We start from the raw sequence: 57,671 nt of genomic DNA, 5'->3' as shown, positions 1-57,671 counted from the left end.
TGGGTGCTTGGACTGCCAAGGCTACCATTCAGGACGTCACGGCCAAAATCGTCGCTGGCTATGTCATCAGTCCCGGCAGCACCGTGACCGCGGCTAACCTCACCAGCGCGGTGGGCGGCACGGTGGCCCAGGCGCAAGTCGGCCAGTCGCTGAAAACGGTGCTGGCCAACTTCCAAGCCGACGACAACGGCGGGGTAGCTGGGGCGACCCATACTAATGGCGCGCTAGATGGCACGGCGACCACTGAAATCAGTTACAGCATGAAAATCACTTACCCGCAGGCTGGCGCCCGCGCTAACTTGTGGACCGGCCTGCTCGCCGCTGCCTTTTTGGCGCTCGGCGCAGCGGGGTTATTATGCCGACAGAAACTGCATCATTAAGCACAAGCGACAATGACCTTTACTCCGGTAAGGGTCATTTCGTTGTCGAAAGGAGGGCCGCAGATGGCTAAACACTGGCGATTATTCGCACCAAAAACCTGGTCCCGCTTTTGGTTCAACCTCGTGTTTGGGCTGATTTTTATCGTTGGGTTAGTGCTGCTGCTCGGCCCTTCAGTTTACACGAGCTACATTCAGCACCAAGCCACGCTGCAGGCGGGGCAGTTTGACCGCGCCGTGGCCAAAACGCCGACGTCGGCGCTGGTGCGCCGGGTGCAAGGCTACAATGCCAATCTCTACGCCCGGCAGACGAAGCAGCCGCTACCGTCGCCGATTCGCACCTACGCTCAGGTGAAGGCGCCGGCCGTGATTGGTTACGTCAGTGTGCCTAGTGTCGGCATCAAAAATACCATCATTCGCTATGGCGACAGCGAGCAAGTCCTGGCGCAAGGTGCTGGTACCATGCCTGGCACCAGCTTGCCCTATGGTGGAGCGAACACGCTGGCGGTGGTCACCGGCCACTCCGGATTAGCCAACCGGGTGATTTTTGATAATATTCGCTACCTGAAAAAAGGTGACGTGTATTACCTCACCACCTTCGATGGCTCCCGCAAAGCCTACCGCGTCACCACGACTAAAGTGGTCGATCCGCAGGCTAAAAATGCGCTGAACGCCGTGAAAATCCAGCCAGGTCGCGATGTGTCGGTGCTGTTGACCTGCACGCCGCTGTTCATCAACTCGCATCGCTTGTTGGTGTACGGCCGCCGGATTTCGCTACATGAAGCGCAAAAAACGCCAGTGGTGAAGCGCGATACCTTCAGCTTGTATCACGTGTGGCTCTATGTGATGTCGCTGCTGGTGGTGCTGTTCCTGATTTATTACACGTGGCTGGTGCACAAGCGCCGCCAATACGCCAAGCAGCAAAAGGAGGCCCGCCATGGCAGCAGCAACGAAACCTAAACGCCCATCTCGGCTGGTCAGCATTTTGCTCCTGGTGGGGATTGCGCTGTCTGTGATGCTGTTTTTCACGCCATTCGTGTACGACTGGATCGCGTCGAATCAGCGCCTCGAAATTGCGCAGGATTATCGCAAGCGCGCATATCCCGCCGATAAACGCCGCGATGCCCTGATCAAGCAGTACAACGCGAATATCTTGGCGCATCAGAAAGGCCAGGTGCGGCCGTTTCCTAGTGTCACCTACCAGCAAATTGAAAGCGACGCGGCGGCGGCATTTGGCTATGTGCGAATTCCCAGTATTCACCTGAAAGCAACGCCGGTGTTTTACGGGACCTCTGATGCTGTGTTGGCTAAAGGCGTGGGCTCGCTAACCTACACTTCGCTGCCGGCGCCAGGCAAAAATGTCACCGCGTCGCTGACCGCGCACACCGGGTTGGCCAATCGCATCTTTTTTGACAACATTCGCTATCTGAAAAAAGGGGATGTCGTCTACGTGGATGCTTTTGCGCATGAGTATGCTTATGCCGTCGACCGCCAGCAGGTGATCGACCCCAAGCAACCTGATGCTTACAAAGCCTTCAACATCAAAGATGCCCAAAACAAAATCATCTTGATGACCTGCACACCTCAGGGCATCAATGACCATCGCCTGCTGGTGTTTGCGCACAAAATTCCCTTGGCCACGGCGAAGCACACGCCAGTCAAGGCCCGCGATCGCTGGTCGCTCATGAATATCTGGAAGTATTGCTTCTTGCTCCTGCTACTCGCGCTGGTGCTGGCCTACTGGTACTATGCGCGCAAACAGCAGCGCAAACAGGAGGCTGCCCATGCGTAAACGATGGCTGTGGTTCCTCCCGGCGGCGCTGATGTTGGTGGCGATTCTAACTGCTGGCGGCTTGGTGTGGCGCAATCTGGCAACGCCGCCTGCGCTGGATGTGCAGGCAATGCAAGCCAACGCGCAACCGCAGGCGGCCCATGGTCAAGCCAAAATCAGTGAGGTCAGCGCCAAAACTTATGTGCAGGCCCAGACTCAGGCGGCGCAGTTGCAGCGGCAAAGCGGCTATGCGGCGCTGCTTATTCCCAGTGTCGGCATCAAGTTGCCGGTGTTTGCCCAAATGACGAATCTAACTTTGGCGGCGGGCGTGGCACGCTACTTTCCAGACCGGCCGCTGGGGGTAGGCAACAACGTCTTTGCGGCGCACAATTTTCACGGCGGCGGGGAGGTCCTGCTGACGGCGTTGAACCGAGTGAAAATTGGGGCGGCGGTTTACCTGACGGATAGCCGTCACGTCGCCACTTATCACGTGATTGACAATCGGGTGGTGAAGGAAACGGAAATTCAGGTGCTGGCGGAGACCAAAGAGGATCGGGTGACCCTAATTCGCTGCGAAGGTCCGATTGGCACCCAATATCGCCGGGTGGTGGTGGCACGGCGCGTCACGACGACGAAAGCGGCTGCGACCAACGTGCATCAGCAAGTGGCGGTTGCCAGCGGTTTGTCGCAGTGGCTGATCCGTCAACCTTGGTACAGCGCGTTTGCGTTGCTGTTTTTAAACGGCCGCATCACCGGGTGGCTCTGGGGCTTGCTGTTGGCCTTCGTGTCGCTCATGCTGCTGGGTGGCGTCGGGTTTGTGCGGCAGGCGCCGGCCGCTGAATAGCGTGACTACTAGCGTCGGTTGCGACCCAGCTTGGGCCGCGTCCGGCGTTTTTGCCTGTGCCAGGCAGCGTGATTGCGCTGTATCAGGTACAATTGGCTTAATCAAACATGAGCTAAGTGAGGAAAAGCGATGAAAGGCAAAATTCACGAACTGGATCCAGAGCACCACGGCCAACAGCTGCAGCTAGATGAGCACACTGCGCCGGCTATCAAGGCGATGATTGAAACCTTAGCGGCGGACCGCGATGAGCGCGGCTGGCGCCATGATTTGAAAGACCTGGCCATGGGGCTGAATGTCGAAGCCGCCGAGGTCCTCGATATCTACACCTGGAAAGATACCGGTGAGGCGCCAACCGCAACGGAAGTGGCCCACACGGCGGAAGAGCTGGCGGATGTGCTGATTTATGCCTTCGACATGTGTGCCAAGCTGAATTTGGACCCGCTGAAGTTGATGCAGGCCAAGCAGAAGATCAACGACAGCCGCCATCGCGGGCAAAAATCTTAGCTGAATGATTGAATTGGTATACGCCAAATCCCGAGAGATTTGGCGTTTTTTGATGCTGAAATCACGCTTACAAAAATATTTTTTTATCTTTTAAATAATTGAGTACAAACCCGTAAAACGTTTGAAAAAATAATAAACGGCGTGTACACTCATGAGCGTACCACAAGCGCTTTCATATACGGAGGAGGAAGCAACATGGAGAAAAAGCACTACAAAATGTTTAAGGCCGGTAAACGCTGGCTCGTTATGGGTATAGTTTCTGGCGCGATGGGGATCGCTGCCATTTCCACGACAACGGTACATGCAGATGTGGCAGCGGGTACGCCACAAACTGCGCAAGTTGACGCCACTGATTCGGCGACCGGCCAAACGCCTGCCGCTGAAACTACGACTGCGCAGGCGACTGCAACCGCAGCTACAGACACCGCGCAGCCCGCGGCCAGCACTCCAGCAGCGACTGAAGAAGCCGCCGCGACGCCAGCGCCTGCCGCAAAGACGGTGACCGCTGCCCCGGCGACCCCTGAGGCTACCCCAGCAGTGGTGCCAAGCGGACTGGCTTATCAAACGCTGACGACTGCTGACATGAGCGCCTACTTGTCGACGACGTTCCCAGCGGTTTATGGTTATACCTTCAAAGACGGCAAGACTATGAAGGCAACGCAAACTGCTTTGACGCAGATTACGCTGGATGGCGTGGCTTACACACCAACCGTCACCTTCAATCAGCTCAGTGCCACCCAAGCCAGCTACACCATGACCGTGACGGACAAGCTGAGCTTCACCGTGACCGCCACAGTGAGCGGCAAAACCGTGAACTTTGCCGTCAGCAACATTCAAGAGCTGAACGGCACCATTATTCATCAGCTCGCGTTCCCGAATGATCAACTAGCCAGCGTGGCCGTAACCGACAAGGATGCCAGTTTTGCTGGCGTGCGGATGGATACCGCTACAAGCGCCTCAACCAACGGGGCGACTGGCGATACCTTCAAGGCTTTAGCCAGTCAGGCAGAAGGCACCGAAAAATATCGGTACGCCTTTGTCAACAACGACACGGTGGCGGCCGGCGTCTGGTCCAATGCGGCCCAAGATGGCGCCGATAAGTCCGAAGACAACCGGCTGATTTTAACCACGCAAACCGTGGCAGGGGAAAAACTGGCCAGCTTGAGCACCAACTACTTCACGCTGCGGGCGGCGGAAGACAACACCTCTCTGTTGTCAGCTAGCCTCACTGCTTTGCCGCAATGGTCTGCGGCCTTTGCTGAAGACGAAAACGGCGACGGGATTGTCGATTGGCAGGACGCGGCTATTGTAACGCGCGACATCATAAATGATCCGCTGGGCTGGCAGGATACGCGGCGCGTTGTAGCGCAGCGCATTCCGATGAACTTCGCGTCGGAAGCCACCAATCCGTTTTCAACCACCCTTGATGAAACCAAGCGCGTCTACGCCATTACTGACGGCTTAGGCCAAACGGTGCTGCTGAAAGGGTACCAAAGCGAAGGCCATGACTCGGCTCACCCAGACTACGATGCGGTTGGGGAACGCCAAGGCGGCGCTGATGATTTCAACGCCCTGATTGAAGCCGGCCATGATTACAATGCCAGCTTTGGGGTCCACATCAACGACACTGAATCTTATCCAGAAGCCAAGGCCTTCGATGATCAGCTTGTTGATCCGACCAAGAAGGGCTGGGACTGGCTGGATCCTTCCTACATGATCAACCAGCGCTATGATGCCTTAAGCGGCGACCGCTTGGCGCGCTTGCAGGCCTTGAAGGCGCTCAGTCCTGACCTTGATTTCATCTACGTCGATGTTTGGGGCAACCAAGGCGAAGCCGGCTGGGAATCCCGTGAATTAGGCGCCGAAATCGCTAGCCTCGGCTGGGAACTGCACAACGAATTCCCGAATGCCCTGGAATATGACACCTTGTGGAACCACTGGTCCGCTGAAAAAGCTTACGGCGGCAGTGCCACTAAAGGCGTAAACAGCAACATCGAACGTTTCATGCGCAACAATCAAAAAGACACCTGGACCATCGGCGATAATTCGCTGCTGGGTGGGGCGGAATTCGAGGCCTTCGAAGGCTGGGTCGCCAAAGTTGATTTCGACAGCTTTGTGGATGTTACTTATCGGACGGATTTGCCAACCAAGTTCCTGCAGCACTTCAACATCACCAACTGGAATGCCACTTGGGACAACACCAAAAAGGATTACGTCGGCTCGATCAGCTTCGATAACGGCGTGAAAGTCGATAATTCCACCGGCACCAAGCTGATTACGATGAACGGCGTCGAAGTCCTGCGCGACCAGCTGACCTATGGCGGCACCGAAACCGGCCATTCTGTCTCAATGCTCCTGCCATGGGACTCCACGGATACCGTGGGTAATGGCATCAAGGCCGGCACGACTGACACTACCGGGCTCAATTTTGACAAGCTTTACTACTGGAGCGACACAAAGGGCACTACCACCTGGCAGCTCACGGACCGCTTCAAGGATGCTAAGCAGCTGTACCTGTACAAGCTGACTGACCAAGGTCGGGTGGCGCTGGGGGCAGTCGACGTGGTCAATGGTGCGGTGACGTTGGATTTGGATGCCGCCACGCCTTACGTTTTAACGCTGACTGAAGAAGGTACCGAGGAGCTGAACTTCGGTGAAGGCACCGTGCTCAAAGACCCTGGCTTCAACGCGGCCAACACCCTGGCAGATAACTGGCAAGTCACCGGCGATCCCCAGGTGGTTCGCAATGAGAATGGCGACTACTTGCTGCAAGCCGGCAAGCAGGCGATGAGTGTCACCCAACAGCTCGCGCCACTGGCCGCTGGTGATTACAGCCTGTACGTGAACACCGAAACCCACAATCGGCCGGTGACCATCACCGTGACCGTGAATGGCCAGCCGCAGACGCTGACGTTCAGCAATTCCATCGACCAAAACTACATTCAGGCCGATACGAATCACACAACTAACGACGCAAAATCTTATATGCAAAAGGCCCGCGTGGACTTCACCGTCCCAGCCGACGCTACCGTAACCATCACCTTGGCCGCTGACGCTGGGGACACGCTGGCTCAATTTGATGACCTGCGAGTTATTTCCCGGGAAACGAATCTTCAAAGTGGTACGACCGATGCTGATGGCAACAAGGTCATCATTGACCAAGACTTTGAAGACACTAAGGCGATTGGGCTGTATCCATTCTTCAACGGCGCTGCCGATGGGGTGGCTGATCCCCGTGACCACCTGTCTGAACGGCATGATGTATACACGCAGTACGGCTGGAACGGTAACAAGATTGATGATGTGCTCGGCGGCGACTGGTCCTTGAAGTCTCACAAGCAAGGCACTGGGCTTTTGTACACGACGATTCCGCAATCGGTTCAATTCGAAGCTGGGAAGTACTACAAAGTTGAATTCGATTACCAAACTGATGGCAACGGTGCCTTCCAGCCTGTTTCCGTCGATGGCGAAAACTATTATCAGACCTTCAATGCACTCCCAGCCACCAATGGCGATCAGTCCGCTGCTGACCTAGCTGCCACCCACACGCAGCATGTGAGCCTGGTTGTGGCTGGCGCGCCTGATGGTAGTCTGGGCTTTGGGATTAGGAGTCTCGCTGGTGGCCAGTACGACTTCATTTTGGATAATTTCAAAGTGACCGAACTCACTGACGAAAACCTGGCATCCGCTTATCTGGAACAAATCCGCGGCGACTTGGCCCGCCTGATTGATGCAGCGAAGAAGGAAGATATGAGCCTTTACACACCGGCCAGTGTGGATAGTTTCAATGCCGCAGTGGCCAGTGCGCAGGCGGTATTGGATAATCCTGACGCTTCGATCGATGACGTCACCGGCGCCTCGAAAGCCCTCCAAGACGCAGCGAATGGCATGATTAGTATTGCTGCCACCAAGCAGCTGCCAGATCAGCACATCACCCCAAGCACGGGCTCGTTCCAGCCGGGTGAAGAAATTGAAAATGCCTTCGATGGCGATCCAAGTACTGATTGGCACACTAACTGGAATGATGTCACCACCGTTGAACAGCGGACGGTCACCATGCAGCTGGATGGCACCTATCCAATCAACGGCTTGGTTTACCAGCCGCGGGCTTCAGGGAAGAACGGCATCATCACCCAGTACGAACTCTGGGGTTATGCTGGGCCTGACGATACGACCGGCACGTTACTGGCTTCCGGCAACTGGGCCGGTGACAATACCACCAAGACACTGAACTTTGACACGGTCAATGTCGACAAACTGGTGCTGATTCCGGTTCACACCATCGGCGATACGCCAGATACCTTTGCCTCGGCGGTTGACATTACGCTGCTGGTTGACCGCAGCACGCCAACCTTGACCGTGGCGCCAACCGAAATGCAGAAAGGGCAAGACCTGACCGCCTTTGACTGGCTGCCGAGTTTGACCTATGCAGACACGATTGATGGCAGCGAGATTCAGCGGCTGACCGTCGATGACTCGCAAATTGATCCGCAGACACCAGGCACTTACACGGTTTCCGTCACCGCCATGAACTCCGCTGGCCTGACGACGACTGCCACCGGCAGCGTCACGGTGGTGGATCCGCAGCCGAAGATCGATGCGCAAGCAGCCCTGACTGACGCCTTGGCGGAGGCTGCGGCCAAGCACGAAGCTGACTACAAGCCAGCGACCTGGACTGCTTTGCAAAAGGCAGTGGCGGCTGGCCAAGCGGCTCTGGCCGATGACGCTAGCACCGTGGATGACCTGAATCAAGCTGCCGATGCGGTTAAGGCTGCGGTGGCAGCGCTGGCCGCCAAGCCGGCTTGGAACAAGGCATTGACCGCTAGCGCATTGACGCCAACTGGGTTCACCGTGGCTGACTGGCCAACCATTAGTGGCATGACCAACCCGACCTACTACTTCTACGTCCTTACTGCTGGTCAGAGCGTGCCAGCGACACCGGGGGATTGGGCAGAAGCGTTGACGGATCAAACTGATCTGACTGGGTTCCAGCCGGGTGAGTACACGCTGGCACTCTGGGCCGTTGATGAAAATGGTGAGGTTTCCGCGCCATTGACGACAACCTTTACGTTGCCAGAAGAGCCGGTCACCACGCCAACTGACACTGGTAAACCTGGCAAGGGTAACCAAGGTACCAAGCCAAATAATGGAAACCAAGGTCACAAGGATAATCAGGGCAACAATGGCAAGCACAAAGGCCAAATTGCTAAAGCTAACCACCAGTCACCATCGAAGGCAGACAAGGCCATGAAAGCGGCTAAGAAGAACTTGCCGAAGACAGGCGATACCGCTGACACCAGTACGACCTTGGTCGGGCTGTCTGTGTTAGGCGCGCTAGGGATGCTCGCTGGGTTCCGTAAGCGCAAAGAAGACTAAACTCCCCGCATTGTTGAACCGTCTTCCTCAGTTTCCGTAGCAATGAAAGAGGTGCCACTTGATCAAGCCGATCAGGTGGCACTTTTTTGATGGCGAAAACGCGATGTGGGTTGGTCAAGTGAGCTTGCCGGCAGTGCTTGGCTTGTTCGGTTTCACGTGAAACAAAACGGCTTCGGCGCTGGTCACCGTCTATAGTTGGTGGCACAATGAAGTTGGGCATAGGGTAGCAACAAAGAAAGCGTTTTTTGGGAGGGATAAAAGTGATGGGCGATAAAGAAAAGATGTTGATTGTGGCCGCACTAATTGGTCTATCTCATAGCTTTGCTACCGGCTCGGCGCAGGCGCAAGCCCTCGCTGTGCGCAGCAAGGGCTTGATCACCGTGGCGGCTGATGCGAAGTACCAAGGGGTCAAATTGTACACCGAGGTCTTGCCGCTCCGGCGCGCAATCGCTGATGCCATCAGCATGGACGGTTTGATACTGAGTCCGGAACAGCAACGGGATTGGGAAGACTATAAACAGGCGACGCAGCAGGCCTATGACGATTACTGGAAGAGTATTTCTACTTTGCGGACGCTGGCTTTTTAAGCAGTGAGCAGATACTTAGCGCCTTGACGACCTGATGCGATATTCTAGATAGAGAAGGTACGCTTTCAGACACAGGAAGGAAGCGAGACAGATGGAATTCAAAGTGACGCTCATGATTAGTAAAAATCCCGTCACATTGTGGTGGGACGACGGCTTAAAAACCGACACACCAGCCGCCTTGGAATATCTGCGCGAAGTCGCTCCAGTGACCACGGTTAAGGTCCCAACCCCGGACACCGGGAAACAGGGCTTTGACCTTAATGATTGCGAGGAAACCTTTAATGGCTTGCTATCGATGGGAGCCAATGTTGAGGTCGCGCCGCAAAAACAAGTTTAGTGCGAAAAAGCCGCCATTTGGCGGCTTTTTCGATTCCAAGATTAGTGTTTTGGCTTCTGTGCGAATTGGTCGATAACACGGATCTTCGTGTTTATAATCCGCACTCAGCTGTTCACCAAACTGGGCGCTTAATGTTTTTTATGAATTGGTATGTACAAAAATATTCCGATTAAAAATGTCAATATCGCTAATAACTAGTGATTACCGCTTGGAAAAACGCGATTGTGATTTGTCGAGCATCTATTGGTATGGAAAATTTAAGCCCAATCCGGGCATTTTTATTTTCCGGCCCAGAATAGCGGTCACCGGTGGTGTATACCACTGGCAAATGCGCGATATGAATGATTGCGCTTCCAGCCGCACCTTGGTACGCTCACGCTGGTCAAAATTTTAAGTAAGGCAACTGAGCGGCGGTCGGTGGGCGACGACCGGCCGTTCAGCATTGACTAAAAAGTGAACCTGAGGAGGAGCAAAATGAAGAAGCGACATTTGATTAGTGCCAGCGTCTTAGCATTAGCATTGGTGACCACCGGCGCGATGCATGTGCAGGCCGATGACAACTTGAACCTCGCCCTGAACCGGCCAGTGACATTTTCTGGCGTCGAAGGCGATAAAAATGATGATGGCAGCTGGGTTTACCCCAAGTTCAGCGGGGAAAAGGCGGTTGACGGCGATGAAGGTACCCGCTGGTCGGCGGGTAAGACTGATGATCAGTGGCTGACGGTGGACTTAGGGGCAGCCAAGCCGGTTAGTGAAATCGATCTGGACTTTTTTGCGGAAGCCCCGGCTTATGAAGTGCTGGTGGCGAAGGACGATCAGCAGTTCAAATCGGTTTATACCGTCAACAAGGCTTTGCCGGCCAGCAACGGCGTCAAGGCTGATCGCAAAATCACTCTGACCCAACAACAGGTGCGTTACATCAAGTTCCACCAAGAAAAACAATGGCTTCACACCAACAAGCAAACGTACGGTGCTAGTATCAATGAAATCAAGGCTTTTGCCAAAGCGCAAACGCTGACCGGCCTCACCTTAGATGCGACGACCAAAACAGTGAGCGTCGGCAACACCACGCAGTTCAAATACACCGCTACCCCTAGCGATATGACGCCGAAAGCAGATGCCATCGCTTGGACCAGCAGCGATCCTAGCGTGGCAACGGTTGATGCGAAGGGGCAAGTCACCGGGCTCAAAGCCGGCAAAACCACCATCACCGCAGCAGCGGCCAACACCAATGTGAGCGCAAAGGCTGAAGTCACCGTTGCCGCGGCGCGCGCCGAGTACGTGCAAATGCGTCAGCGCTGGCGCGACCGTTTGATCGCCGAAACCCCGGACCTAAGTGACGCGAATGTAAAGGCCTACCTCACCAGTCTGGCGAACCAGAGCCAAACCTTGTGGGAGACAATGGATCGCAGCGCCGACCGCGACCGCGTGTGGGCCTTGAAGCCAGCGGATACCATTTCGGCGGACTACACCACCACCTTTACCAACATCAAGCTCCTGACGCTGGGTTATTACAACCCACTCAGCAAGCAATACCATGATCAGGCAGTTTACGATGCTATTATCGATGCAATCAACTTTATGATCACGGAGAAGCAATATAACGGTACTTATTCCAAGGGCAACTGGTGGGATTGGCAAATCGGCTCTGCGCAGCAGCTCGATGACACGTTGATGCTGCTGTATAACGACTTGAACGCAAAAGATCACGCGACTTTGGTGAAATTCGTCCAGCCCCTGCTGGGTTACTGCAAGGATCCTAACATTCAGTGGCCAAGCTACACCGCCACCGGCGCGAACCTGACAGATATTTCGATTTCCGTGTTGGCTAGTGGCTTGTTGCTGGAAGATGACAGCCGCGTGGCGCTGGTCCAACAAAACCTGCCTAAAGCCATGGGGTTGGTAACCGCTAAAGATGGGATTTATGCTGATGGTTCCTTCGTGCAGCACACCTTCTTCCCATACAACGGCTCCTACGGCAACGAAATGATCAAAGGGATTGCGCGCGTCTCGTCGATTTTGGTTGGCACGCCTTGGACAATTGCCGAAAGCCAGTTTACCAATGTCTTCAACCTGCTGGATAAGGGGTATCTGCAGCTGATGGTCAACGGGCGGATGCCATCGATGGTTTCCGGGCGGAGTATTTCCCGGGCGCCTGGCACTAACCCTGAAACCACTGAGCTGGAAACCGGGAAGGAAACTCTGGCAAACTTGACCTTAATCGCCGACGCAACGCCGGCCCCGCTGAAGGCCAAAATCTATCATGCCGTGGCGACTTGGGTGGCACAAGTGGGCAATCGCTACAACTACTTCAACAATCCCCGCGACTATGCCGCCATCACCGGCCTGAAAACCGCCCTGGCTAACGCCTCCGCGCAGCCAGCCGATGTGGCTTCACTGAATGTCTACGGCTCGATGGACCGCGTTTTGCAAAAAACTGCCGATTATGCCGTTGGGATTGCCATGTACTCCAAGCGCATCGCCAACTTCGAATATGGCAACACCGAAAACGGTAAAGCCTGGCACAGCGCTGACGGCATGGTTTATCTCTACAACAACGACCTAGATCAATTTGGCGAAGGCTACTGGCCAACCGTCGACCCATATCGCTTGCCTGGGACCACGGTGGATACCACTGAATTGACCATCGGTGAAAAGTCCTCTTCGCGTAGTCCACAAGCCTGGGTGGGTGGGGCCACCGATCACCACACCGCCAGCATCGGCATGGCGCTAAACAAGGTGAACGAAGGCCAAAATCTGAAGGCGATGAAGTCTTGGTTCCTGCTTGACGGGCAAATCGTTAACCTCGGTGCTAACATCACCGGCAGCACCAAGGCCGACATCGAAACCATCGTCGACCAGCGGCAATTCGATCCTGCCACCACAAAAATCACAGTTGATGGCCAGCCTTTTGCTAGTCAAAAGACGGTCAGCCAGTGGGCCAACCTCAACGCGGCGGACCCGAAAAACAACGTCGGCTATATCATTGCCCCGCACAATGACCAAGTGGCCATCAGCCAAGCCACGCGCGAAGGCTCGTATAAAGAGATCAACGGGTACTTCCCATCTGATACGGTTTACTCTAAAACCTATCTGACCCTGGCCGCGATGCACGGCCAAAACGTTGACAATGGTAGTTACGAATACGTGACCGTGCCTGGCGCTACCGATGCCAAAATCGCTGCGTTGGCGAAAACGCCAAGCTACAAGGTGCTGGCCAACAGCAACCAACTGCAGGCCATTCAAACCAAGGATGAAATCCTGGCGAATGTTTGGACCAAGGCCGACCAGCTAGCGGACCTCGTTTCAATTGATAACACCGCTGCCGTTGTCATCAAGGACCTGGGGCACAACCGTTATCAATTAACCGCCGCCGAACCGCGGCAAACCGGCGCCACGGTGAACTTCACCTTTAACCATCCGGTGTCAATCGCGACCAAGGCTGCCGGCGCCTTCACGGCAGAAGGCAACCAGTTGCATTTTGACACCACGGGCCTGGCAGGGGCGAGTCAAACCGTCACCGTGCAATTAGCAGTGCCAGTCGACAAAACTGCTCTGCAAAAAGTGATTGCGCAGGCCAAGACGCTGGCCGCGGCCGATTACACGCCAACCAGCTTTGCCAAAGTGCAAACGGCCCTCGATCAGGCAGAAGCACTGGTGGATGACCAGTATGCTGCGCAGTCCGATGTCGATGTTGCGGTGCAAAACCTGACCACTGCCATCGCTGATTTGGTCAAAGTGGCAGGTAAAGAAGCCTTGACCAATGCCTTAGCGGCGGCCGACAAGCTTAAGGAAGCCGACTACACGCCAAGCACCTGGCAAGCTTTGAAGAAAGTGCGGGTCTCTGCCCAAGCCGTTGCGGCTGATCCTGAAGCCACTCAGGCCGCAGTGGATGTCGCCACCAAGGCGCTGAATGAAGCCATCAAAGGTTTGGCTAAAGTCGCGGATACCTCTGCGCTGGAAGCGGCACTGGCAGCAGCAGGTAAGTATGACGAAAAAGCCTACACCAAGGCTAGCTGGGCAGCGTTGCAGGCTGCCATCACTGAGGCCAAAGCCTTGACCAGCGACGCCACGCAAACGGCCGTGGATGCCGCCACGGCTAAGGTGAACGCTGCGATGAAGGCCCTGGTCGCCGTAACGCCAGATCCGGAACCGGCACCAGAACCGGAACCGGAACCAAAGCCAGAACCAGAACCAGCGCCGAATCCAACGCCGGCGCCAAAACCAACGCCGAACGCCAAACCGAACCACGATGCGAAGCCGCAAACCGGCAAGCATCAAAGTCTGCCAAGTACCGGCGAAGTGACCTTTGCCGCGTTAAGCGTGCTTGGGGTTGCGTTGTTAGCCGCAGTGGCGCTGAGCTGGCGCAAGCACCGCGCGTGATTAGTTTAGGACCACAGTGAGTTAAACCGGCACCGTTCCCTGTGAATCGCAGGTGAACGGTGCTTTTTGGTGCCTGCAAAGGGGCAGGTTGTTTGCAGGTCAGGCATCGTTCACTATTGGTATGTACAAAAGTGGTTAGAGGTTGGAAACGGCAAACGCCGGTCTAATAGGGCTGAATCCGGGCTTAAAAACCCAATTCGTGAAAATTGGCGAAATCGATTAGACCATTGCCAAAAAGGTGAAAGGACTCATTTTTTAAAATGTACAGTGGCGCCGATGGTGTGGTTAAAAACGTGAAAATAATGAGTATTGTGGCTCGGTTTAAAAAAGATTTCCGGGTTAATCGTACCTACCAATCGGGCGTTTACCGCCCTAAAAGACCGGTTGATGCAAGCAAATTCGGTCAAATATTCAAAAACCAAAAAAATCGTTCTTAGAAATAAAATATTTGTTGCTAGGTGCAAGCAAGGGGGACAAATTTTTAGCGCGATTGAACCACCCTGGAACCCACTGGATCCGCTTGCGGCCAGTCTTGAAACCGGATACACTCACGGTGGTTGGTACCACTACTGGGGAGTGGGGGTATCAATGTCTGAGATAACCGGCTCACGGGCGAATTACGAGCCAGGCACCAAAAGGAGGAAACTGAGTATGGCACATGGGAAGTCCACCACTTTCAAGTTCAAAGGCCTGCTGTACAGTACGGCAGTGCTTTCGTTCTTAACAGTCTCAGGACTAAGTGGGTATCACGTTCACGCGGCAACGCAGGAACCAGCAGCCAAGGAGGAAGCTGCGGTTCAAGGCACGCAGGCACAAGCTGACCAGCCGCAAACTGATCAAACCGCCGATGCCACAACCGCTACGGGTAAGCAGGTTGAAGCACCGGCCGCAGAGCAAGCAACAGCAGAAGCAGCACCGGCTGGGGAGTCGGCGGCTGCTGCAGACGTTAAGGCGGATCCGGCCCCTGGGGTAGAGCAAGAGGCAAAGCCGGCCGCTGATGCCGCCATTGACCAAACGGCAGACCAAACGGCAGATCAAGCAGCTAAGCAAGCCGCTGACCAACCAGCGGCTGATGACCAAAGCGCAGACGATGCTGTCAGCGATGACACGGTGGCTAATCCAATCACCAACGTCGAGAAGCAAACCAACGTCTACGAAGTCACCTATCAAAACGGGCAAAAGGCGCAGGTCAGTGTGCTCACTGATAAGATGTTCCGCTATTATGTTGATCCAAGCGGTGAGTACGGCGACCCGGCGCAGTCCAAGGAAGGGCTCAACGCCAAGATTTTCCCGCAGGCCTTAGATGACTACGACAAGGCGGCCTTCGACGCCTCGACCTTGACCACCACTGACGCCGGCTGGACCATCGGCACTGATGCGATTCAAATTCAGTTCGCCAAGGCCACTGGGTTGATGTCGGTGCTGCATAACAACAAGATTGTACTGGCAGAAAGCAAGCCTTTGGAAGTGACGGCCGGGGGGTCGACGCAATATCTGAAGGACGCCGCTGGCAGCCAGTACTTCGGCGGCGGCACCCAAAATGGTGAATTCACCATGAAGGGCAAGGAAATCAAGATTCTCAAGACCAACGACTGGGTTGATGGCGGGGTAGCGTCACCTAATCCGTTCTACTGGTCCACTGCGGGTTACGGCGTGGTGCGCAACACCTTCAAGCCAGGGACCTACAATTTTGACACCGCGAATAATGGCGAAATCACCGCCAATCATGAAGAAGATCGCTTTGATGCGGTTTACTTCTTCGATGACACGGCGTACGCCTTGATTCACGATTACCAGACGCTCACCGGCCTGCCGGCTTTGATGCCACATTACGCCTTTTATGAAGCGCATTTGAACGCTTATAACCGCGATATCTGGGTCGAAGTTCCAGAAGGCACGTATGGCGGCATTAAGTTCCCAGATGGCAAGACCTACAAGGAATACGAACCAGACAAGGTGCCTGCTGGCCAAACCGGCACGCTGGAATCCTTGAACGGGGAAAAGGATAACTACCAATTCTCCGCGCGTGAAGTAATCGATGAATACATCGCGCATGACATGCCACTGGGCTGGTTCCTGCCGAATGACGGCTATGGTGCCGGCTACGGCCAAACCGATACCCTGGCTGGCAACATCGAAAACTTGAAGGAATTCATCCAGTACGCCAACGAGCGTGGTATTCAAGTTGGCCTGTGGACCCAGCAAAATCTGAAGCCGGTTGATCCCGATAACCCGACCAATAAGGACCGCGATTTCGCCGCTGAAGTCGCTGCCGGGGTCGTGGCGCTGAAGACCGACGTGGCTTGGGTGGGTCCTGGCTACTCCTTCGGGCTTGATGGCATCGAAACCGCCACCGATATGATGGAACAAGTGAACGGCGACAGTATTCGGCCCTTCATCATCACTTTGAACGGCTGGGCTGGCACCCAGCACTATGCGGGTATCTGGGATGGCGACCAAACTGGCGGCGAATGGGAATACATTCGGTTCCACATTCCAACGTACATCGGCGAAGGCTTATCCGGCCAGCCGAATGTCGGATCTGACTTGGATGGGATTTTCGGCGGTAAGAACCCGATTATCAACATCCGCGACTTCCAGTGGAAGACCTTCACCCCAATCGAACTCAACATGGATGGCTGGGGCAGCAACCCGAAGAATCCATTTGTCTTTGATGAAGCGACCACCAACATCAACCGTGCTTATCTGAAGCAAAAGTCGATGCTGATGCCGTACATCTACACGGCAGCGGCGCAATCGACCTTCGATGGCAAGCCAATGGTGCGCGCGCTGTTCCTCGACTATCCAAATCTGCCAGAAACCTACACGGATTTGGTGAAATACGAGTACATGTGGGGCGACGACTTCCTGGTGGCACCAGTTTACCAGGACACTAACGCCGACGCGCAAGGCAATGACGTGCGCAATGGCATTTACCTGCCAGATGCCAACCAAATCTGGATTGACTACTACACCGGTAAGGAATACCAAGGCGGTCAGGTCATTAATAACTTTGACGCCCCGATTTGGAAGCTGCCAATTTTCGTCAAAGCCGGTGCCATCATCGCCACCACGCCTGCGCATAACACGCCAGACAAAATGGATCTCAGCCAGCGGCAATTCCAAATTTACGCTAACGGTAAGACCACCACGACGAACTACGAGGATGATGGGATTTCCAAGGAGTACCTGAATGGCCAGTCCAGCAAGACCACCATCAGCTCTGACCTGCAAGGCACCAAGCTCACCGTTACCGTTGATCCGATGACCGGCAGTTATGCCAATATGGTCACCGATCGCACGACCGAATTTGATATTCGCAGCAAGACGGCACCAGCCAGCGTCACCGCTACGGTTGGCGGCAAAACCGTCACCCTCACCGCGGTGGATAGCTTAGAAGCCTTCAACGCCGGCACGAACGTGTACTTCTATGACCAGGCTTACCTGATCAATGACTACCTGAAGGGGATTGGCACCGGCATCGAGCAAGCCTTCCTGCGCGTGAAGTTAGGCGCCACCGATGTCACCCAAAATGGCATTGTGCTGACGGTTGACGGCGTTGATACCACCGCCGCCCCAGTCAATGCGCTGCCGGCCCAAGATGATGCCGTGCCAGCCGTCACTAATCTGACCCAGCAAGCCGACACCACCGATGCTCGGCAAATCGGCATGACTTGGGATGCGGCGCCAAACGCCACCGGCTATAACCTGAAGCTTGACGGAGTGCTCCATGCTAACGTGCAAGGCACCAGCTTTATCCTGGATGGCTTGCTGGTGAAGAGTGACCACACCGTGCAAATTCAGGCGATTACGGCTGATGGCACCGGGGCGTGGACCGATGTGCAGACCATGAGCACTGACGATGATCCACTCCAAGACGCCATCAAGGGCATTTCGGTTCGGAGCACGGACTCCAATATCACTGGCACCAATATCTGGCAGGAAGACATGGGCCCAGAATTGCTCTTCGACCTGAGTTTGAACACCACGGCGCATACCAATTGGTTCACCGGACCGGATGAAAAGCAAGACGCTACACCGCTCTCCATTCTGGCAGAACTGGGCAATGTGTACGAATTGGACCATTTCACCTACGTACCGCGCGTGGATGGCGGTAACGGGACCATCAAGGGCCTGGATATCTCAGTTTCCATCGACGGCGTGCACTGGAGCGCTCCGATTCAGGCCCGTGGCTGGGCCGCCAACGGCCAAGAAAAGACCGTTGATCTCAGCGGCTTGAAAGCCTACTTTGTTCGCTTCACCGTGCCAAAAGGGATGTCGGTCGGCCAATTCGTTTCGGGTCAAGAATTCCTGCTGTTCAAGAAGGAAGGCACCAAGCCGCACTGGCCTGGGGACTTGACCAACGACGGCACCTGGACCGATGACGACGAAACCTCTCTGCGGAACTACGCCGGCCTGACGCATGGCAAGGATTCCGACTTTGATGGCTATGTTGAAAATGGTGACATGAACCAAAACGGCACCATCGATGCCTTTGACATCAACTATGTCGAAACCAAGCTCGGCACCGCCGTTACAACTTGGGATGGCCATGTGCCAACGGGGACGTTGACCCTCAAGGCAGATAAGACCAGTTACCAGCCAGGTGATACGATTACCGTGACTTTGCAAGGCCATGATCTGACCGGCGTTAACGCCCTGTCCGTGCACATTCCGTACACCAGCAAGGAACTGACCTTTGGCAACGTTCAAGCTACCGACGCGACGAAGAACATGATCAACTTCTCCAAGCCGCGGCTGCACTCAGACGGCAGCGAAGATCTCTATCTGATCTTCTCGAACAAAGGCGAAGCCGACCGCTTAAGCGGCGACTTGGATCTGGCGACCTTTACTTTAACTGCGAAGAAGCCACTGTCCGGGGATGCGCTGAAGCTGGCACTGACGGATCCCATGCTGGTTAACCAAATCAGCGAGGAAGCCTTGCCAGCCGCCCCAGAGGCTGTTGAATTGACTTACCTCGATCCCGCCAAGGCTGGCTTACGGCAAAGCATCGCCACCGCCAAGGCCCTGAATCCGGAGCATTACACCGCTGCTAGCTGGCAAGCCGTTGCCGATGCCTTGACGCAAGGCCAAACCGTCGTTGACGACAGCGCGGCTGACCAAGCGGCAATCGACATGGCGCAACAAAGCCTGATTGATGCCGTCAAAGGCCTCACCCAGGCCTCGCACATTGACAAAGCTGTTTTGGCCGAGTCATTGAAGCTTGCGCAAGGGGTCGACGTCAGTGTCTACACCGTGGACTCTCAGCAAGCGCTGGCCGATGCCATCAGCAATGCGGCCGCAGTGGTTGGCGATGATGCCGCCACGCAGGACACCATTGATGGTGCCGCGATTCAGCTGACCGCGGCGCTGGCTGGCCTCAAGGCTAAGCCAGTGGTGGTTGATAAGACCGCCTTGCAAGCGGCGATTGCCCAGGGCGAAAAAGCGGCTAAGGATGCGGCTCATTACACCGCCCAAAGCTATGTCGGCGTGGCTGATGCCTTGGCGGCTGCCCAAGCGGTAGCGGCTAATCCAAATGCCACGGCGGCGCAAGTCGATGCGGCCACCACCGCATTGCAAGCCGCGCTGGCCGCCCTTAAGCCTGCAGGTAAGAGTGAACCAACCGGCAAGCATGATCAAGGCACCAAACCTGCGCCAACTGACAACCAAGGTGCTAAGTTGAAACAGGATAAAAAAGCATCCCAGCAACAAAAAGTGGCGGTGATCACCAAAGCCGCCGGCAAGAAGACGCTACCGAAGACTGGCGAGTCGACCACCCCGCTGGCAGCCCTTGGCGTTGCACTACTCAGCTTACTCGGGGGCCTTGGGTTCTCCCGGCGCAAGCAAAACTAACTGACCGTAATGAACAACCGGTAAATATGGCAGAAGCGACCGTCTGGGGGAGACGGTCGCTTTTTTGAGTGGCGCATTGCCCGGGAAATAAATAACAACGCCACTGTGAAATCCGCGGAAAGCAGCGCGTTTCTTGGTATAATAACAACGGAGGACTCGTTATGAAAAAGTTGTTGCATCGCTATTTTCACAGTCGGTTTTATGCCATCCTAACTGCGACTTTCCACCCGCTACTGCCGCTTGTGCTTTTGGGGACCTACGCGCAGGCCCTGCTGGTCGCGGCCTTCTCCCGGAACGGGTTCTTCACCGAAGTATTCGGGCTGAAAAGTTGGCTACCAGGTTACGCTCTGATTCGCCAAGGCCTGGCGATGCTGACGGCGTATACCCTGGGGCTGCTTGGCCTCTTGACGGCGATCTTTGCCGCCCGCGCGGTGGCCCGCCGCAACCCTACGTTGGCCATGTTGGTGGCAGGGATCGGCTTTTTGATCCTCAACACCACCCGGCTGGCGTTGTTAGGGCCGGGTTTAGGGCTGGGTGGTTTGCTACTAGGCCTACTATTCGGCATGCTCGTCGGTTGGCTGCTTAATCTGGCGCGACCACGACTCACAGCCAGTTTCATCATCATTTTGGCGGTGGCGATCCGCCTAGGGTTGAACGCGCTGGCGGTGGGTGAAATCAGCCCGAGTTTTACCGGTATTCCTCACGGCGGCGTGGGCGTCTTGCTCGCCGTCATGGCCAACAGTGTGCTGGCTTGGTTTGGCCTGACGCCACTCATTGATCCGCTGTCGCCGCTGTTGACGGGACCGACCGCGACGGCCAATCTGACTGCTGTGCTGGCCCACAAAACGGTGCCCTACCTGACGACTCTCGGCACGCTTTATCGGCCCTTCGCGCTGTTTGGCGGGGTCGGCGGGACCTTGGGGCTCATCATTGCGATTTTGCTGGTGGATCGGCGGCGCACCAAGCGCCAGCTGGCGAAATGGAGTCTTGGCCCTGGGTTGGTTAACCTCAATCTGCCACTGCTGGTGGGCTATCCGCTACTGCTCAATCCGTTCATGCTGATTCCGTTGACGCTGGCGCCCCTGGCGGCAACGGCGTTGGCGTGGGTCGCGCTGCATCTGCACCTCATGACCGCTGCGGTCTACCATGTCCCGGCCACGACGCCTGGGCCGATGCTGGCCTGGCTGGCCACCAATGGTAACTGGCCGGCGCTGATTGTGGCCTTCGTTTGCCTAGCCGCGTCGGTAGCCATTTACTGGCCATTTGTCAAAATGTTGGAGGAGGTGGCGCCAGATGTCTAAAGCCTTACGCATCACGTTGTTCAGCCTCCTTGGCCTCGCGGTGGCGCTGGGGTTGTTCATTCCGGCCACGCTTTGGATGCGCGGTCAGGTGAAGCAGACGCAGGTGATTCACGATTCCCGCATGGCGCCGGTGATTCTGGTGCCCGGCAGCTCTGCCACGCAGAATCGGTTTAACGGCTTGATCACCACGCTTAATCAACGCACGAGCGGGCACAGTTTGCTCAAGGTGACGGTGAAAACCGACGGCAGCATGACTTCCACCGGGAGCATTGCCGCCCGTGATAACGAACCGTACATCGTGGTGGCTTTTGAGAACAACAAGGATGGCTACAACAACATCAAAAAGCAGGCCCGCTGGTTCAATATCGCCATGAAGAAACTGATGGCGACCTACCATTTCAATCGGTTCAAGGGCATCGGCCACAGTAACGGTGGCTTGATTTGGACCTTGTTTCTGGAAAAGTATTACGCCAGCGCTTCAATGACCCTAAGCGACCTGATGACCATTGGCACGCCGTACAATTTGGAAGAAAGTAACGCCAGCAACCGCACGCAGATGCTGGTGGACCTGATTAAAGCCAAAAAGAAGCTACCGACTAGTCTGACCGTCTACTCGCTGGCGGGGACGGCGACGTATAGCGGCGACGGCACCGTACCACTTTCCAGTGTAGAAAGTGGCAAGTATATCTTCCAAAACCAGGTGAAACACTACACGCAGATCACCGTGTCCGGGGATGATGCCAGCCACTCCGATTTGCCACAAAATCGCCAGATTGAAAGCTACATTCAGCAGTACATCCTGACCAATCCGAACCAGCAAGGGGTGCACGTGCCGGCCAGTGGGCAAGCCCGGCCAGGGGTGGGTAGTGCGCCAGATGAATAGGATAGACTTCGGCTAAGCACTGCTTGCGGGAAATAGCTTCGAAAAATTCCAGAACAAATGTGAGGAGCAACAACTTGAAACAATACACGGCTGATTTCAAAAAAATGATAGTCGAATTTCACCAGCAAGGAAAACGAGTAATTGATTTGGCAAATGACTATGACGTTCCAGTTAAGACGATGGAAAAGTGGTTTACTAAGGCGAATATGGGAATAGAAATAAAGGACAGGGCCAGCAACCTCGATTTGGTGCGAGCCGAGAATTTAAAGCTTAGACAGGAGAACGAAACCCTAGTAAAGGCCTTGGGCATCCTAGCAAAACGAGGCCTGCGCTAGGTTGACATCTTCAGGTTCCACCAATTTAAACAAGATTTGCTATTGCTTTCAATGTTGTTCAAAAGGCTGTCTTTGTAGACAATTATCTTTACCGTAACGGAGGCGAAAATATGAATTCTAATCAAGCTAACCCAATGTGCCATCAAGGCATGACCTGCCACGACGGATGCCGCTGCGCTGGTTCACATGGCCGCTGTCAGTGCCAAATGGTCACGCCAGAGCAGTGTCAGTGCGGCTCGCTGTGCAAAGCCGCGCCGGCGAAATAAGCAAAAGACCGCGCTTCAGCATTTTTCGCTGAGTGCGGTCTTTTTTGACATCAATTGGATGCGGAAATTAGGCGCGGCGTTTGCTTTGCAACGCCGTACCACCCAACAGGCTCAGGAGGCTCAGGCCAAGCAAGGCCAACCCGCTTTGATGCGCATCGCCGGTACTTGGCAAAGCCGAGGCGGCAACTGGTTTAACTTTGGCTAAGTTGACCTGCTTCAGGGCTGCGGCCGGCTTGGCGCCGGTGTGCTTCTGGTGTAGCGCTAACCAGTGTTGCACTGTCGCCAAGTGGGCCTGTGCGGCTTTCAGGGCGCTGGCCGCTGCGGCAGCCGGAGCGAGCGTGGCCTCGTAGGCCGTTTGGGCATCGGTTAATGCGGCCTGCGCCGCTTCATCAGCCGCCTGGGCCAGGGCTAAGTTAGCATCAGCTTGTTGCAAAGCCTCTAGATGATCAGCAGCTGCGGTTTCGGCTGCTTGCGCGGCAGCCAGGGCGACGTGCGCTTCATCAGCGGCGGTTTGCGCCGCTGTGAGCGCGGTCTGCGCGGCGGTGAGGGCGTCGTGCGTGGCGGTGGCGGTTGCCGCGGCAGCGGTGGCTTGCGCCTCTGCAGCTTCGAGGTTAGCGGTTAAGGTCGCCTGATTAGCCGCTGCATTGGCTGCGGCAGTTTGTTGATCGGCAGCGAGCTTGGCTTGCGCCGTGTGCAGGGCCGTGTCGGCGGCGGTCTTAGTCGCTTGCGCCGTTGTCAATGCCGTCGTCGCATCAGCCAATGCCTGTTGCGCCTTGGCCAAGGCGGTGGTGTCCTGGGTGTGGGCAATCGGCGCCGGGGTCGTGGTGTTGTTAAAGAATGGATAGCTGTGGTCGACACCGGTCACCTTCATGAAAGTGAAATAAAGACTGCCGCCGTCGTCAATTTCTACGCCCAAATAGCCGTAGTTCTTGGACCCACCCTGGTCGAGAATGAAATCTGTGAGCCAATCTATCTGGCCACCCAGATCGCCGGTGACTGAGGACCCATCGGCATAAATACTAGTTGCATCGGTGGAGTAGCCAGTTCTGCTCATCAGACTAGCGATTGCGGCAAGAATACCACGTTTGAGATTAGACATTGGGGATGATTTATCACCGAGATTAAAGGTGAAATTCATCACGGCATTGCCAATGGTACCAGCGCCCATAGCTTCGAGCGGTCCTTCGTTCCCTCTGTCATCATATTGGGTACCATAAGGAAGGCCTAAGGTTTGCGCGGCAGCGACTGAAGTTTCCGAGTCAATATCATACCACGAGTTGTCGCCATAGTTGCCACGATACATCTTGCCGCCGAGATTGAGTAGGGCAGCCTGGACCGAGCCATCGGAAACCGAAATTGGGGCGATGCCGAACTGGGCGCGGATATCATTGATTACCGAGGCGGCAAACTCAGACAACTCGCGCGCTTCAGCATTCGTTAATTGCGTCATATCGGGAACGATTTCGGTGTCGTCTGCCGCTGTTGGCTGGTAGTCGATGAGCTGTGTGGCATCCCGAGCTTGGGCCAGCACGTTATTGGCCCAATCTTCGTCAGGGCCACCATAACCGTCGCCGTTGACTTCATGATAGACCTGTAGAAAATCTGGCGTCAGCACCACGCCCCCAACCTCTGAATCAGCGTCAGTCGCGTCATCCACTGCCTGCTGGGCCTGAGTTTGCGCGGCCGTGGCATCAGCCACCGCCGTCCCGGCCTGGTCGGCGGCGGCTTGCGCTTCGTCAACGGCTTGTTGGCTGGCCGTTACTGTCGGGTCGTCTTCGCCGGTCAGGGCGGCTTGAGCAGCAGCCACGGCATCATCGGCGGCGGTTTTAGCGGCTTGCGCCGCCTCATCCGCCGCTGCTTTTGTATCCACATCAGCTTGCGCGTCAGCCACAGTTTGATCCGCGGCGTCGCTGGCAGCTTGGGCGTCGGCGGTGGTTGCCGCTGCGGCGTCGGTATCTGCCTGGGCCTGAGCAATGGCCTCTGGCGTTGCTTCCGCTTTGGTGGCTTCTGCAGCTGCCTTGTCCGCAGCGGTTTGATCTGCCGTGGTTTGCGCGGCGCTCAGATCGGCTTCGGCATCAGCTTTGGCCGCGGCAGTGGTGGTCGCCGCTTGTTGGGCTTGGTCAACAGCAGTTTGCGCCGCTACTTCATCATCATCGGTGGTTTGCACCGTGCTGGTGGCCGGCTTGGTCGCGGCGTGGGTGCTTTGTGGGTTCGCCAGTGCCAAACCAGCAATGGTAGCGGCCGCAGTCAAAGTGAACAGTGGGGTTTTCTTCATAATCTCTCCTCCAATTAAAGAAATTTCTTCCCCAGTGTACTAATTGACCGCGTCATAATATGACATAAAAATAACAATTGAGCCAATCGCCAAATTATTTTATTGATATTTAGCCTGCATCGCCGTTAGCATCGTTTTGATGCGTTTGACCAATAGCGGCGGATCGAGCACCTTGACCCGCGGGCCTTGGCCGAGCAGCCACAGCAGGGCGCCTTCGATGCGGGCGTAGGCTTCAATGACGACGCTGCCGTCCGCGTTGGTGGCGACGACTTTGGAAGTGGGAAAAGCGTCTAGGGCCGTGGTAACAAAACCTTCGTACTCAAAGTGGATGACGGTCGGTTCGCCAAAGTCGATGAAGTAGGTTTGCCGCCAGTGGTCTTGCAGCGAAAAGCGCGTCGCGTAATCGAGTTTTTCGCCTTTGGTGTCACCTAAAATCTCGTCGATGCGATCGAGACGGTAGAGCCAGTAGCCATGATGCTCGTCGGCAAACATCGCCACGTAAAAGTAAAAGCGCTCAAAGAACACCGCCACAGGCTGGGCGTGATGGATTTCGCTGGTTTGTATCAGATTCGAGCGACTACTGCGGTAGCTGAACGTCAGCTTAAGGCGCTGAGCGATCGCGGTATTGACTGTCTGCAACAAAGCCAGCAGCGGTTTGGCGCCAGTGAGCGGCGAAAAACCATGCCGCGCCAAGCGCAAATCCGCGTGCAAGGCGGTGCGACTGGTCGGTGAGAGGGGCTGTTCAATGTAAGCCAAAGCTTCTGCCAGTTCGCCTTGATCAAAAGCGCGACTGCCGGTGACGATGTGACTGATCGCCAAGGCGATGCTATCTTGCCGGTTATCGCTCATTAAACACCAGTGCCGCGGTGGTCCTTCCTGTAGCACTGGCGGTTGGGCGCACTCGTCCGCCAAGGCGGCCCGAATGTCCGCCAAATCGCGCTGAAGGGTGCGCAGGCTGATGCTGTATTCAGCTGTCAGGGTCTCAGCATCAATGGTTTGACCTTGCATTAAAGCCGCAAAAATATGCGCGACGCGGGCGTTGCTTTCCATGGGAGCCACCACCTTTGAATGATCTATCACATATCTTACCAGATGAAGCCGGAAAGAGCGGGTGAAAACTCTCGGCCGATTTTGGCTGTGATGACAGTTTGATGATGGATTCAATAACAATGGCATCATACCTGGTTGTGCCAAGGCGGCGAGCAAAAAAATCCCATCACCGCTCAGAAGAAACGTCTGCGACGATGATGGGATTGCTTTTATTCAATTAGCGTTGCGGCAAACTTAAGCGACAGCGGCTGATTTGAAAATCATCGGTTTCAGCCGTGACCAAATCGCATTGATACCGAAGGCCGAGGCGAAGGAAATGCACCAGGTCAGCACGTACAGAACCAAGATCCCGACCCAGGTGTTGGCGGTGGTCAAGGTCTTGCCGAACAGCAGCCACAGGCATTGTGACCAAAAGACATTCGACAGGTAGGCTTTGTAGGCGAAGTTGGCAAACTTGTGCACGAACTTCGTAAACGGCCGACCGGCTTTGACCTGATACAGGCACAGCGCTGAGAACAGGCCAATGGCGGCTAGATCATACAAGGTCATCGACGGCTTGTAGTAAGGCGCGTTGCCCAGGTTGATCGGGAAGCCGTAGCTGAACAGTTCATGGTTGGTCCACCAGAATGTGGCCAAAAAGACCACCGCGATGGCTGGCCACCATTTCATGATGGCGCGGTCGAAGTGCTCACGGTACTGCCAAGCCAGCGTCCCGAAGACGCCATAGATGAAGAAGCTGATGAACAGCCGATCAAACAGGTACCAATCTTGGGCATGCGGGCCGTTAAAGACCTGGGTGTCATAGAACCACAGCCACAGCGCGGCAATCACGACAGCGGCGCAGGCAGCGATGATGCCACGTTTGGTGTTTTGTCCGCACCAGCGGCCAATCGCCCAAAAGACCGGCATCAAAATGATGAACTGCAGCATCATGGTGTTATACCACAAATGCGGCGCGGCGTTCCCGTTGACGAAATGCCACAGAAACGAACCTAAGTCGTGGTACTGGTTGACCTGCTGCATTTGCGGCATGACCAACAGGTAAATAAACGTCCACCAAATCGTGGGGATGAACAAGGCGTGCCACATGTTTTTGAGGTAGTGGCCGTAAGTCAATTCCCGGTGGTTGATGGTCGTGCGGGTGGTGGTGTAAAGAATGCCAAAAATAAAGGCTGGTGCGGTGTACTTGACCAGGTTATACATAATCCCGATCCAAGTTTGCGCGCCGATGCTAGGGCTGGTCGTCAACGCGTAGCTCATAATGGGCTGCGACATCACGGCAGTGCAGGCGCCTAGCTTTAAGTAGTCGCCGATATCGGCGACTGGTGCGAGCGTCTTCTCACTCATTTGGTTGTCCCACCTTAGTTCGGATTTGTGAGAGGCGATCGGTGGGAGTTGTCGAAGCCAGTGTAACGAGTTGGGCACGCAGTTGCAAGCCTTTAATTTTTCGCGAGCGGCGCCGTTAGACCTTCAGGGCCTGGGCGCGGGCGGCGACAAATAGCGCCACTAATGCGTTTGCGACTTTGCGGGTGCGCACGTCTTCTTTAGGCTGGCCTTCTGTCAAATAAATCGTGCGAAAAGGTGGATCCGGTGTAATGCGGGCCAGATGCAGCTGCTTGCCGGTTTCGGCCCAAGTGACCGAGGGGATGAAGCCGACGCCGATCCCTGAGGCCAGCATCGCGCGGATACTGGCCGGGTCGTCGGATTCGTACTGGAAATTCAGGCGCAGGTTCCGTTGGTCAAAATACTGATCCAAGGTATCGCGCAGCGGCGTGTGATAGCCCAGTGACACGATCGGCTGGCCCACCAACGCATTCGGCGTGATAAAAGTGGAAGCGGCCAGATCGGGATTGGCACTGCCAATCAAGATTTCCTCGTTCAACAGCGGCACTGAACGTCGGTCACGGCGCGGCTGACGAGTGGAAATCGTGAAGTCGAATTCCCGGGTTTCGTTGACGGCGGTAATGCGCTGGGTCAGCTGAATCGGGGCGTTGGGGTAAATGGCGTGGATCGTTTTGATGATGTCTGGAATCAGCGCCGACGCGACTTCCACCAACAGGCGAATCGGCCGCTGCTGCGTGTTGGGTTTAGCGACGGCTTCAATCCCTTCCTCGATTTGATCGAGGCCGGATTCCACATAGTTGAGAAACAAACGGCCGGCATCGTTGATTTGAATGCCGCGGCCCACCCGGTCGAACAGCGCCACACCGAGTTCTTTTTCCAATTCCTGAATCATTTTGGTCATCGCTGGCTGGCTAATAAAGGCCTGGCGCGCGCCTTGAGTGATGCTGCCAGTTTGCGCCGTGTAGACGAAACCTTGAAGCTGAGCGAGGTTCATGCGGTGCCTCCTATTCATAACCGATTGTTATACATATAAGATAAAATCATTATACAACGCTATCTGAAGGGCATAAAGTGGCAATGTGAGAGCGATCGGATCAGATAGAGAGAAGGTCAATCGTGAATTCTTTGTGGATTTTCCCCGGTCAAGGGGGCCAAAACGCTGGTATGCTCCAAAACGTGGACAAGACTTTGCGCGGCCACGTGGAGGACTTGCTGGGTTTGAAGTTGTTGGATACCGATTCGGCGTACCAAGACTCGGTGCAGCTGCAAGTCGGCATCGAATTGTTGCAAGTGGCGCAAGTCAACGCCATGCAAGCCGCCGGTTTGAAGCCGCATTTGGTGGCTGGCCATAGCCTCGGCGTGTTCGCCGCGGCTTATGCCATCGGCAGCTTAGCGCAGGATGATTTGTTCCGGGTGGTCAAACGCCGCGCGGAGCTGATGCAAGGCGCCTATCCCCAAGGTTACGGGATGGGTGTGGTGGTTGGCTTGAGTCGCGCTGAGGTGGAAGCCTTGGTCGCCCAGGTCAACCGGCCGGAGCACCCGGTATATGCTTCCAATCAAAACGCCGAAGACCAAACCGCGTTGTCCGGCGAGCTGGCTGCAATCGATCAGGTCGTGACCCTCGCCAAGGCGAACGGCGCGGTGCTGGCGCGGCGGCTGAAAGTGCCGGTGCCGTCACATTCACCGTTGATGGCGAAAGTCGGCACCCAGCTGGCCGCTGCCATGGCGGATGTGACCCTGCAAAAACCGGCCGGCATTTACCTGACGAATTACTCCGGCCGCGCCGTGCGCCAAGTGGCACCGGTGCGCGAGGATCTCAGCAACAACTTGGCTCATCCCGTGTATTTTGAAGCGATGATGGGCGTGGCACACGATTATGAACCCGATAGCATCGTGAACTTTTCCCCTGGCCGGCCGTTCCGGAAGGTGCTGGGGCAGAAGTTCGGCGATCTGCATCAAGTCAATCTTGATCAGATGAGCGTATCGGATGCCGCATTTTTGTTAACCAAATGGGAAAGAGGGACTTATTAATGAGCGAAGAACGTGATTGGGCAACGCATCGCGAAGCCAAAGCGAACAAGCTCTCAGCAATGAGCAGTACGATCGATGGCAAGTTCGCCAAAACCAGCGATGCCAAAGCCATCTTGGAAGGGCTAATCGCACCAGGGGACAAAGTGGTCCTCGAAGGCGATAACCAAAAGCAAGCGACCTTTTTGTCAAAGACATTGGCTTCAGTTGATCCAGCCAAGGTTCACGACTTGCACATGATTATGAGTAGTATTTCACGGCCGGAACATCTGGACATTTTTGAAGACGGGATTGCCTCCAAAATGGACTTTTCCTTTGCTGGCCCGCAAAGTACCCGGGTTTCACAGATGATTGCTGATGGCACCTTGAAGGTCGGCGATATTCACACTTACCTGGAACTGTATGCCCGCCTGTACATCGACTTAATTCCGAATGTCGTGTTGGTCGCTGCCGATAAGGTTGACCGCGACGGGAACCTGTACACCGGCTATAACACCGAAGAAACGCCAGTGATTGTTGAATCTGCGGCCTTCCATGATGGCATTGTCATTGTGCAGGCCAATGAAGTCGTCGACAAACTGCCTCGCGTGGATATCCCAGCTGACTGGGTCGATGTGATCATCCCAGCGGACGAACCTTATCAGCTTGAACCGCTATTTACCCGCGACCCGCAAAACATCACCGAGTTGCAGATTTTGATGGCGATGATGGCCATCCGCGGCATTTACGAAAAGCACAACGTTCAATCCGTTAACCATGGGGTCGGTTTCAACACCGCCGCTATCGAACTGTTGCTGCCAACTTACGGTGAGCAGCTGGGCCTGAAAGGCAAGATTGTGCCGAACTGGGAAGTTAACCCAACGCCAACCCTGATTCCGGCCATTGAATCCGGCTGGGTCCAGTCGATTCACTCCTTCGGTGGTGAAGTCGGGATGGAAAAGTACATCGCCGCACGCCCAGACGTCTTCTTCGTCGGCAAGGACGGCACGATGCGCTCAAACCGTGCCTTTGGCCAAATGGCGGGCCAGTATGCGCTGGACATGTTCGTCGGCTCGACGCTGCAAATCGACCAATACGGCAACTCTTCAACCGTCACCAACGGCCGGCTCTCCGGCTTCGGTGGCGCGCCAAACATGGGCTCCAACCCAACCGGTCGGCGCCACTCCACGCCAGCATGGCAGAGCTTGCGGCCTGATAACGATCCGCTGGGCAAAGGCCAGAAGTTGGTCGTGCAAATGGTTGAAACCTTTGGCTCCAACAAGCGCCCAGTCTTTGTTGACTCACTCGACGCCGTTGAGGTGCGCAAGGAAGCTAAGCTCCAAAACGTGCCGATCATGATTTACTCCGAAGACACGACCCATATCGTGACTGAAGAAGGGATTGCCTACCTGTACAAGACCTCTTCCATGGCCGAACGCCAGGCCGCCATCGAAGCCATTGCTGGGGTCACCCCAGTTGGCTTGCGCTCTGATCCTGCAGTGGTCAAAGACTTGCGGGCCCGCGGCATTGTGGCCTTCCCTGAAGACCTCGGCGTTAACCGCAACCAGGCGACCCGGTCCTTACTGGCCGCTCAGAACATGGAAGATTTGGTCAAGTGGTCGAAAGGCTTGTACAATCCGCCGGCTAAGTTCCGGAGCTGGAGCTAAGGTCACCTCTGAAAGGAGCACGCAACATTATGGAAAAAATGCACTTTAATTATGCGGCAACCCAGCCAATCGAACGCCCTGTTCACATTGGCGTCGTTGCTTCCGGCGACCTTGAAGTGATCATGAAGCCGACGGACAAAAAAGAATCTGAATTAAACATCGTCACTGGTAGTGATGGGTTCAAAGAAGTTTGGCAAAACGTGCTGAACCGGTTCTTCGACCGCTACCCACTGCTGGCCGATTTTGAGATCAATGATTTCGGCGCCACGCCTGGCGTTGTTAACCTGCGACTCACTCAAGCAATGGAGGCGTTGAAAGATGAGCAATAGTTTTGTTGAATTGCACGCTCGCCAGCGCGCAGAAGCCTTACTTGATGCGGGTAGCACCCGTGAATTGATTGGGCCCTTTGATAACATGATTTCCCCGCACCTCGAGCCCCAAAACATCGTGCCTGAAGCCGATGACGGCATTGTGGTGATGAAAGGGCAATTAAACCAAAAAGACACGGTCATCATCGCCATCGAAGGCGCCTTCCAAGGCGGCGGGATTGGTGAAGTCTCCGGCGCGAAGATTGTCTCCGCCCTGGAGCATGTATTAGCCGACAACAAAGCCGGCCACAAGGAATATCCGATCATCATCTTGGATACCGGTGGCGTGCGCCTGCAGGAAGCCAACTACGGCTTGCTGTCAATTTCCGAAATCCACAACATGGTCATTGCCTTGAAACAGTACGTGCCAGTTATTGGCCTCGTGCCAGGGCGCGTTGGCTCTTTTGGTGGGATGTCCATCACCAACGCCTTGCTGTCTTATGTCATCGGCACCGACAAAGCCCGTATCGGCTTGAACGGTCCTGAAGTCATCGAGCAGGAAGCCGGCGTTAAGGAATGGGATTCTTCCGATAAGAACCTGATCTGGAACACGCTGGGCACTAAGCAGCGCCAGGCCACCGGCATCATCGATGAAGTCGTTGATGATGACGTGAACGCCTTCCGCACTGCCATCACGGCAGCGATTGATGAGAACAAGGATTCGCACCGTGATCAGCGTGGCGATTTCTACCTGAGCTTGCTGGATCAACTCGACCCAAGCCAGCCCCTGGATATCGCCGGTTACGATCAGCTGTTCAAGCAAGTCGTTGCCAAGCCGCATCACCTGGCCCCAGCCACTAGCGGCAGCCAGCCTGGCACCAAGTCTCGTGGCCGCAACTGGTTTGAACTGTTGACCGGCATCAAAAACGCCCACAGTGATGTGCCAACGGTCTTGCACGCCCAAGCCGATGGCCGCGAATATGTTGCCATTGTGCCAGCTGAAGACAATCGCTTCCCACGGGTACGCCATGGTGAAGTGGGCCTGCAAGAAGGCTACACGGTTGCCAGTGTCATCAACGATTTGATCGCCGCTGATGCGGACAAGCCAGCGGCCGAGAAGACGCCAATCGTGATTGTCGTCGATGTGCCGAGTCAGGCTTATGGCTACAAGGAAGAGCTGATTGGGATTCACATGTCGCTGGCTTCCGCTGCCAGTGCCTATGCGCGGGCACGCCAGGCCGGTCACAAGGTGGTTTCCTTCATTCCAGGGGATGCCGTTTCCGGTGGCTTCCTCGCTCAAGGTTTGCAATCCAACCGGCTGGTCGCCTTGGATGACCTCGACATTACCATTCAGGCGATGAGCAAGGCTTCCAGTGCCCGCATTACCCAGCGGACGATTGCTGAATTGGAAGAAGCCACCAAGCATGTCCCAGCGATGGCTTACGACATTGAAAACTATCAAAAGCTTGGCTCTTTGTACAACCTGATCAAAGGCGTCAAAGGCTACGATTCTGATGCCAATGCTGTTGCTACTGTGAAGGCCGCCTTGGACGATGCGTTCAAGAGCCTGGAAGACGCACCTGCTGACCTGTCCTTCCGTTACACCAACGACATTGCCGTGAACGGCGAAGGCGGCGGCCGCAAAGCCACCAACAAAGTTCGCGCCTTGATGGATCAGCAATGGTAAGTTTCACTCCGCATACGCTCGTGCGGCTCAAAGCAGCTGATGCTTTGACGGCAGCGAGCCCACTGCCTGATTGGGCAGTGGCCATGTTAACCGAATCGCCATACGTGATCGTACGGCGGGGCCCCCAGGCCGACCGGATTCCGGTCGGCCTTCGTGGCTATCAAAAGGCGCAGCGCTTTGCAGCCTTCGCGGCCTCTGCTCAGGTGGCGGCGACCGTGACCCCGCAGCAGGCCTTGGCGCTGCTGCCGCAGTTGGACCCGGCGCGGGCGCAATTACCGGCGTTCCAAAAGCTTGCCGCTTTAGAGCCTTTGCTGCAAGGCTTCGATTGGGGTGTCGGCGGCAGCCTGCAATTCGAGCTGGTCACGGGCCTGAAAATGGCGCGGCCAGTCTCAGATGTCGATGTCATCATGACTAGGCCCGCTAAGGCCTTGCCGGTAGCGGCGGCGCAAACGCTGATCCAGCGCCTGCAAGCCATTGCCGGCGCGCATGCGGACATCCAAGTGGTGCACGGCCAAGATGGCTTTTCGCTGGAAGAGTACGCCCAGCACCGCGCTGCCCAGGTGATGATGAAAACCGCCAACGGCCCGCAGTTAACCGCGGATCCGTGGCATTTTGAAGGTGAAGCCTAATGCAAATTGCGGTTCCTGACGCCCAGTTAGCCGTGGCCGTTGAAGGTAGCGGCCGGCCCATCGTGTTCGTCAACGGTTTTGGCAGCTACAAGGAAATCTGGACTGCCCAAGTGGCGGCGTTTAGTCGCCGCGCGCAAACCGTATGCTTTGATTACCGCGGGCAGGGCGAATCCACTGGACCGGTGGCGACCTCGCTAGCGGAACTGGCTGATGACCTAGCGGCGGTGCTTTCGCAACTGCAGCTGCAGCGGCCACTGCTGGTGGGCCATTCGATGGGTGCTAGCGTCATTTGGGCGTTTCGCCAGCGGCATCCTGACGTGCCAGTGAGCGGGGTACTGGTGGTGGATCAGTCGCCGAAGATGCTCAACGATCATCAGTGGCAATTCGGCTTTCGCGGCTTAACGGCCCGCACTGCGCCAGTGCAGTTGCACCGGCCTCGCCAAGGCCACGAAACCTTGCACGGCATGGTGCCGGCGGTGATGGATGCGTTTATTCGCGCCGAAAGCCGCCAGCCCTTCGACCGTGAGCAAGGCGTGGCGCTGCTGGCGGATCATTTCCAAGCGGACTGGCGCGCGCAGATCAGTAGCGAAACGGCCCCGGTGCTGTTCGCCACGGCGGCGCAAACGCCGTATTTCAACAATGGCTACGGCCAGTGGCTGATGCGGCGCAATGCCCAGGTGCGCGAAGTGATGATTCAAAACTGCGGCCACGATGTGATGGCTGAAGTCCCGGAAGCGTTCAATCAAACGCTGCGGCATTTCATGTTGCAAAACAAGTGAAAGGATACGTTATGACGGCATTTACGGCAGAACAACTGGCCAATTTGGCCACGCGGGCCTTGCTCTATGAGGTCAGCGTCAATCCCAAACCCGGCCTGGTGGATCCCGTCAGCAGCGGGCCGCATCCTGATATGACCGTGTTCACGTTCATTAACTCCAGTTTGAGCCTGCAGCCGTATTTGCTGTTTTGTGCCCAAACTGGCCTGGACTGGCAAGACGACTTACCAGCGCTATTTCAGGCGCTGCGGCCAGCAGGGATGAAGGCGGAGCAGGCGATGTTTGCCGCAACCGCCGGGGTGAACACGCATAAAGGCGCCATTTTCTCGCTAGGGATTCTGACTGCCGCCGTGGCCTATCACCAGTCTCGTGATCTGACCGTGCGCCAAGTGGTCCAGCAGATGCTGGTGGGCTTGACCGCTGGAGACTTTGCCGCCACCGCGGCGAAAACCGATGCCGAGCTGACAGCCGGCGAGCGGCTGTACCTTGAGCACGGCTTAACCGGCGTGCGCGGGGAAGCCGAAGCCGGCTATCCCAGCGTGTTCGATCATGGCTTGCCCATGCTGCGGCAGGCGACTGGGACGCTAAACCAACGCCTGCTCGATAGCTTGCTGGCGATTTTGAGCCATTTCACCGATACCAACCTGATTCATCGCGCTGGCACCACCGCTATTTTGCCGGTGGCGCAGCAGCAGGCCCAGGCGATTTTGGCCACTGGCGGCACGCACACCCAAGCGGGGATGCGGCTGCTGGAGCAGATGAATGCTGACTTTTTGAAGCAGAACCTGAGTCTGGGCGGATCGGCAGATATGCTGATTTTGACCATTTTTATGGGCTTTGTGGAAGACCTCATCTGAAGCCCTGTGACAAAAAGAACCGTCTCGCATTTTGTGCGAGGCGGTTCTTTGATTCGCCGGCGCTTAGCAGACGCTGTGTTTCACGTGAAACAAAGACCGGCCTGTTGACGAAAAGTACAGTCAAAATGGTGTCCGGCGTCCAGTGATCGCTAAGCTTTTGGCGCTGGCGTAACGGCGGCCTCCATCAGCCAGTCGTGCTGTGGGTCATCACCGACCACGAAGGCATGCTCGCCGACTTTTTTGAACCCGCGCTTTGTATAGAAGGCTTTTGCCGGTTCATTGTGTTCCCACACCCCCAGGGCAATGGTGGCCTTACCTTGAGCTTGCGCTAATTTTAATGCCTGATTGTAGAGCAGGCTGCCCAAGCCGTGATGCTTATAGGTTGGCAGGATGTAGATGCGTTCCAACTCGAGGGCGTTGGTCGCTTTGACGTCCGCGGTGACGGCGGCGTCCACGTTGAATTTGGCATAGCCGGCAGGGGTACCATCAACCAGCGCGAACCAAAAGGTGGTGCCAGGGGTGTTTAATTCTGCCGTGAGCTTGCTTGGCGCATAAGCCGTGGCCAGAAATTCGGCCATGTCAGCTGGGGCGGTATTTGCGTCGAAGGTATCCGCAAAGGTGATGCGGGCCATGTGAACGAGGGTGGGGATGTCTTGCTCAGTGATTTGACGAATAGTGTTCATTGTCTGTCCTTTCATGATTAAAACTCAGTAGTGGCGCTTGCCGCCGCTTTTGACCAGCTGCCAGTCTTCATCGATGTTCTGCGTCATCTGGTTGAGCAGACGGGTCAGGGTGGCAACCTCCGTTTCGGTCATGCCATCAAGGGCCCGCTGAAGTGAATACTGGTTCTCCCGGTGAATCGGGGCGTAGGCTTTTTTGCCGGCGGCGGTGGCGAAAAGTAAACTTGCTTTCGCGTTATTGGGGTCAGGCTGCTTCACGACCAACCCCTGCCGGCACAGCTTGGCCACGCTGCGCGCCACTGTGGCTCGATCCACTTTGAGCTGGTTGACCAGCTGTTCTTGGATGATACCAGGCTGTTCGACAATGCGCACGAGGTAGAGGTATTGGCCGCGAGTCAGATTTAAGTCGCGGAATTCGATGTTGGAGATGCTGTCCAGTGCGCGTGCCACAACACCGATGGCGCGGAGTGCGTCCATAAACAGGTCACCTGCTTTCTGGGATTAGTATACACGGATGTATTGCAAATGCAATATATAATTGAAAACCGTTTGTCAAATCATATTTGTGTCTGCTCGCTCTGGCCATGTCACCGCAGTCGTTAGGTGACGTTATCACACTGCCGCTGTACACATACCTCTCGTCGGATTTGGTCATACATAATAAATTGATCAAAAAAGGCATCGCTCAGCAACTTTCTACGAGTGATGCCTTGGCTTACTTTTATGCACACCCTTACTTTGGAAGCAGGTGATTGAGATCAAGAAGGAGTTGATTAGTTTTTTGCGTCTGGGCTCAACTCAAAATAACCTTCCGGCACCACTCCACCCCATTCCTGCTCCAACGCGGCAATGGCTTCCACATGTCCAACTCGCGCTGACCGCCGCAGGTACTGCTGCACGGCAGCGTCTTTCTCTGCCGCTGGCGCGGTCACCGCATCCGCAATCAACCACGATCCGGCAGCGAGCCAGGCGCCGGGCGTTTCCTTGGCGACTTGCATCAGCCAGCGCTGACCTTGCACGAAATTCTGGCGCGTCGGTTTGTCCTCGTTTTTCACGACCTGCACCAGCACGTCACCCAATGCATCGAAAAAGTAGGAGATATAGCCGCTCATTGGCGGGTTTTTCTCATACAACCGCTTGCCGTGGTTGATCAAGGCTTGCACCTGATCCACTGGCAGCCAGCTCATCACGGCGTGCACGGCCAAGAGTTCCATGCGATACCAAGCCTTGGCACTCAAGAGCGCCTGCAAAATGGTCAGGGCGGTGGCCCGCATCTGAGCCGGCTCCGCAAGGCCAGGGGCGGTGCTTTGCAGAATGAACTGCTGCATCGCCAGAATTTGCTCAGGTTTAGCGAGTTGCGTCATGAAAGTGTGGTAGTTCTGCTGCGCCTTTGCCGGCTGGTCTTGGAGGTCCGTATAAGTGGCCCACAGGGTGTGCACACCGCTGGGGTGACCTGGCGTGCTTTGAATGAAGGTGAAGGCTTGCGAGGGGAACATCCCAAGCTCGCCCATCAGCGCGGTCAGGGTTGCAAACCCGAGCTGCGTTTCGCCTGCTTCGAAGCGACGCAGGGTCGTTGGGCTCAGCGCTACCGCGACCTCTTCGATGCTCACGCCCATGTATTGGCGCTGGTTTTTGATGAGTTCTGGCAGGGTATGGCTGACGAGCATGGCTTGCGGGTGGTCGATGAGCGGCTGGTGTTGAACCTGCGCGTGCTGCATGCGTGCGAACATGTTGCGAAACCAGTAGGCGTCATCCTTGTTATTCATCACCAAGAGGTCGTCAATGATAGCCTTCACTGCCGCGGCGTTGGCGGCAGTGGGCTGATGCACCCAGCGCGCCGCAGCGACACCGAAGTACCAATTCGAATAGAACTGGGTCACGAGCACTGACGCCTCTGGCCGGGCAAACGTCGGGGTCAGCTGCTGCTGCAGGTCGTCTGCCAAGGCCAGGTCGTGGTCCATCAAGGCGCCGAGCCAGATGATCATCAGGTACATATCGCGCATGACCCATTGTTCATCAATGGCTTCGACTCGCTGGCGCAGCAGCCCCAGCAGTTCATGGCTGGCAGGGCCGACAATTAGCTTCAGGACATCCGTCACCATCGCAGGGTTGTAGCGCATGGCAGCGAGACGGTCGGCAAGAATCTGATTCTGCCCGGCGGTGAAGTGATAGGTTGGCTCTGGCCAATGCGCCATTGCGTCAAATAGCACCCGCGCATAGTCGGTGAGGGCGTTGCGCTGGGGATGTGCCTTCAGGTAGCTGTTGCGCCACTGACTACCTAATGCCGTGTGATAAGACAAGGCGTAGTTCAGAATCGTGAGGGGAAAATAGCGCTGTTTGGCCTGATAGAGATAGTAGAAATCTTCATTTTCAATGCCTAGGCGCGCCATCAAGGTGATGGCTTTATCGGCGCTGAGGTCTTGCCGGCCCCGTTCAAAGCGGGACAAAGAAGCCGCTGACCAATCGCCAGCCGCTTCTTTGAGCGTCACCCCGCGCCCAGTGCGAATATCGTGGAAAAACTGGCCGAGCGCGGCGACTTCGTGGTTATGCGTCATCATCGGTCGCTAGTGCTTCAGCCGGGCGACAACGGCTTCAACGGCCTGCTGCTGGGCTGGCGTGCGGTAAAACTTCCGGCGCAAGTCGCTCGTGCTGATCGTGTGGTCGTCGAAGACCTGGTCAGAGTCGTTGTAATTCGGGTTGCGGATGGCATAGGTAATTGTGAATTGGTTGTAGTGGAAAGGAATCTGCGTGACCGCAGTGCCGCTGCTGACCAGATAAGGATAGCTAGCGGTGTTGTTATCAAAAGTGAGATTCTCATCATTGGCCACGTCGTCACCGCGAAGCATCATAATCATGACCCCAATCGCTTGCGCACTCATCGGCCGGTTTTTGATGGCGGCTTGGGTTTCCGCGCTGGTACTGGTGCTGTCGCTAGCGGTGGTATCACTATCGTTGTTATCGCTGGTGCCGGTACTGTCGCTGGCTTCGGTACTGTCACTGGTGCCGGCGTTATCACTGGCGCTCGCGTTGGCGATTTGGGCAAAACTATTCTTCACCTCAGTGTTGCGCGTTGGCGTCAGAATCGGCCAGCCGTCGCGCGTTTGATCGACCAACGCAATGGGGCTGCCTTCGTGAAACGCGAACACATAGGTGATGTGATTAGGCAGTGGCGGCACTGAGCCGTCATAGTTGTAAATGGCGACGACATTGTAATCGTATTTACCCTCACCAGTGGGGGCCCAGCCAATGGTGCCTGGCGTGGTCTGCTCAATCTTGATGCCTTTCAGCGCGTCAGGATACGTGGTGCCCACAGACGTTTTGAGTGGCGTTTTGCCGTCGTACTCGGTGTAGCTTTGACCCATGGTGGGCGCCCATTGCGCGATAAAATCCTTCAGTTGTTGGTCCTTAGTCGCGTTCCACAAGGTTTGCTTCTGCGAAGAGGAGGCCGCGGTCGTTTTCTTAGCCGTAGTCTTCTTCTTTTTGGCTTTCGTCACTTTGCTGGACTTGGTGGTGCTGTGGCCTGATTTAGCTGGCGTGCCGCAGCCGGCTAACCCCACAAGGGCCAAGGTCGCGCCTAATGCAATCAACGTTGACAACAGATGCTTGGTATTTTTCATTGTGTGTCGCCAGTGGCCTGCCCGATGACCCCGGCGTACTCCTTCCCGGTGCTGCCTGTATTGTATAACGTCAGTCAGTCTCTGCCAAATCAGCGGGCGAGAAACGCCCCAATCAACCCGCCGACAATCCCGCCAGTGACGCCGCGCGTCACGGCGTCGTCAGTCGATTGCTGCTTGGCTTTGGCGGCCATGACCATTTTGTGCGCGCGCTTGCACTCATCGGAATTCTGATAACGGATGGTTTCTTTGTCGCCTTGATAGCGCCATAGCACGGTTTGCGAGCCTTTCATCTGGTGCTGCTGGATTTCCACGGTCCAGTTGCCAGGTAAGGCCTTTTCTAGGCTTGCCAGCTGCATTTCAGCGCCGATGCGGGTTTGGTCGTAGTCGTTGGCTTTGATGGCATCGATGAGGCGCTCCAGCTTGAGATCGTCGGTGGTGATGACGACTTTTTTGGTCAGCGTATTGGCCTTGGCCGTGTAACCGCCTTGGTTGAGCACGTTGGCATCCACGGCATTTCTTACTACCCCAGGCAAGTACAGCAGGCGGTAGGCAAAAAAGATCGCGAGCAGCACAGCAAACGCAGCGGATGCCCAACGCAGGTACCGCTTGCGCGCTGGGCTTTTGGCGGCGCCTTGCAGTTGCTTCAAGCCTTGCTTAGCGCGGGCTGCCGCGGTGGTGGCGGCTACGGTCGCCGCACTTTTGGCTTTGGCGGCTGTTTCAGTGGCGATTTGCTTAGCGGTATCGCCGCCTTCGACCTTGTGGCCACATTTTGGGCAGTAGCTAGCGCCAGGGTCGAGCTTGGCCCCGCAGTTAGAACAGAATTTCATAATGTTTCCCCCTTAATCCTTCTCCGTCAGCCAGTCGCCTTGCGATTGATCGAGGGCGTACTGCGAGGAGCTACCTTCTTCGACTTCCCGCAGTTCCCATTGGCCTTGATTGGTCAGTTGGTAAATCACGTTGTATTCGATGATGGAGGTGGTTGACTTGCCGTAATTCTGGTTGGTCATGCCACCCTCTAAGCGCTTAGCCGCTTCGGTTTCCTTCATTTTGACGTAGGTCTGGATGTGCAGCCGGGTGGGATAAATTCGATCCAGGTTGTCATTATGGTCAAAGGCGATTTCGACATAGGTGGCCTCGTCTGCACCGTTGCTGTCGGGATCGACGTTGATGGAATCGCGATTGAAATACTGCTCCTCCACGGTGTAGCGGGTCTTGAGGTCGCCACTGTCGGCGACGGTGCCGGTGCTGCCCCACAGCGCTTTCAGGTAATCGGAATGACCGGGCAATTCGGCGGCGTTGCGATCATCCACCGCTTGGTAGAACTGCTTCAGATCTTGGAAAGCGTGCTTCGCGAGCACTTTGGCCTCCACCTTGCCAAGGTTGTAAAAGCCTTGGGTCGTGGCGAATAAGTCCGGGGCTAGATTGTACTTGAAGGCTGCGGATTGATCCATGGTAGCATCCTGGGCTTCATGTGCCACATAGAAGGCGTGGCTCTTAATCGTGCCCAGCCAAGGCAACTGGCCGGCCAGGGTGAAATTGCTACGTTCATGCAAGGTGACGACATTCTGCTTGGTCGGTGAGAGATAGGCACCAGTGGCCTTCCCATTTTCGTAGACTTCGAGCCAACTTGGGCCTTGCGGCAGACCGTATTTGGCCTTGGTGCCAAGCTGTTGCTGTCGCTCTTTTTTCGCTTTGGCTGTGCTTTGCCTTTTCGCGCTGGCGCGCTGACTGGCGGTGCTACTCGACTTTTTGGCTGGTGCCTGGTGGCTGGACATGTCGACATTGCCGACGCTGCAACCACCGAGCAATACCGCAAGGCTGAGCAGCGCCAGCGTGATACCCCGTTTATTCATGTTTGACTCGCTCCTTGGCGCCCGGGCCTTTAAGCCTTGGTCCGGACGCCTAAAATTTAACGGCTGACCCCATTTTTCCGTTCTTAGACCAGCCTAGCGCGGCGCTGACGTGAGGCAAAGCAGATTTGCATATCTGCATGGTAAGTTGCGTGCAATTAGTTTTATAAGCCGGGTGGGGATTAAATCACGGTAAGAATCTTGGGGTAGCGCTCTCATTCTTTTGTGCGAAGATGTACAAGGCTGGCGGGTTAACGTAGAATGAATAGATATTGGGGGCGGGAAACATGACAGAGGCACCATATCAAAAACTGACTGGGCGGCTTTTTCTGGAGCTGATTCGCCTGCCAGTCAAGCTCGCCTCGGCGATGCCGTTTGCGCTGGGGGTGTTGTACGCGTGGTACGACCAGCGCGGGTTCAATGGCGTCAACACGCTGATCTATTTTGTCGGCCAGCTGAGCATTGCCTGTTTCGTCACCGGCTTCAATAACGTTCAGGATTATTACAAGTCCAAGGACGAGAACTATCGGCAAAAAGGCAACATCATCGGCACGGATCATTTGAATCCGCGGCGGGTGATGGCCTTGATGCTGGCGCTGCTAGTGGTGGCGGTGCTGGCTGGGCTGATCTTGGTCTGGCGCACGAACTTGGTACTGCTGCTGATTGGTGGGGCGGCGATTGGCATCGCGATTTTCTATACCTTTGGACCGATGCCGATTTCCCGGCTGCCGATTGGTGAGGTGGTATCAGGGGTGACGGAAGGCTTTGGCACCTTTTTCATTGCCTACTTCGTCAATGTGCCCAACCGGCCGCTGGCACTGGATTTGAGTTGGCAAAGCTTCAGCCTTTATGGCAGCGTGCCGGTGCTGGCCAAGCTGGTGCTGGTGGCGGCGCCGATCATCATCTTGGATGGCAATATCATGTTCGCCAATAACATCGGCGACATCCAAGAAGATATCACCAACCACCGCGCGACCATGGCGGTGTACCTCGGCCACGACCGGGCCTTGGCGATTTACCGCTGGGTGCCCGTGGCGGCTTATGCGGCGCTGATCGCCGCGGTGTTTCTGCGGGTGATGCCGCCAGTCACGCTGCTGGTGCTGCTGCTTTGGCCCTTGATTCATCGCAACATCGCCCGCTTCCTGCAAGTGCAGGTGCGGCGTTTGACGTTCAAAACTGCCGTCAACAACCTGCTATTGACCGCTGGCGCCGAGGTGTTGGTGCTGGCCGGCTGGTTGCTGTGGCAACAAGTTTAGGGGGAATTTTTAAGATGAAAAAGACATTATTGGGGCTTTCAGCCCTGCTGGCAGCCACGTTATTGATGGCATGCGCGCCCAAGGAAACGAGCCTGAAGGAATCCGCGGCCAAGTCGAGCAAAACAACGAAAACCGCGACCAAGGACGTGACCCTGAATCTCGGCACGATGTCGGCGCCGGAATCCATTCCGCTCTATGTGGCCAAAGAAAAAGGCTACTTTGAAGATCAGCACCTGAATGTCACCTTGCAAAATTTCAAGTCGCCGAAGGATCGCGACGCGGCGGTGGCGTCTGGCCAGCTCGACGGCGCGGTGTCTGATGTGGTGACCCTGGCGGCGTATGAAAACGGCAAGCTGGGTTGGAAGATTGCCACTGGGCTGAACGGCTCCTTCGGCATTGTGTCCAATCAGCCGGCCATCAAAACCGTGGCGGATTTACGCGGCAAAACAATAGCCACCATGCCGCACCAAACACCTACCTTCTACCTTGATCAAGAGCTGGCCAAGGTGGGCATGAGTGAAAAAGACGTTAAAATCACCGAAGTCGCTCAGGTGCCAGCGCGCATTCAGCTGACCTTGGACCGCAAAATCGACGCCATGATTGTGCCGGATCCGTTCATGGCGATTGCCAAAAGCAAAGGTGCGCATGTCGTGGCGCAAAGTGATCCGGTGGCTTATCAAACGACCATTTTGGCGGTAGCGCCGAAACTGGCCAAGCAAAAAGCAGTCACCAAGCGCTTGCTGGCGGCGTACAACCAGGCGGTCAAGACGCTGAATGCCGGTAAAGCCAGCGATTTCGAAGCGATTTTGACCAAGGATATCGGCTATCCGGCGGCGTTGGTGCCAAAGGTAGAGCTGGTGCATTACACCCAGGCGCATGCCGTAAAAAAGGCCGTCCTGAAGGCGGCGTTTGCCTACGCCAAGGCGGAAGGCGTAACCACCACCACGCTTGATCCAGCCAGTGTGGTGCTGCCATGAAACTAACTGTCGCGGGGCTCACAGCGTTGCGAGGCGACCAGCTGGTGCTGGCTGACCTCAGCTTTGTTGTGCCTGACCGCGGCATTTTGGCGGTGCTGGGGCCGAGTGGCACCGGCAAAACCACCTTGATCGACGCACTGACCCGGCAGCTGCCGAGTACCGGTGATTGCCGGTTAGATGACGCGCCCATCGACCCGCGCCGCCAGCATTTGGCAGTGGTGCCGCAGGATTATGGCCTGCTGCCGTGGCGGACCGTGGCCCAAAACGTGGCGCTGCCGCTGAAAGTCAGTCAGCACCATCGCCTGGATGCAGCGCAACACCAGGCGGTGGCGCAGGTGATGGCAGCGCTGGGCATTGCTGAACTGGCCAAGCGTTATCCCAACCGCTTAAGCGGCGGCCAGCAGCAGCGGGTGGCGCTGGCGCGGGCTTTCGCCCAGGCGCCGGATTTGCTGATGCTGGATGAGGCTTTTTCCGCGCTTGATCCGGTGGTCAAGGCCCGTGCTTATCAGCTGTTTATCAGCCAGTGGCAGGCGCGACCGGTGACGACACTGCTGATCACCCATGATCTAGAAGAAGCGCTGGCGCTGGGGGACGCGCTGTTGATTTTGCATCACGGCCAAGGTCAGGTGCAGGCCAATCCGTTGGCTAAAGTGCCACTGGCCACCCGCCGCGAAGATGCGCGCTACTATCCGGCAGTGGCGGCGCTGCGTCAGGAGGTGGAAGCATCATGGCAAGAGTAACCAAAACCCTGGGCGCGTTATTGGCGCTTAATTTGCTGTGGTGGCTGGCGGCGGTGCTGGTGGGGAAGCCAGTGCTGCCCACGCCGCTAACCGTGTATGCGGCCTTTCCACAACTGCTGACGCATCAAATCGGCTGGCATCTGTACTTTTCGCTGTACCGCCTGGGCTGGAGCTTGGTGTGGTCAGCAGTCATTGGCATTCCGCTGGGGATTTTGATTGTGCGGGCGCCGAGGTTTGGCGCCTGGGTGGATCCCGTGGTGTACCTGACTTATCCGCTCCCGAAAATTGCGCTGTTACCGGTGGTGATGCTACTGGCTGGGCTAGGCGATTCCGCCAAAATCATCATGATTTCCATGATCACGGTGTTTCAGATCATCATTTCGGTGCGCGATGCTGTGCGCCAGGTGCCAGCAGGGGTGTACAAACAGCTGCTCGTGGCCGGCGCCAACCGTTGGGAGTTGTTCCGTGATGCCACTTGGCCCGCGAGCCTTGCCGGGGTGCTCACCGCACTGCGGCTCGCGTTAGGGACTGCGATTGCTACGCTGTTTTTCACTGAAGTCTATGGCACCAGCTACGGGCTGGGGTATTTCATCATGGATGAATGGAACCGGCTGGATTATCCGCTGATGTATGCCGGCATTGTGGTACTGGCGGCAGTGGCCTTTGCCTTGTTTGCGGTGCTGAATGCCTTGGAGCGGCGGGTGCTGCGGTGGCAGCAAGTCTAAGTTAAAACAGCGTTCGCCCGGCCAAGCCTGATGCTTGGCGGGGTGGACGCTGTTTTTGAGCTGTCGGCATGTCCCGGGAAATACGCGGTGGCGTGGTGGTGAAAAAGCCATCATCGGCGGTTATTAAAAGTTTTATACTGAAGGCGTACCTCGTGACAGTCACAGGCAAAGGAGGAAATCACATGGAATACACAACATTGGGCCGCACTGGCCTGAAGGTGAGCCGACTGGTGTTAGGCACGATGAACTTCGGGCCCCGCACCAGCGAAGCCGACGCCGATCACATCATGGACCGGGCGCGCGAGCTGGGCATTAACTTTTTTGACACGGCCAATGTGTATGGCCGCAGTAAAACTAACCCGAAAGGCCACGCCGGCTGGACCGAAGAAATTGTTGGCCGCTGGTTTGCCCAGGGGGACGGCCGCCGGGAAAGCACGGTGCTGGCCACCAAAGTCTATGGCCGCATGGATGACGCGACTTATGGCCCGAACGACCCGGCTGGGATTTCGGCGTACAAAATCAAGCGCAGCCTAAACGATTCACTGCGCCGGCTGCAAACCGACCACATCGACTTGCTGCAGATGCACCACATCGATCATCACATCAATTGGGATGAGATTTTTGGCGCTTATGAAGCGGCCATTGCGCAAGGCAAAGTCGTTTACGCTGGGTCTAGCAACTTTGGCGCTCGGCACCTTGCTTTTGCCGCGGCGCATGCCCATGACCGTCATTTCCTCGGCTTGGTCGCCGAGCAGCATAAGTACAACTTGCTGACCCGACTGCCAGAGCTTGAACTGTTGCCAACGGTGAAAGACTTGGGCATGGGTCTGATTATCTGGAGTCCGCTGGAATCTGGTCAGCTGGCAGAAAACATTTTGCATCCGACTGACCTCACTGGCCGCCGCGCCGAACAAAGCAAGCACCTCAGCGCCGCCCGCCGCGAGCAGCTGACCCGCTTCGAGCAGTTGTGCCAAAACCTCGGCGAAACCCAGTCCACAGTGGCCTTAGCTTGGCTGCTGCACAACCCGGTGGTCACCGCGCCGATCATCGGCCCGCGCACCATCGAACAACTTGAGAGTGCGGTTCACGCACTGGATGTGCATTTGTCGGCTGATGTCTTGGCTGAGCTGGACGCTATTTTCCCACCGGTGGGCGCCGCACCAGAGGCTTATGCTTGGTAGAATAACATGCTAACCCCAATTTTTAGCTAAAATTGGCCCACTCGAATAACACTTCGAGTGGGCCTTTGTTTGGCTTCTGCCGGTGCAACCGGCCTTAACCATGGCTTTTTTACGGGCTATCCTTATGTTAAGCTAATTGAAACATAACATTACATAAAACGAAGGACTGACCATGATGCCCCAAGCCGCCCCGCAAACCAAACCTGAAGCCGCCCCGTTGCCGTTAGCCCCTTGGCAGCGTCAGCTTTATCCCCGCCTCGGCGCCGCCCTGAAACAGTTGCCCCTAGTAGTGCTAGGAGTGCTAGCGTTGATGATGATCTGGACCGCCATTCCGCGCGGCAGTAGTACTGTCAAAGTCGACCCAGCGAACATTTTTGTCTCGGACAACGCGCACCTGCTCAGCCCCAGCACCAAAACTGCCATTCACCAGCTGAATCAGCGCTACAAAACACTGCCGAAAAGGCCGCAGCTAATGGTGATTACGGTGGACCACCTGCCGGCCAATACCTCGATTGAGCAATTTACCATCGCGCAGGCCACCAAGCTAGGCGTCGGGGATGCCGCTGCAGACAGCGGGGTGGTTTACCTCATCGCCAAAGCTGAACACCAGGCGCGGCTGGAAGTGGGCTATGGCATGGAAGACCAGGTGCCAGACGCCATGACCGACGTGGTGACGGATGCCCAGGTAAAAAATGACTACCGCCGCGGCGACTACGATGCCGGGGTACAGCTGGTGACTCAGCGGCTGGATCAGTTGATTCGCACCGGCGACATTCAGGCTAGCCGCATCAAATCGGTGCAACCTGCCGCCGGCTTTCATCCAATCGCGGCCATCTGGGCCTGGCTGAATACCGCCCACAGCTTCTTGACGCTGATGGTGGCGTGCTTTGGCGTCGTACTTGGTCTGTACGGGCTGCGGCGGCTCGGCTGGCACCTGCAAGCGCGCGTCTGGCTGGATGATTTGGTGCAAGGTTACCTCACCGCGATGCGCGGTGTGAGTCCCGATCTCGCTGCGGCGACGGTGCTGGCAGTGCCGGCGCCTGCCACCGCGCAGTCGGCCAAGGGCACCTTGCGCGACCAGCTCCAGCCAGAGCAGGCCCAGGCGGCAGCCAAAACCACGGTGCCCGATTACTTCAGCATGCAGTTCGCCTTTGGTCACACCACGCTGGCGCAATTTTACGCGAATGCGCGCAACCCCGGCAGCGATTTTAGGCAAACCAGCATGTTTCGTCAGCATCACCAGGACTGGTACCATGCTGACAAGACCACGACCAAAAAGCGGCGGTTATGGCCAAAACCTAAGGCTAAGCCGGAGCGTGCGGTGCCGGCCAATGATGTGCGGCCCTACTTGCTGACGCCACTTCTGCAAGCTTGGTGGTGGCTGGTGCGCCTGTTGACCAATGGCTGGGTGCTGATTTTACTGGTGGCGGCGCTGTTTTGGTACACGGGCCACACCTATTCGCTCTGGGCCTTCGAATTACATTATCGCATGCTGGGCTGGGGCCAAGCGGCGCTGCACTTCCTTGAGCGGCTGCTGGCAGACGGCCAATCGCCGCTGCAAGTGCTGAATTCCCTGGTGCTCGGGTTGCTGGTTGGTGGGGTGATCATGGCCGGTTATTTTGCCCTTGATGCGCTGTGCACCCGCGCGAAACGCCACTTGGAGCTTCATCACATGATTCGCGCTTTCCTCGGGGACTTGCGCGTGCGAGTGAAGCAAGACGACACTGATCAGGCCCTGGCCGCGGCTTTGGCTAATGATGATTCGGCCATCCTGCAAGCAAAAACGGCACTTAAAGCCAGCCTGGCCGGCAAGGTTAAAGGTAAAAAAGCGAAAGGTAGTTTGCCGGATTACTATGACATGGCGTTTGCTTTTGGCAAGGTGACCGTCGCTCAATTCTTTGCAGCCGATGAAAGCACCAAGGCTTACAAATCCAGTTCGATGTACGTTAATCACGCCAGCGACTGGTATGCCAGTGGTTCCAGTGATGGTGGCGGAGGCGGCGATTCCTTCGGGGGTGGCGGCTTTGGCGGCGGAGGCGGCACCTCGAGCTGGTAAAGCATGGGTGAGCCATCATTTTTGGCACGCATCTCAGCGTGCCTTTTTGAATCCAGTCGTTTTGACGCAACAAAAAACCGACATCTTTTCAGATGTCGGTTACTAGTCTGGGTGGTCAGGGGATCGAACCCTGGACCCACGGATTAAGAGTCCGTTGCTCTGCCAGCTGAGCTAACCACCCATTGTGACATTGCCATTTGACAACCTAAATATACTAGCATACCGCCACGGGGAGATGCAACCATTTTTTCAGCCGCGCGGCGGTCGAGCGCCTCACTCGGCATAAAATAACGCAGACTGTGATACAATATCGATAATGTTAAAAGCATCACGAATTGGAGGTAGCAAATGAATAGAGCACAACTCAAAGCCCAGGCAAAAGCGCGCTTAAGCGGCAAATGGGGATGGGCGCTGGCTTTGGTGCTGGTGGGCACCATCTTCGCCAGTCTCATCGGCGGCATCACAGTTGGAATTTTGGAATTGATGACTTTGGTGGGGCTTAACTTCTCGTTCTTGCGGCTGATCGACGATGATGATCAAGGTCATGGTCTCTTCAATAACATCTTCAGCGGCTTTACCGGGACCCGGCCCATGGCGGTCTTTCTGAACACTTTGCTGACCAGTATTTTCACTGCGCTTTGGGGGCTCTTGTTCGTGATTCCGGGGGTGGTGAAGGCCCTTGCCTACGCGCAGGTGCCTTATATTCTGGCTGACATGCAGCAGGCCGACGCCGAGATTGGCGCAACAGATGCCATCACGGCTAGTCGTAAGCTGATGCAGGGGCATAAGTGGGAATACTTTGTGTTGCAGCTTAGTTTCGTCGGTTGGGGCCTGCTGGCAGTCCTGACCGCTGGTATTGGCTTCTTGTGGCTGAGTCCCTACATCCAGGCGACCAATGCGGCCTATTACCGGCAGCTAGCTGGCGACCGGTTCTTGAATGATGATGCGGACTTTTCAGATGTCTAAGCACTTTTGCTAAGCCCTAAAATTCCGGCCGCGTGCCGGTTTTTTAATGCCGCAATCGCAAAAAGGCGGTAAGCATTTCTGCTTACCGCCTTTTACTCTGGGTGGTCAGGGGATCGAACCCTGGACCCACGGATTAAGAGTCCGTTGCTCTGCCAGCTGAGCTAACCACCCAAGGCATCTCTATAACGCTTAATACTATATCATGCGGGCCCTACGCGCGCAACGATTTTTTACGAAAAAGGCGGCAGAGACAGGAAAAATTTGCGCCGCCGGAACCGCAAATCGCGTGAGTGAGAGTGAAACCTGTGATCACAACAAAAAAGGCCACCTGCTCAGCTGGCAGGTGGCCGGAATGCTTTAGTTGTCGTGCACTTCGAACAACGGGTGAATCGATTGATTCGTTGAGATCAGCTTGATGGCTTCGCCCAGCATCGGCCCCACGGATAAGGTGACCATGTTTGGCAGATGCTTTTCAGCTGGCACGTTGATGGTGTCGGTGATAACGATTTGCTTCAAGTTGAGCTTACCCAGCGCAGTCGCTGCGCCATGGGACAGCACGGCATGCGTCGCGGCGGCGTAGACATCCAGCGCGCCAGCGTTTTTCAAAGCTTTAGTGGCGTCGATCACGCTGTTGCCGGTATCAATCATGTCATCGATGATGATGGTGTGTTGACCACGGACATGGCCGATGACGCCGACTTCACCGTTATCGGTGCGCTTGTCGACAATCGCAATCGGGGTATTGAGCAGTTCGGCTAAGGCGCGGGCGTGCTTGGTGCCGCTGTGGTCAGGCGCCACGACCACCGTATTTTCCGTGCCAAGGTGCAGGCTCTTGAAGTAAGAGGCAAACAGCGGCATGGTGCGCAGGTGATCGACTGGCAGGTCGAAGAACCCTTGCAGCTGATCGGCGTGCAGGTCAACCGCGACGAAGCGGTCGATGCCATCCATCGTCAGCAGGTTGGCCACCAGTTTGGCCGTAATCGGCTCGCGGGACCGCGCTTTGCGGTCGGCGCGGGCGTAGCCATAGTAAGGCACCACGACGTTGATGACATGGGCGCTGGCGCGGCGCAAGGCGTCGACCATTATCATCAGTTCCATCAGATTTTCGTTGACGGGATCTGAGATGGGTTGGATCACGTAAACATCGGCCCCACGGACACTGTCGTCCAGGTCGATTTGAATCTCACCATCGGCAAAATGCTTCACCGAGGCTGGGGATAGCGGTAAACCAACTTCTTTTGCGATTTTTTCGGCTAGCGGCACGTTGCCGTTCAGCGTGAAAAGTTTAACTCCTGCCATGATTCGCTCCTTTGCTGTGCGTATGCTGACTTAATTATACGCAAGTTTGCTTGACTTGGCTATTTTTAGGCGAGCAACAGCGAAAAAATCGGCCGCGCAAGCACAAACCCGGCCGCTGGAGCGATAATTCACTATAATGAGAACTGGGAGGTGCGGCGGAGATGGAACGATTATTACCCCTTAAAAATGCGGTAAACCTGCGCGAACTTGGCGAGTATCCGGCGGCCGGCGGCGTGATTGCGCCGCACAAGCTCTTGCGGTCAGGCTCCTTGTCGCAGCTAACGGTCAAGGAGGCTGAGTGGCTCCAAGACTATGGCCTGAAAACGGTGATCGACTTGCGCACGGATAATGAAGTCGCTGGCAGCACCGATGTCGTGGCGCCAGGGGTGAACTGGCAACAGTTGTCGGTGTACCCGTTTGCCGACGTGAGTGCGAACCCAGCGTTTAACGCACATTTAGCCGCAATGACTGATCGCCGCATTGACCCGATGGCCGAGGCGTATTTGCGGATGTTAACGGATTCGCATGCCATCAAGGTCTTTCAGCAGGTGTTCGCGCTGCTGCTGGCCAATGATCAACCCGGCGAGTCGGTGCTGTTTCACTGCGCGGCAGGGAAAGACCGTACCGGAATGGCGGCGATGATGATCGAAGGGGCGCTTGGCGTGCCGGAAGCCACCATTCGCCAAGATTACCTGCTCACTAATACCGTCTTTTTCGCTGCTTCTAAGGTGGTGGCAGCGGCTCTGAAGCCTGGTGCTAGCGCGTTGGTGGACAAGCTCAATGCCCATGCGGCTGAAGCGCAGTGCTATGTGGCGGTGCGTGACTTCATCACCAGCGAATACGGCGACTGGCCGCAGTATGTTCAAGCGGTGCTCCAGTTGAGTGCCAGCGACCTGAAGCAATTGCGGAATTTATATGTGAAGCGGCAATAGTTCCTTTTTGACCAGTAATGATGAAAGCGGTTTAGACGGCGACAGGTGGGGCTCAAGGAACCAAAATATGATTAAATAATTTGTCTAGACCGGTTGACTTTTTACCCGCGACGCCTGATAATGGACTAGACCAAAGCAAAGGACGCAGCGTCTGTCATGTGGATCGACGGCGTCATTTTACGAGGAGGAATAGACATGCAAGTAAAAATCGTTAAGGATAAGAACGAAGGCGGCCAGGTCGCTTTTGACTTGATTAAAAAAGGCATCGCAAACGGCGCCAAGGTGTTGGGTCTGGCAACCGGGAGCACTCCAATTCCGCTGTATCAAGATATGATCGCCAGCGACTTGGACTTCAGCAACCTGGTTTCCGTCAACTTGGACGAATATGTGGGCCTGCCAGAAGACAATGAACAAAGCTACCACCAGTTCATGAAGGACAACCTCTTCAACAAGAAGCCATTTGCTCACTCCTACGTGCCAAATGGTAACGCTGCTGACATCGACGAAGCCGCTAAAGAATACGACCAGATCATCGCTGACAACCCAATTGATATCCAAATCCTGGGCATCGGCCGCAACGGTCACATTGGCTTCAACGAACCAGGCTCCGACTTGAACAGCACCACCCACAAGGTGAAGTTGACTGAAAGCACCATCGAAGCCAACAAGCGCTTCTTCGATGATGAAAAAGACGTGCCACGCTATGCCATCTCCATGGGCATCGGCTCCATCATGAAGGGTAAGCAGATCATCTTGATGGCTTACGGCGAAGACAAAGCGGATGCCATCAAGGCCACCATCGAAGGCCCTGTGACTGACCACGTGCCAGCATCCGTCTTGCAAAACCACAAGGATGCTATCATCATCGTGGATGAAGCAGCCGCCAGCAAGTTGAGCAAGTAACCTTATTTTTCACCACCATCGGCCCTTGGCGCAAAGAATGCGACAAGGGCCGATTTTTTAGTCGAAAAAATGCTTAAAAAATGTTATTTTAATAGTATAAAACTCAATTATGTGGGGATAATTCTGAGCGCCATGTCGTTTTACCAAGCGTAAAAAGTGCGCGGCTTGCGGCAGGCTATTTTGGCTAAGGAGGAATATATATGGCCATGACCGACTTATTTTTAAAGCGCACGGCTTTGGCGCAGATCGATCTGCTCCGCACAATTCAGCGTACGACCAAGTGGCAAGTGCCGGTGGCTGAGCAAGTGGCGCAGGCGCGCGAGCGCGCTGACCGCAACACCGATGTGAACTTGAAGTACCTCGCCCAGGTGACCAATGAAAGTTACAGCACGGTTTATAACACGTATAACCGGATGATGACCAATCTGGCGGCGATTGACGGCGAAAAATCCACGGATAAGCTGCTGCAGACGCCTGACGGTCAGCTGCGCGTGCTGCTGGTTCAGCAAAGCCTGGCCTATCAATTTTTACAACATTTGGTGGCCGAAGACATGCCTAACTTTGACGACTTCCTGACCCAGGCGGCGGTGTCGAAGGTCACGGCGCTCCGGTACCTGCGGCCGCTGCGCGATTTTGGCAAACAAATGGGCGTGAAAATCAGTTACGAAAAAATGCAACTGACTGGCTCTGAGCAAGCCATTCGGCTGTTTCTGACCCTGAGCTACTGGCTCGCCACCGATGGCGCGGCGTGGCCGTTTACCGTGGTTAAGCACGCTGACGCCACGGCTGAAGCAACGCGGGTGCTGAAGGCCTACCAGCTGGACATGCACAATCCAGTGACCTTGGAGCTGTTCCACTATTTCACTGCCATCAGCCAAACCCGGCTGCGTCAGCAACACTTGGCGCCAGCGCCGGTGCTGGAGCTGAACGCGGTGCCGAATTTGTATGCCACCAACACCGAACTGAGCGTCTGGCAGCAGGCGAATGAGTCCCAGCAGATGCTGGAAATCTTTTTGATTTTGCCGCTGGCAGTCGGGCCGAATGACCCTGCCGTGGCTGAAATCGACAACGGGCTGGCGCGGTTCAGCCCGGTGATGCGCCAGCTGGTGGATCGCTTCTTGGAAGCCACCCCAAGCTACCGCCGCAGTCCGTTCCGTCGGTTGCTCCAGGTGTCGCTGGCGGCCATTGCTATGAGCGTCGTCAACCTCGGCTTCGACCTGGGGGCAATGCTCGCCCAATTCAATCCGCATATCGGTGGCGCCTGTGCGCATGACGCTGACCGGCCGGAAATCGAAGCGGCGTTGACCCAGGCCATGGCTCGGACCAAGAACCAGGCCGACGCCCCGCTGAACCGGCGCCTCAAGGAAATGGCGCCGCTGCTGGTTGATCGGTTCCATGCCACCTTGTTCCAACTGAGCCGCTTTGCCAAACCAGCCCGCCGGGTCAAAGTCGGCCTGTTGCTGGAGCCGGCAATGCTCGGGTTTGCGGATCTGTTGACCTTCATGAATCAACAAACCAACGTTGAACTCGTATATGATCATTTTGAGGAAGCAGATCTGATTATCCAGGATTCCTCCTTGCCGCTGCATTTTCCAGGCAAGCATCAGCCGCTGCTGTTCCGCTGGGACATTGCTGCTAGCGGTGATCTTTTCGGGGAATTAGCGGCCTTGTTGCGGACATTGCAGCAGGAGTTTAACCAGTAACTTACTCGGCGTGAGGTCAACGCCGCTAATCGTCGCCTCGTTCAAATTTTACTGCTGTCGCAGCAAGGTTTCGGCGGGGCGTTTTTTCGTCGGGTGGGTGCCTATGTTAAACTAGGCTTATTAAGTAAGCAGGAGGCTATTATGACCAAAGCGGTGTGTTTTTTTGATTTAGACGGAACGCTTTTGAACAAAGAAAAGCAGGTGCCGGCGGAGAACCTGGCGGCAATCAAGGCGATGCAGGCCAACGATGTCCTGCCGGTGCTGTGCACTGGCCGCAATCGCTGGGAGCTTGATGAATTGGTGGCCGAAACCGGCATTGATACGCTGATTTTAGGCAACGGCGCGGATGTGTTCTACAAGGGCCAACACCTGTTCCAAAGCCCGGTCGGCGCCCCGCAACTCGCCCGCTTTGCTGGTCAGGCTGCCGCTGATGACCTGGCGATTTCGTTTTACAACGACCGCCATATCGCGGCGACCCAACACAACGATTACATCGAGGCGAACTATGGCCTGGTGCATCAGGCGCTACCGGCAGTTGATCCGGATTTTTACCAAAAAGAAGCCGTGGTCATGATGTTGCTGTTCACGCCGAACACCGAAGCGGGCCGGGAGGTGGGCGCCAAGTATGTTGCTGCCTTCCCGGAACTGAACTTCTTCCGCAACGGCCCTTACGCCCTGGATGTCGTGAACCAAGGCATCACCAAGGCCACCGGCATTGATGTGCTGACAGACCGGCCAGAGTTCAAAGGCGTGCCAACATACGCTTTTGGGGATGGCAACAACGATATCCCGATGCTCAAACGCGCGACCGTGGGTGTGGCGATGGGCAATGCCTTGCCGCAAGTCGCAGCCGTCGCGGATTATCAGACCGATGATTATCTCGCCAACGGGATCCCGAATGCGCTGAAACACTTTGATTTGATCTAAATTGAAGCTAATAAATGACAAAACAAGCAGGCCGAAGAGGCCTGCTTGTTTGATTCTGGCCGTGTTTTTTACGGCTTTTTTTGATGTTAACCTTGAAAAACGTGGCTTAAAACGGCTAATGCCTCTCTGCATAAAATAATTCGTAAAAAGTTTAGAGAAATTTAAATCCAACAAAATGGACTTTTCTTGAAATATCAGATATTGGTTTTTAATTTTTGAGCAATACGTGCATTTTTCACAAAGTCGATGTACACACGGTAAATAAGTGAACGTATTTTGGCGATTATCTAAGCTATATAAACAAATCGCCGAAATTTTAATTATGAAAATGAACATCGGGGTCAAAAATAGAAACGGTATGTTTGGGTATAAAATCGTACCAGCTCACTATCTGATAAAATAATTATACAATAATGCGACAATCCCATTGTTTGACTTTTGGTAGAAAGCGACTAGATTCATGGTATTGCTAGGCATGATGACTAGTAGAATAAAATAATATTGTCATCGGAAATGGTAGTTTGGGGGATCATGATGGAAAAGGGAGAAAAAAAGGTTCATTTTAAGATGTATAAAGCCGGACGGCAATGGCTGGTTGCTGGAATTGCGGCGGTTGGTCTCGGGGCCGGCATGGCAACCTTATTTAGTGGTCAGATTGCTGACACGCAGACCGTTTACGCGGCCACTCAGGGGGAACAGGCAGAAGATACTCAAAGTCAGTCGACAAAGACTGCGGCCGGTGCAACTGTGGCTAACGCCAATCAGAGTGACACAAACAATTCTCAGAGCCTGAATGCAACAGGCACGGCCGCCACAGCTACGGGTGAAGGTGAGGAGCAAGTCAATTCAACGACCGATCAGACCGAACACCCTTCACCGCAGGATGACATTACGCAGACGGTAACTTCCTCTGACGCGGGGACCACTGGCAATGGAGCGTCTGAGACACCCACCTCAGAAACCTCAGATTCTGGCGATTCGAATAACGGTACCTCTGATACTGACACTGCTGATCAGAGCATGGTGGTAACGGTCAATGGTCAGAACCTGGATGATCTTAAAGGCAGTTTCACTTACCACTCCAATCCGGACAACCCGAATGCAGGGATAAAGGATAATGGTCAGGTGATTCTGACGACTGCTGAAAAAAGGCAATCTGGGAACCTGACGCTAAACAACCAGATTGACCTTGATTACGACTTCGATCTAACCGGGACCATTACCATCGGGAACGGTGATGGTGTTTCTTTTGGTTTTCATACTGGTAATACTGATGAGGTGGGTCATAACGGTGGCTCTCTAGGTTTTGCCGGTTTGGAGAATGCTATTGGTTGGAAAGCCGATATGTATCACAACGATAACGGCGGTCAGAACGACAACGACACGGTTGTGATCAATGGGGAAAAAGTACCATATTTCAGTCCCGATCCGGCAGGGTTTAGAAAGTTCGGCGCCTTTGTCTACACTGGCGATAATAGTATTACCATTGAAACAAACGCTAAGTCAGCCCAGTCGATTAGCTCGGCCTATGACACTATTCATGTTCATTATGCCGCGTCAACACACACGTTAACGGTTGAATTCAGCAAATCGTCGCAACCGAATCCGGCCAATACCTTAATATGGTCTGAAGACATCACTGAATATGTTTCGGAGCATCAGCTGGTTTCATTCTTCATTGCCGGATCAACCGGTGACGAATTTTCAAAACAGGGATTTAAACTCGGTACCTTCACGTATAACGCGGTTGGCGTTGTCCATGTGGAGTATCAGGATAAAGATGGAAACCGGCTGTTAACGGGTGATGACATTCACGGCTTAATTGGCAGCACGGTTAAGGTGCTTGGAACTCCAGAATATCAAAAGGCAATTAATTTTTTGAGTACGCCTGAACAGGGTGGTTATGTTCCGGCGAATATTAATAATCAAGGCAATGTCACTTTCCAACGAACCAATCCGCAAACACTGATTATCACCATGAAGAAGGAACACAAGGCCACCATCCATTTTGTTGATGATGCTACGAATACGCAACAGGCGGATCTTGGTACCAAGGAAGTGAGCTGGACTGATGACACCGCCGTTGAGCACATGGATGACATTGAAAATCGAATTGCGGAGCTGGAGCAAAGTGGGTACACGCTGACGACAGATGGGCGGCCGAGTGATGGTCAATATACCATTGATGGTAACTATACTATTCACTTTACGCATCAGACTCGAATCATCGGCAAGCGCACGGTTGACCGCACCATTACGTATCGTGGTTTGCCTGAGCTGAAAACAAAGACGCACCCCAGTTTACAATTCAAGTGCAACACCCTGACGACTAGACCAAAAAGGCCATGAAGACCTATTCTTGTTAGTACTAGCTAAACAAGAAAGCAGGAATCTTCATGACCCACTCTCAGACTAACACCCACAAGCATTACCAACAACTCA

The 57,671-nt window shown here is 55.4% G+C and carries 44 protein-coding genes, 2 tRNA genes and 2 pseudogenes (1 of these 48 running past the window's edge); 35 read left to right on the top strand and 13 right to left on the bottom strand.

The window, feature by feature from the left end:
* From EKM90_RS05980 to EKM90_RS05905, 16 genes and pseudogenes are all read left to right on the top strand, one after another.
* A protein-coding gene (locus tag EKM90_RS05980; RefSeq protein WP_225422747.1) for a mucin-binding protein crosses the window boundary here: on the top strand, nucleotides 1-380 show its end. 2,041 nt of this gene lie to the left of the window's left edge; the window shows 380 of its 2,421 coding nt (coding positions 2,042-2,421); the start codon falls outside the window, past its left edge; its stop codon occupies nucleotides 378-380.
* 63 nt (nucleotides 381-443) lie between these two features.
* The gene (locus EKM90_RS05975; protein WP_164507879.1) at nucleotides 444-1,337 is read left to right on the top strand and encodes a class C sortase; all 894 of its coding nucleotides are present in this window, start codon (nucleotides 444-446) and stop codon (nucleotides 1,335-1,337) included.
* Nucleotides 1,315-2,169, top strand: a complete 855-nt coding sequence (locus EKM90_RS05970; protein WP_125580672.1) for a class C sortase — start codon at nucleotides 1,315-1,317, stop codon at nucleotides 2,167-2,169. Before EKM90_RS05975 ends, EKM90_RS05970 begins: the two co-directional genes overlap by 23 nt.
* Nucleotides 2,162-2,992 carry a class A sortase gene (locus EKM90_RS05965; protein ID WP_164507878.1) on the top strand — a complete coding sequence of 277 codons (831 nt, stop codon included), beginning with the start codon at nucleotides 2,162-2,164 and terminating at the stop codon, nucleotides 2,990-2,992. Before EKM90_RS05970 ends, EKM90_RS05965 begins: the two co-directional genes overlap by 8 nt.
* 129 nt (nucleotides 2,993-3,121) lie before the next feature.
* On the top strand, nucleotides 3,122-3,496 hold the full coding sequence (locus EKM90_RS05960) for a nucleoside triphosphate pyrophosphohydrolase family protein (RefSeq protein ID WP_225422746.1): 375 nt from the start codon (nucleotides 3,122-3,124) through the stop codon (nucleotides 3,494-3,496).
* A gap of 195 nt (nucleotides 3,497-3,691) precedes the next feature.
* Nucleotides 3,692-3,799 (top strand): annotated as a pseudogene (locus EKM90_RS13315) (KxYKxGKxW signal peptide domain-containing protein); the annotation flags it as partial.
* 279 nt (nucleotides 3,800-4,078) lie between these two features.
* Nucleotides 4,079-6,049 (top strand): annotated as a pseudogene (locus EKM90_RS13310) (endo-alpha-N-acetylgalactosaminidase family protein); the annotation flags it as partial.
* Entirely contained in the window at nucleotides 6,038-8,872 is a 2,835-nt protein-coding gene (locus tag EKM90_RS13305; protein ID WP_449812972.1) for a discoidin domain-containing protein, read from the top strand. The pseudogene EKM90_RS13310 and the gene EKM90_RS13305, both read left to right, overlap by 12 nt.
* Before the next feature lie 263 nt (nucleotides 8,873-9,135).
* Nucleotides 9,136-9,459 carry a hypothetical protein gene (locus EKM90_RS05950; RefSeq protein WP_125580666.1) on the top strand — a complete coding sequence of 108 codons (324 nt, stop codon included), beginning with the start codon at nucleotides 9,136-9,138 and terminating at the stop codon, nucleotides 9,457-9,459.
* Between the two features lie 91 nt (nucleotides 9,460-9,550).
* Nucleotides 9,551-9,796 carry a hypothetical protein gene (locus EKM90_RS05945; protein WP_125580664.1) on the top strand — a complete coding sequence of 82 codons (246 nt, stop codon included), beginning with the start codon at nucleotides 9,551-9,553 and terminating at the stop codon, nucleotides 9,794-9,796.
* Nucleotides 9,797-10,004: 208 nt separating this feature from the next.
* On the top strand, nucleotides 10,005-10,190 hold the full coding sequence (locus tag EKM90_RS12785; RefSeq protein WP_164507877.1) for a hypothetical protein: 186 nt from the start codon (nucleotides 10,005-10,007) through the stop codon (nucleotides 10,188-10,190).
* Nucleotides 10,191-10,270: 80 nt separating this feature from the next.
* Nucleotides 10,271-14,179 (top strand): polysaccharide lyase family 8 super-sandwich domain-containing protein, encoded by a 3,909-nt coding sequence (locus EKM90_RS05935; protein ID WP_164507876.1) that lies wholly within the window; start codon nucleotides 10,271-10,273, stop codon nucleotides 14,177-14,179.
* 651 nt (nucleotides 14,180-14,830) lie between these two features.
* Complete coding sequence (locus EKM90_RS05920; RefSeq protein ID WP_125580662.1) at nucleotides 14,831-20,032, top strand: TIM-barrel domain-containing protein; 5,202 nt, start codon at nucleotides 14,831-14,833, stop codon at nucleotides 20,030-20,032.
* A 161-nt stretch (nucleotides 20,033-20,193) separates the two neighbouring features.
* Nucleotides 20,194-21,333 (top strand): PTS transporter subunit EIIC, encoded by a 1,140-nt coding sequence (locus EKM90_RS05915; RefSeq protein ID WP_125580660.1) that lies wholly within the window; start codon nucleotides 20,194-20,196, stop codon nucleotides 21,331-21,333.
* A complete protein-coding gene (locus EKM90_RS05910; RefSeq protein ID WP_404819940.1) occupies nucleotides 21,296-22,216 on the top strand; it encodes an alpha/beta hydrolase in 921 nt (306 codons plus the stop codon). Before EKM90_RS05915 ends, EKM90_RS05910 begins: the two co-directional genes overlap by 38 nt.
* A 74-nt stretch (nucleotides 22,217-22,290) precedes the next feature.
* Nucleotides 22,291-22,551, top strand: a complete 261-nt coding sequence (locus EKM90_RS05905) for a transposase (protein ID WP_125580658.1) — start codon at nucleotides 22,291-22,293, stop codon at nucleotides 22,549-22,551.
* A gap of 333 nt (nucleotides 22,552-22,884) precedes the next feature.
* Here the strand turns inward: EKM90_RS05905 and EKM90_RS05900 are convergent, their stop codons facing one another.
* The 4 genes from EKM90_RS05900 to EKM90_RS05885 form a co-directional block, all read right to left on the bottom strand.
* Nucleotides 22,885-25,092, bottom strand: a complete 2,208-nt coding sequence (locus EKM90_RS05900) for an SEC10/PgrA surface exclusion domain-containing protein (RefSeq protein WP_125580656.1) — start codon at nucleotides 25,090-25,092, stop codon at nucleotides 22,885-22,887.
* Nucleotides 25,093-25,191: 99 nt separating this feature from the next.
* Nucleotides 25,192-26,142, bottom strand: a complete 951-nt coding sequence (locus tag EKM90_RS05895; RefSeq protein WP_225422740.1) for a helix-turn-helix transcriptional regulator — start codon at nucleotides 26,140-26,142, stop codon at nucleotides 25,192-25,194.
* Nucleotides 26,143-26,376: 234 nt separating this feature from the next.
* Nucleotides 26,377-27,489, bottom strand: coding sequence for an acyltransferase family protein (locus EKM90_RS05890; protein WP_125580654.1), 1,113 nt, complete (start codon nucleotides 27,487-27,489; stop codon nucleotides 26,377-26,379).
* Nucleotides 27,490-27,604: 115 nt separating this feature from the next.
* A complete protein-coding gene (locus EKM90_RS05885) occupies nucleotides 27,605-28,480 on the bottom strand; it encodes a LysR family transcriptional regulator (RefSeq protein WP_125580652.1) in 876 nt (291 codons plus the stop codon).
* Nucleotides 28,481-28,602: 122 nt separating this feature from the next.
* Here EKM90_RS05885 and EKM90_RS05880 point away from each other — a divergent pair, with 122 nt between their 5' ends.
* Genes EKM90_RS05880 through citG form a run of 7 tightly spaced genes read left to right on the top strand, consistent with a single transcriptional unit; the run spans nucleotide 28,603 to nucleotide 35,417 of the window.
* On the top strand, nucleotides 28,603-29,517 hold the full coding sequence (locus tag EKM90_RS05880) for an ACP S-malonyltransferase (protein ID WP_125580650.1): 915 nt from the start codon (nucleotides 28,603-28,605) through the stop codon (nucleotides 29,515-29,517).
* Entirely contained in the window at nucleotides 29,517-31,160 is a 1,644-nt protein-coding gene (gene mdcA / locus EKM90_RS05875; protein ID WP_125580648.1) for a malonate decarboxylase subunit alpha, read from the top strand. Before EKM90_RS05880 ends, mdcA begins: the two co-directional genes overlap by 1 nt.
* A gap of 29 nt (nucleotides 31,161-31,189) precedes the next feature.
* Nucleotides 31,190-31,489 (top strand): malonate decarboxylase subunit delta, encoded by a 300-nt coding sequence (locus tag EKM90_RS05870; protein WP_125580646.1) that lies wholly within the window; start codon nucleotides 31,190-31,192, stop codon nucleotides 31,487-31,489.
* Entirely contained in the window at nucleotides 31,479-33,155 is a 1,677-nt protein-coding gene (mdcD, locus tag EKM90_RS05865) for a biotin-independent malonate decarboxylase subunit beta (RefSeq protein ID WP_125580643.1), read from the top strand. Before EKM90_RS05870 ends, mdcD begins: the two co-directional genes overlap by 11 nt.
* Nucleotides 33,149-33,784 (top strand): malonate decarboxylase holo-ACP synthase, encoded by a 636-nt coding sequence (locus tag EKM90_RS05860; RefSeq protein ID WP_125580641.1) that lies wholly within the window; start codon nucleotides 33,149-33,151, stop codon nucleotides 33,782-33,784. The genes mdcD and EKM90_RS05860 overlap by 7 nt, the downstream gene beginning before the upstream one ends.
* Nucleotides 33,784-34,563 (top strand): alpha/beta fold hydrolase, encoded by a 780-nt coding sequence (locus EKM90_RS05855; RefSeq protein ID WP_125580639.1) that lies wholly within the window; start codon nucleotides 33,784-33,786, stop codon nucleotides 34,561-34,563. The genes EKM90_RS05860 and EKM90_RS05855 overlap by 1 nt, the downstream gene beginning before the upstream one ends.
* An 11-nt stretch (nucleotides 34,564-34,574) precedes the next feature.
* Nucleotides 34,575-35,417, top strand: coding sequence for a triphosphoribosyl-dephospho-CoA synthase CitG (citG, locus tag EKM90_RS05850; protein ID WP_125580637.1), 843 nt, complete (start codon nucleotides 34,575-34,577; stop codon nucleotides 35,415-35,417).
* 149 nt (nucleotides 35,418-35,566) lie between these two features.
* Here the strand turns inward: citG and EKM90_RS05845 are convergent, their stop codons facing one another.
* The 6 genes from EKM90_RS05845 to EKM90_RS05820 all read right to left on the bottom strand — a co-directional run bounded on the left by EKM90_RS05845 (nucleotide 35,567) and on the right by EKM90_RS05820 (nucleotide 41,567).
* Nucleotides 35,567-36,115, bottom strand: coding sequence for a GNAT family N-acetyltransferase (locus EKM90_RS05845; protein ID WP_225422738.1), 549 nt, complete (start codon nucleotides 36,113-36,115; stop codon nucleotides 35,567-35,569).
* Nucleotides 36,116-36,124: 9 nt separating this feature from the next.
* Nucleotides 36,125-36,574 carry a MarR family winged helix-turn-helix transcriptional regulator gene (locus EKM90_RS05840; RefSeq protein WP_125580635.1) on the bottom strand — a complete coding sequence of 150 codons (450 nt, stop codon included), beginning with the start codon at nucleotides 36,572-36,574 and terminating at the stop codon, nucleotides 36,125-36,127.
* 296 nt (nucleotides 36,575-36,870) lie between these two features.
* Complete coding sequence (locus tag EKM90_RS05835) at nucleotides 36,871-38,655, bottom strand: helix-turn-helix domain-containing protein (RefSeq protein WP_125580633.1); 1,785 nt, start codon at nucleotides 38,653-38,655, stop codon at nucleotides 36,871-36,873.
* Nucleotides 38,656-38,661: 6 nt separating this feature from the next.
* The gene (locus EKM90_RS13025) at nucleotides 38,662-39,714 is read right to left on the bottom strand and encodes an Lreu_0056 family protein (protein ID WP_225422736.1); all 1,053 of its coding nucleotides are present in this window, start codon (nucleotides 39,712-39,714) and stop codon (nucleotides 38,662-38,664) included.
* A gap of 89 nt (nucleotides 39,715-39,803) precedes the next feature.
* Nucleotides 39,804-40,541, bottom strand: a complete 738-nt coding sequence (locus tag EKM90_RS05825) for a zinc-ribbon domain-containing protein (protein WP_125580631.1) — start codon at nucleotides 40,539-40,541, stop codon at nucleotides 39,804-39,806.
* 12 nt (nucleotides 40,542-40,553) lie between these two features.
* Nucleotides 40,554-41,567 carry a hypothetical protein gene (locus tag EKM90_RS05820; protein ID WP_125580629.1) on the bottom strand — a complete coding sequence of 338 codons (1,014 nt, stop codon included), beginning with the start codon at nucleotides 41,565-41,567 and terminating at the stop codon, nucleotides 40,554-40,556.
* Between the two features lie 284 nt (nucleotides 41,568-41,851).
* Here EKM90_RS05820 and EKM90_RS05815 point away from each other — a divergent pair, with 284 nt between their 5' ends.
* The 6 genes from EKM90_RS05815 (at nucleotide 41,852) to EKM90_RS05790 (ending at nucleotide 48,499) form a co-directional block, all read left to right on the top strand.
* The gene (locus tag EKM90_RS05815; RefSeq protein ID WP_125580627.1) at nucleotides 41,852-42,820 is read left to right on the top strand and encodes a UbiA family prenyltransferase; all 969 of its coding nucleotides are present in this window, start codon (nucleotides 41,852-41,854) and stop codon (nucleotides 42,818-42,820) included.
* A gap of 14 nt (nucleotides 42,821-42,834) precedes the next feature.
* On the top strand, nucleotides 42,835-43,797 hold the full coding sequence (locus tag EKM90_RS05810) for an ABC transporter substrate-binding protein (protein WP_125580625.1): 963 nt from the start codon (nucleotides 42,835-42,837) through the stop codon (nucleotides 43,795-43,797).
* Nucleotides 43,794-44,537 (top strand): ABC transporter ATP-binding protein, encoded by a 744-nt coding sequence (locus EKM90_RS05805; RefSeq protein ID WP_125580623.1) that lies wholly within the window; start codon nucleotides 43,794-43,796, stop codon nucleotides 44,535-44,537. Before EKM90_RS05810 ends, EKM90_RS05805 begins: the two co-directional genes overlap by 4 nt.
* Nucleotides 44,525-45,262, top strand: coding sequence for an ABC transporter permease (locus EKM90_RS05800; RefSeq protein WP_225422735.1), 738 nt, complete (start codon nucleotides 44,525-44,527; stop codon nucleotides 45,260-45,262). Before EKM90_RS05805 ends, EKM90_RS05800 begins: the two co-directional genes overlap by 13 nt.
* Nucleotides 45,263-45,444: 182 nt before the next feature.
* On the top strand, nucleotides 45,445-46,443 hold the full coding sequence (locus EKM90_RS05795; protein WP_125580619.1) for an aldo/keto reductase: 999 nt from the start codon (nucleotides 45,445-45,447) through the stop codon (nucleotides 46,441-46,443).
* Nucleotides 46,444-46,615: 172 nt separating this feature from the next.
* Complete coding sequence (locus EKM90_RS05790; protein ID WP_125580616.1) at nucleotides 46,616-48,499, top strand: TPM domain-containing protein; 1,884 nt, start codon at nucleotides 46,616-46,618, stop codon at nucleotides 48,497-48,499.
* Between the two features lie 108 nt (nucleotides 48,500-48,607).
* On the opposite strand, the gene EKM90_RS05785 is transcribed toward EKM90_RS05790, so the two are convergent.
* Nucleotides 48,608-48,680: transfer RNA gene (locus tag EKM90_RS05785), tRNA-Lys, on the bottom strand.
* A gap of 167 nt (nucleotides 48,681-48,847) precedes the next feature.
* Between EKM90_RS05785 and EKM90_RS05780 the strand changes: the two genes are divergently transcribed.
* Nucleotides 48,848-49,465, top strand: coding sequence for a DUF975 family protein (locus EKM90_RS05780; protein WP_125580614.1), 618 nt, complete (start codon nucleotides 48,848-48,850; stop codon nucleotides 49,463-49,465).
* A 98-nt stretch (nucleotides 49,466-49,563) separates the two neighbouring features.
* Here the strand turns inward: EKM90_RS05780 and EKM90_RS05775 are convergent.
* Nucleotides 49,564-49,636, bottom strand: a tRNA-Lys gene (locus tag EKM90_RS05775).
* Nucleotides 49,637-49,822: 186 nt separating this feature from the next.
* Complete coding sequence (locus EKM90_RS05770) at nucleotides 49,823-50,764, bottom strand: ribose-phosphate diphosphokinase (RefSeq protein ID WP_125580612.1); 942 nt, start codon at nucleotides 50,762-50,764, stop codon at nucleotides 49,823-49,825.
* A 161-nt stretch (nucleotides 50,765-50,925) separates the two neighbouring features.
* Here EKM90_RS05770 and EKM90_RS05765 point away from each other — a divergent pair, with 161 nt between their 5' ends.
* From EKM90_RS05765 to EKM90_RS05745, 5 genes are all read left to right on the top strand, one after another.
* Nucleotides 50,926-51,696, top strand: a complete 771-nt coding sequence (locus EKM90_RS05765) for a tyrosine-protein phosphatase (protein WP_125580610.1) — start codon at nucleotides 50,926-50,928, stop codon at nucleotides 51,694-51,696.
* Between the two features lie 195 nt (nucleotides 51,697-51,891).
* Nucleotides 51,892-52,599 carry a glucosamine-6-phosphate deaminase gene (nagB, locus tag EKM90_RS05760; protein ID WP_125580608.1) on the top strand — a complete coding sequence of 236 codons (708 nt, stop codon included), beginning with the start codon at nucleotides 51,892-51,894 and terminating at the stop codon, nucleotides 52,597-52,599.
* 200 nt (nucleotides 52,600-52,799) lie between these two features.
* Entirely contained in the window at nucleotides 52,800-54,302 is a 1,503-nt protein-coding gene (locus EKM90_RS05755) for a helix-turn-helix domain-containing protein (protein ID WP_125580606.1), read from the top strand.
* A 141-nt stretch (nucleotides 54,303-54,443) separates the two neighbouring features.
* Nucleotides 54,444-55,229: a Cof-type HAD-IIB family hydrolase gene (locus EKM90_RS05750; protein ID WP_125580604.1), complete on the top strand. Its 786-nt coding sequence runs from the start codon at nucleotides 54,444-54,446 to the stop codon at nucleotides 55,227-55,229.
* A 531-nt stretch (nucleotides 55,230-55,760) separates the two neighbouring features.
* On the top strand, nucleotides 55,761-57,578 hold the full coding sequence (locus tag EKM90_RS05745) for a lectin-like domain-containing protein (protein WP_164507875.1): 1,818 nt from the start codon (nucleotides 55,761-55,763) through the stop codon (nucleotides 57,576-57,578).
* Nucleotides 57,579-57,671: the final 93 nt, after the last annotated feature.

Source organism: Lacticaseibacillus suibinensis (assembly GCF_003946175.1).
GTDB classification, from domain to species: domain Bacteria; phylum Bacillota; class Bacilli; order Lactobacillales; family Lactobacillaceae; genus Lacticaseibacillus; species Lacticaseibacillus suibinensis.
This window is presented reverse-complemented; position numbering and strand designations above follow the sequence as displayed.

Bases quoted from the DNA above. Each gene is read 5' to 3' on its own strand.
- EKM90_RS05975 (WP_164507879.1), top strand. From the start codon at position 444: ATGGCTAAACACTGGCGATTATTCGCACCAAAAACCTGGTCCCGCTTT.
- EKM90_RS05970 (WP_125580672.1), top strand. From the start codon at position 1,315: ATGGCAGCAGCAACGAAACCTAAACGCCCATCTCGGCTGGTCAGCATT.
- EKM90_RS05965 (WP_164507878.1), top strand. From the start codon at position 2,162: ATGCGTAAACGATGGCTGTGGTTCCTCCCGGCGGCGCTGATGTTGGTG.
- EKM90_RS05960 (WP_225422746.1), top strand. From the start codon at position 3,122: ATGAAAGGCAAAATTCACGAACTGGATCCAGAGCACCACGGCCAACAG.
- EKM90_RS05950 (WP_125580666.1), top strand. From the start codon at position 9,136: ATGGGCGATAAAGAAAAGATGTTGATTGTGGCCGCACTAATTGGTCTA.
- EKM90_RS05945 (WP_125580664.1), top strand. From the start codon at position 9,551: ATGGAATTCAAAGTGACGCTCATGATTAGTAAAAATCCCGTCACATTG.
- EKM90_RS05935 (WP_164507876.1), top strand. From the start codon at position 10,271: ATGAAGAAGCGACATTTGATTAGTGCCAGCGTCTTAGCATTAGCATTG.
- EKM90_RS05920 (WP_125580662.1), top strand. From the start codon at position 14,831: ATGGCACATGGGAAGTCCACCACTTTCAAGTTCAAAGGCCTGCTGTAC.
- EKM90_RS05915 (WP_125580660.1), top strand. From the start codon at position 20,194: ATGAAAAAGTTGTTGCATCGCTATTTTCACAGTCGGTTTTATGCCATC.
- EKM90_RS05900 (WP_125580656.1), bottom strand. From the start codon at position 25,092: ATGAAGAAAACCCCACTGTTCACTTTGACTGCGGCCGCTACCATTGCT.
- EKM90_RS05895 (WP_225422740.1), bottom strand. From the start codon at position 26,142: ATGGAAAGCAACGCCCGCGTCGCGCATATTTTTGCGGCTTTAATGCAA.
- EKM90_RS05890 (WP_125580654.1), bottom strand. From the start codon at position 27,489: ATGAGTGAGAAGACGCTCGCACCAGTCGCCGATATCGGCGACTACTTA.
- EKM90_RS05885 (WP_125580652.1), bottom strand. From the start codon at position 28,480: ATGAACCTCGCTCAGCTTCAAGGTTTCGTCTACACGGCGCAAACTGGC.
- mdcA (WP_125580648.1), top strand. From the start codon at position 29,517: ATGAGCGAAGAACGTGATTGGGCAACGCATCGCGAAGCCAAAGCGAAC.
- EKM90_RS05870 (WP_125580646.1), top strand. From the start codon at position 31,190: ATGGAAAAAATGCACTTTAATTATGCGGCAACCCAGCCAATCGAACGC.
- mdcD (WP_125580643.1), top strand. From the start codon at position 31,479: ATGAGCAATAGTTTTGTTGAATTGCACGCTCGCCAGCGCGCAGAAGCC.
- EKM90_RS05860 (WP_125580641.1), top strand. From the start codon at position 33,149: ATGGTAAGTTTCACTCCGCATACGCTCGTGCGGCTCAAAGCAGCTGAT.
- EKM90_RS05855 (WP_125580639.1), top strand. From the start codon at position 33,784: ATGCAAATTGCGGTTCCTGACGCCCAGTTAGCCGTGGCCGTTGAAGGT.
- citG (WP_125580637.1), top strand. From the start codon at position 34,575: ATGACGGCATTTACGGCAGAACAACTGGCCAATTTGGCCACGCGGGCC.
- EKM90_RS05845 (WP_225422738.1), bottom strand. From the start codon at position 36,115: ATGAAAGGACAGACAATGAACACTATTCGTCAAATCACTGAGCAAGAC.
- EKM90_RS05840 (WP_125580635.1), bottom strand. From the start codon at position 36,574: ATGGACGCACTCCGCGCCATCGGTGTTGTGGCACGCGCACTGGACAGC.
- EKM90_RS05835 (WP_125580633.1), bottom strand. From the start codon at position 38,655: ATGATGACGCATAACCACGAAGTCGCCGCGCTCGGCCAGTTTTTCCAC.
- EKM90_RS13025 (WP_225422736.1), bottom strand. From the start codon at position 39,714: ATGAAAAATACCAAGCATCTGTTGTCAACGTTGATTGCATTAGGCGCG.
- EKM90_RS05825 (WP_125580631.1), bottom strand. From the start codon at position 40,541: ATGAAATTCTGTTCTAACTGCGGGGCCAAGCTCGACCCTGGCGCTAGC.
- EKM90_RS05820 (WP_125580629.1), bottom strand. From the start codon at position 41,567: ATGAATAAACGGGGTATCACGCTGGCGCTGCTCAGCCTTGCGGTATTG.
- EKM90_RS05815 (WP_125580627.1), top strand. From the start codon at position 41,852: ATGACAGAGGCACCATATCAAAAACTGACTGGGCGGCTTTTTCTGGAG.
- EKM90_RS05810 (WP_125580625.1), top strand. From the start codon at position 42,835: ATGAAAAAGACATTATTGGGGCTTTCAGCCCTGCTGGCAGCCACGTTA.
- EKM90_RS05805 (WP_125580623.1), top strand. From the start codon at position 43,794: ATGAAACTAACTGTCGCGGGGCTCACAGCGTTGCGAGGCGACCAGCTG.
- EKM90_RS05800 (WP_225422735.1), top strand. From the start codon at position 44,525: ATGGCAAGAGTAACCAAAACCCTGGGCGCGTTATTGGCGCTTAATTTG.
- EKM90_RS05795 (WP_125580619.1), top strand. From the start codon at position 45,445: ATGGAATACACAACATTGGGCCGCACTGGCCTGAAGGTGAGCCGACTG.
- EKM90_RS05790 (WP_125580616.1), top strand. From the start codon at position 46,616: ATGATGCCCCAAGCCGCCCCGCAAACCAAACCTGAAGCCGCCCCGTTG.
- EKM90_RS05780 (WP_125580614.1), top strand. From the start codon at position 48,848: ATGAATAGAGCACAACTCAAAGCCCAGGCAAAAGCGCGCTTAAGCGGC.
- EKM90_RS05770 (WP_125580612.1), bottom strand. From the start codon at position 50,764: ATGGCAGGAGTTAAACTTTTCACGCTGAACGGCAACGTGCCGCTAGCC.
- EKM90_RS05765 (WP_125580610.1), top strand. From the start codon at position 50,926: ATGGAACGATTATTACCCCTTAAAAATGCGGTAAACCTGCGCGAACTT.
- nagB (WP_125580608.1), top strand. From the start codon at position 51,892: ATGCAAGTAAAAATCGTTAAGGATAAGAACGAAGGCGGCCAGGTCGCT.
- EKM90_RS05755 (WP_125580606.1), top strand. From the start codon at position 52,800: ATGGCCATGACCGACTTATTTTTAAAGCGCACGGCTTTGGCGCAGATC.
- EKM90_RS05750 (WP_125580604.1), top strand. From the start codon at position 54,444: ATGACCAAAGCGGTGTGTTTTTTTGATTTAGACGGAACGCTTTTGAAC.
- EKM90_RS05745 (WP_164507875.1), top strand. From the start codon at position 55,761: ATGATGGAAAAGGGAGAAAAAAAGGTTCATTTTAAGATGTATAAAGCC.